Source organism: Pseudomonas sp. (assembly GCF_050739935.1).
GTDB lineage: Bacteria > Pseudomonadota > Gammaproteobacteria > Pseudomonadales > Pseudomonadaceae > Aquipseudomonas.
Genome location: NZ_JBOICF010000066.1, coordinates 1 through 57,671 on the forward strand (window position 1 = coordinate 1; position 57,671 = coordinate 57,671).

The 57,671-nt window shown below is 57.7% G+C and carries 51 protein-coding genes and 3 pseudogenes; 11 read left to right on the forward strand and 43 right to left on the reverse strand.

The annotated features are described in order from the left end of the window. Positions 1-124: 124 nt before the first annotated feature. Together ACRER8_RS12845 and ACRER8_RS12850 are read right to left on the reverse strand one after the other, a co-directional pair. Positions 125-244: pseudogene (locus ACRER8_RS12845) on the reverse strand (hypothetical protein); the annotation flags it as partial. Next, complete coding sequence (locus tag ACRER8_RS12850) at positions 231-662, reverse strand: LexA family protein (RefSeq protein ID WP_062382965.1); 432 nt, start codon at positions 660-662, stop codon at positions 231-233. The pseudogene ACRER8_RS12845 and the gene ACRER8_RS12850, both read right to left, overlap by 14 nt. A 96-nt stretch (positions 663-758) precedes the next feature. Between ACRER8_RS12850 and ACRER8_RS12855 the strand changes: the two genes are divergently transcribed. From ACRER8_RS12855 to ACRER8_RS12865, 3 genes are all read left to right on the forward strand, one after another. After that, positions 759-1,478, forward strand: coding sequence for an SOS response-associated peptidase family protein (locus ACRER8_RS12855; protein ID WP_274523307.1), 720 nt, complete (start codon positions 759-761; stop codon positions 1,476-1,478). Positions 1,479-1,582: 104 nt separating this feature from the next. After that, the gene (locus tag ACRER8_RS12860; protein WP_431746646.1) at positions 1,583-2,404 is read left to right on the forward strand and encodes an HNH endonuclease; all 822 of its coding nucleotides are present in this window, start codon (positions 1,583-1,585) and stop codon (positions 2,402-2,404) included. Continuing rightward, on the forward strand, positions 2,404-3,102 hold the full coding sequence (locus ACRER8_RS12865) for a hypothetical protein (protein ID WP_193752086.1): 699 nt from the start codon (positions 2,404-2,406) through the stop codon (positions 3,100-3,102). Before ACRER8_RS12860 ends, ACRER8_RS12865 begins: the two co-directional genes overlap by 1 nt. 368 nt (positions 3,103-3,470) lie before the next feature. Here ACRER8_RS12865 and ACRER8_RS12870 read toward each other — a convergent pair whose 3' ends face one another. The 6 genes and pseudogenes from ACRER8_RS12870 to ACRER8_RS12895 form a co-directional block, all read right to left on the reverse strand. Further along, a complete protein-coding gene (locus tag ACRER8_RS12870) occupies positions 3,471-4,331 on the reverse strand; it encodes an OST-HTH/LOTUS domain-containing protein (RefSeq protein ID WP_062383228.1) in 861 nt (286 codons plus the stop codon). A 172-nt stretch (positions 4,332-4,503) separates the two neighbouring features. After that, positions 4,504-5,006: pseudogene (locus tag ACRER8_RS12875) on the reverse strand (IS21 family transposase); the annotation flags it as partial. A 326-nt stretch (positions 5,007-5,332) separates the two neighbouring features. Continuing rightward, positions 5,333-5,620, reverse strand: a complete 288-nt coding sequence (locus tag ACRER8_RS12880) for a hypothetical protein (protein ID WP_062382990.1) — start codon at positions 5,618-5,620, stop codon at positions 5,333-5,335. Between the two features lie 57 nt (positions 5,621-5,677). After that, a complete protein-coding gene (locus ACRER8_RS12885; protein ID WP_062382994.1) occupies positions 5,678-6,061 on the reverse strand; it encodes a hypothetical protein in 384 nt (127 codons plus the stop codon). 78 nt (positions 6,062-6,139) lie between these two features. Next, positions 6,140-6,574 (reverse strand): hypothetical protein, encoded by a 435-nt coding sequence (locus ACRER8_RS12890; RefSeq protein ID WP_062382996.1) that lies wholly within the window; start codon positions 6,572-6,574, stop codon positions 6,140-6,142. 44 nt (positions 6,575-6,618) lie between these two features. Next, positions 6,619-7,014, reverse strand: a complete 396-nt coding sequence (locus tag ACRER8_RS12895) for a DUF6957 family protein (RefSeq protein WP_062382999.1) — start codon at positions 7,012-7,014, stop codon at positions 6,619-6,621. A gap of 164 nt (positions 7,015-7,178) precedes the next feature. Between ACRER8_RS12895 and ACRER8_RS12900 the strand changes: the two genes are divergently transcribed. Continuing rightward, the gene (locus ACRER8_RS12900; protein WP_062383002.1) at positions 7,179-7,640 is read left to right on the forward strand and encodes a helix-turn-helix domain-containing protein; all 462 of its coding nucleotides are present in this window, start codon (positions 7,179-7,181) and stop codon (positions 7,638-7,640) included. 121 nt (positions 7,641-7,761) lie between these two features. After that, complete coding sequence (locus tag ACRER8_RS12905) at positions 7,762-8,694, forward strand: zinc-binding dehydrogenase (RefSeq protein ID WP_162770518.1); 933 nt, start codon at positions 7,762-7,764, stop codon at positions 8,692-8,694. A 221-nt stretch (positions 8,695-8,915) separates the two neighbouring features. Here the strand turns inward: ACRER8_RS12905 and recA are convergent, their stop codons facing one another. The 3 genes and pseudogenes from recA to ACRER8_RS12920 all read right to left on the reverse strand — a co-directional run bounded on the left by recA (position 8,916) and on the right by ACRER8_RS12920 (position 11,184). Continuing rightward, a complete protein-coding gene (gene recA / locus ACRER8_RS12910) occupies positions 8,916-9,956 on the reverse strand; it encodes a recombinase RecA (RefSeq protein ID WP_062383007.1) in 1,041 nt (346 codons plus the stop codon). A 105-nt stretch (positions 9,957-10,061) separates the two neighbouring features. After that, positions 10,062-10,580 (reverse strand): annotated as a pseudogene (locus ACRER8_RS12915) (ATPase domain-containing protein); the annotation flags it as partial. Between the two features lie 85 nt (positions 10,581-10,665). Continuing rightward, a complete protein-coding gene (locus ACRER8_RS12920) occupies positions 10,666-11,184 on the reverse strand; it encodes a CinA family protein (protein WP_431746647.1) in 519 nt (172 codons plus the stop codon). A gap of 501 nt (positions 11,185-11,685) precedes the next feature. Here ACRER8_RS12920 and mutS point away from each other — a divergent pair. Then, entirely contained in the window at positions 11,686-14,253 is a 2,568-nt protein-coding gene (gene mutS / locus ACRER8_RS12925; RefSeq protein ID WP_431746685.1) for a DNA mismatch repair protein MutS, read from the forward strand. Between the two features lie 231 nt (positions 14,254-14,484). Further along, entirely contained in the window at positions 14,485-14,808 is a 324-nt protein-coding gene (fdxA, locus tag ACRER8_RS12930; protein ID WP_431746648.1) for a ferredoxin FdxA, read from the forward strand. Positions 14,809-15,384: 576 nt separating this feature from the next. Here the strand turns inward: fdxA and rpoS are convergent. The 8 genes from rpoS to ACRER8_RS12970 form a co-directional block, all read right to left on the reverse strand. Then, the gene (gene rpoS / locus ACRER8_RS12935) at positions 15,385-16,389 is read right to left on the reverse strand and encodes an RNA polymerase sigma factor RpoS (RefSeq protein WP_431746649.1); all 1,005 of its coding nucleotides are present in this window, start codon (positions 16,387-16,389) and stop codon (positions 15,385-15,387) included. Between the two features lie 104 nt (positions 16,390-16,493). Continuing rightward, the gene (locus tag ACRER8_RS12940; protein WP_431746650.1) at positions 16,494-17,387 is read right to left on the reverse strand and encodes a peptidoglycan DD-metalloendopeptidase family protein; all 894 of its coding nucleotides are present in this window, start codon (positions 17,385-17,387) and stop codon (positions 16,494-16,496) included. A 198-nt stretch (positions 17,388-17,585) separates the two neighbouring features. Further along, positions 17,586-18,263, reverse strand: coding sequence for a protein-L-isoaspartate(D-aspartate) O-methyltransferase (locus tag ACRER8_RS12945; protein WP_431746651.1), 678 nt, complete (start codon positions 18,261-18,263; stop codon positions 17,586-17,588). Next, entirely contained in the window at positions 18,263-19,012 is a 750-nt protein-coding gene (gene surE, locus ACRER8_RS12950; RefSeq protein WP_431746652.1) for a 5'/3'-nucleotidase SurE, read from the reverse strand. Before surE ends, ACRER8_RS12945 begins: the two co-directional genes overlap by 1 nt. Then, the gene (gene truD, locus ACRER8_RS12955; protein WP_431746653.1) at positions 19,000-20,058 is read right to left on the reverse strand and encodes a tRNA pseudouridine(13) synthase TruD; all 1,059 of its coding nucleotides are present in this window, start codon (positions 20,056-20,058) and stop codon (positions 19,000-19,002) included. Before truD ends, surE begins: the two co-directional genes overlap by 13 nt. Further along, positions 20,055-20,528: a 2-C-methyl-D-erythritol 2,4-cyclodiphosphate synthase gene (gene ispF / locus ACRER8_RS12960; RefSeq protein WP_431746654.1), complete on the reverse strand. Its 474-nt coding sequence runs from the start codon at positions 20,526-20,528 to the stop codon at positions 20,055-20,057. Before ispF ends, truD begins: the two co-directional genes overlap by 4 nt. Positions 20,529-20,867: 339 nt before the next feature. Then, the gene (gene fghA / locus ACRER8_RS12965) at positions 20,868-21,713 is read right to left on the reverse strand and encodes an S-formylglutathione hydrolase (protein WP_431746655.1); all 846 of its coding nucleotides are present in this window, start codon (positions 21,711-21,713) and stop codon (positions 20,868-20,870) included. A gap of 96 nt (positions 21,714-21,809) precedes the next feature. Beyond that, a complete protein-coding gene (locus tag ACRER8_RS12970) occupies positions 21,810-22,922 on the reverse strand; it encodes an S-(hydroxymethyl)glutathione dehydrogenase/class III alcohol dehydrogenase (RefSeq protein WP_431746656.1) in 1,113 nt (370 codons plus the stop codon). A gap of 103 nt (positions 22,923-23,025) precedes the next feature. Here ACRER8_RS12970 and ACRER8_RS12975 point away from each other — a divergent pair, with 103 nt between their 5' ends. Further along, positions 23,026-23,922, forward strand: a complete 897-nt coding sequence (locus tag ACRER8_RS12975) for a LysR substrate-binding domain-containing protein (RefSeq protein WP_431746657.1) — start codon at positions 23,026-23,028, stop codon at positions 23,920-23,922. 132 nt (positions 23,923-24,054) lie between these two features. Here ACRER8_RS12975 and ispD read toward each other — a convergent pair whose 3' ends face one another. The 23 genes from ispD to rpsB form a co-directional block, all read right to left on the reverse strand. Continuing rightward, on the reverse strand, positions 24,055-24,765 hold the full coding sequence (gene ispD, locus ACRER8_RS12980; RefSeq protein ID WP_431746658.1) for a 2-C-methyl-D-erythritol 4-phosphate cytidylyltransferase: 711 nt from the start codon (positions 24,763-24,765) through the stop codon (positions 24,055-24,057). Positions 24,766-24,776: 11 nt separating this feature from the next. Then, positions 24,777-25,055 carry a cell division protein FtsB gene (gene ftsB, locus ACRER8_RS12985; RefSeq protein WP_431746659.1) on the reverse strand — a complete coding sequence of 93 codons (279 nt, stop codon included), beginning with the start codon at positions 25,053-25,055 and terminating at the stop codon, positions 24,777-24,779. Between the two features lie 157 nt (positions 25,056-25,212). Beyond that, a complete protein-coding gene (gene eno / locus ACRER8_RS12990; RefSeq protein ID WP_431746660.1) occupies positions 25,213-26,499 on the reverse strand; it encodes a phosphopyruvate hydratase in 1,287 nt (428 codons plus the stop codon). A gap of 168 nt (positions 26,500-26,667) precedes the next feature. Continuing rightward, positions 26,668-27,525 (reverse strand): 3-deoxy-8-phosphooctulonate synthase, encoded by an 858-nt coding sequence (kdsA, locus tag ACRER8_RS12995; protein WP_431746661.1) that lies wholly within the window; start codon positions 27,523-27,525, stop codon positions 26,668-26,670. Between the two features lie 15 nt (positions 27,526-27,540). Then, complete coding sequence (locus tag ACRER8_RS13000) at positions 27,541-29,172, reverse strand: CTP synthase (RefSeq protein ID WP_431746662.1); 1,632 nt, start codon at positions 29,170-29,172, stop codon at positions 27,541-27,543. A 270-nt stretch (positions 29,173-29,442) separates the two neighbouring features. Next, positions 29,443-30,780, reverse strand: coding sequence for a tRNA lysidine(34) synthetase TilS (tilS, locus tag ACRER8_RS13005; protein ID WP_431746663.1), 1,338 nt, complete (start codon positions 30,778-30,780; stop codon positions 29,443-29,445). 50 nt (positions 30,781-30,830) lie between these two features. Then, positions 30,831-31,778: an acetyl-CoA carboxylase carboxyltransferase subunit alpha gene (locus tag ACRER8_RS13010; RefSeq protein ID WP_431746664.1), complete on the reverse strand. Its 948-nt coding sequence runs from the start codon at positions 31,776-31,778 to the stop codon at positions 30,831-30,833. 112 nt (positions 31,779-31,890) lie between these two features. After that, a complete protein-coding gene (dnaE, locus tag ACRER8_RS13015; protein WP_431746665.1) occupies positions 31,891-35,412 on the reverse strand; it encodes a DNA polymerase III subunit alpha in 3,522 nt (1,173 codons plus the stop codon). Positions 35,413-35,483: 71 nt separating this feature from the next. Beyond that, entirely contained in the window at positions 35,484-36,128 is a 645-nt protein-coding gene (rnhB, locus tag ACRER8_RS13020) for a ribonuclease HII (RefSeq protein ID WP_431746666.1), read from the reverse strand. An 11-nt stretch (positions 36,129-36,139) separates the two neighbouring features. Then, the gene (lpxB, locus tag ACRER8_RS13025) at positions 36,140-37,276 is read right to left on the reverse strand and encodes a lipid-A-disaccharide synthase (RefSeq protein WP_431746667.1); all 1,137 of its coding nucleotides are present in this window, start codon (positions 37,274-37,276) and stop codon (positions 36,140-36,142) included. 2 nt (positions 37,277-37,278) lie between these two features. Next, the gene (lpxA, locus tag ACRER8_RS13030; protein ID WP_431746668.1) at positions 37,279-38,055 is read right to left on the reverse strand and encodes an acyl-ACP--UDP-N-acetylglucosamine O-acyltransferase; all 777 of its coding nucleotides are present in this window, start codon (positions 38,053-38,055) and stop codon (positions 37,279-37,281) included. After that, positions 38,052-38,492 carry a 3-hydroxyacyl-ACP dehydratase FabZ gene (gene fabZ / locus ACRER8_RS13035; RefSeq protein ID WP_074752726.1) on the reverse strand — a complete coding sequence of 147 codons (441 nt, stop codon included), beginning with the start codon at positions 38,490-38,492 and terminating at the stop codon, positions 38,052-38,054. Before fabZ ends, lpxA begins: the two co-directional genes overlap by 4 nt. A gap of 112 nt (positions 38,493-38,604) precedes the next feature. Further along, a complete protein-coding gene (gene lpxD / locus ACRER8_RS13040; RefSeq protein ID WP_431746669.1) occupies positions 38,605-39,660 on the reverse strand; it encodes a UDP-3-O-(3-hydroxymyristoyl)glucosamine N-acyltransferase in 1,056 nt (351 codons plus the stop codon). A gap of 4 nt (positions 39,661-39,664) precedes the next feature. Further along, a complete protein-coding gene (locus tag ACRER8_RS13045) occupies positions 39,665-40,168 on the reverse strand; it encodes an OmpH family outer membrane protein (protein ID WP_110951336.1) in 504 nt (167 codons plus the stop codon). Between the two features lie 46 nt (positions 40,169-40,214). Next, positions 40,215-42,605, reverse strand: a complete 2,391-nt coding sequence (gene bamA, locus ACRER8_RS13050) for an outer membrane protein assembly factor BamA (protein ID WP_431746670.1) — start codon at positions 42,603-42,605, stop codon at positions 40,215-40,217. A gap of 75 nt (positions 42,606-42,680) precedes the next feature. Next, positions 42,681-44,033 (reverse strand): sigma E protease regulator RseP, encoded by a 1,353-nt coding sequence (rseP, locus tag ACRER8_RS13055; protein WP_431746671.1) that lies wholly within the window; start codon positions 44,031-44,033, stop codon positions 42,681-42,683. Positions 44,034-44,126: 93 nt separating this feature from the next. Beyond that, positions 44,127-45,317 (reverse strand): 1-deoxy-D-xylulose-5-phosphate reductoisomerase, encoded by a 1,191-nt coding sequence (ispC, locus tag ACRER8_RS13060; RefSeq protein WP_431746672.1) that lies wholly within the window; start codon positions 45,315-45,317, stop codon positions 44,127-44,129. Further along, the gene (locus tag ACRER8_RS13065; protein WP_431746673.1) at positions 45,314-46,132 is read right to left on the reverse strand and encodes a phosphatidate cytidylyltransferase; all 819 of its coding nucleotides are present in this window, start codon (positions 46,130-46,132) and stop codon (positions 45,314-45,316) included. Before ACRER8_RS13065 ends, ispC begins: the two co-directional genes overlap by 4 nt. Continuing rightward, positions 46,132-46,887 (reverse strand): polyprenyl diphosphate synthase, encoded by a 756-nt coding sequence (gene uppS, locus ACRER8_RS13070; RefSeq protein ID WP_431746674.1) that lies wholly within the window; start codon positions 46,885-46,887, stop codon positions 46,132-46,134. The genes ACRER8_RS13065 and uppS overlap by 1 nt, the downstream gene beginning before the upstream one ends. 16 nt (positions 46,888-46,903) lie before the next feature. Next, entirely contained in the window at positions 46,904-47,461 is a 558-nt protein-coding gene (frr, locus tag ACRER8_RS13075) for a ribosome recycling factor (RefSeq protein ID WP_431746675.1), read from the reverse strand. Next, entirely contained in the window at positions 47,458-48,201 is a 744-nt protein-coding gene (pyrH, locus tag ACRER8_RS13080; RefSeq protein ID WP_019692086.1) for a UMP kinase, read from the reverse strand. The genes frr and pyrH overlap by 4 nt, the downstream gene beginning before the upstream one ends. A 193-nt stretch (positions 48,202-48,394) precedes the next feature. Then, positions 48,395-49,258 carry a translation elongation factor Ts gene (gene tsf, locus ACRER8_RS13085; RefSeq protein ID WP_431746676.1) on the reverse strand — a complete coding sequence of 288 codons (864 nt, stop codon included), beginning with the start codon at positions 49,256-49,258 and terminating at the stop codon, positions 48,395-48,397. Between the two features lie 187 nt (positions 49,259-49,445). After that, positions 49,446-50,186 (reverse strand): 30S ribosomal protein S2, encoded by a 741-nt coding sequence (rpsB, locus tag ACRER8_RS13090; RefSeq protein ID WP_074752735.1) that lies wholly within the window; start codon positions 50,184-50,186, stop codon positions 49,446-49,448. Positions 50,187-50,525: 339 nt separating this feature from the next. On the opposite strand from rpsB, the gene map reads away from it, so the two are divergent. The 3 genes from map to dapC all read left to right on the forward strand — a co-directional run bounded on the left by map (position 50,526) and on the right by dapC (position 55,338). Further along, entirely contained in the window at positions 50,526-51,308 is a 783-nt protein-coding gene (gene map, locus ACRER8_RS13095) for a type I methionyl aminopeptidase (RefSeq protein ID WP_431746677.1), read from the forward strand. A 53-nt stretch (positions 51,309-51,361) separates the two neighbouring features. After that, positions 51,362-54,061 carry a [protein-PII] uridylyltransferase gene (locus ACRER8_RS13100; protein WP_431746678.1) on the forward strand — a complete coding sequence of 900 codons (2,700 nt, stop codon included), beginning with the start codon at positions 51,362-51,364 and terminating at the stop codon, positions 54,059-54,061. An 80-nt stretch (positions 54,062-54,141) separates the two neighbouring features. Continuing rightward, complete coding sequence (gene dapC / locus ACRER8_RS13105; RefSeq protein ID WP_431746679.1) at positions 54,142-55,338, forward strand: succinyldiaminopimelate transaminase; 1,197 nt, start codon at positions 54,142-54,144, stop codon at positions 55,336-55,338. Positions 55,339-55,847: 509 nt separating this feature from the next. Here the strand turns inward: dapC and ACRER8_RS13110 are convergent. Continuing rightward, positions 55,848-57,494 carry a Na+/H+ antiporter gene (locus ACRER8_RS13110; protein ID WP_431746680.1) on the reverse strand — a complete coding sequence of 549 codons (1,647 nt, stop codon included), beginning with the start codon at positions 57,492-57,494 and terminating at the stop codon, positions 55,848-55,850. Positions 57,495-57,671: the final 177 nt, after the last annotated feature.

Consider the following 57,671-nt stretch of genomic DNA (forward strand, 5'->3'; position numbering starts at 1 on the left):
CCTCATACCGCTGCCTTAAACCACTACGAATGGATTCCTTCTGAAGGCCGGACAGGTCTGTCCCAGAGCGGCTCAGGAGGTGGCGCGGACTCTACAGGATTTACTAACGGTTTCCACCCCTCAGATCGTTGTTGCTCAAAACGACAATCGGTGTCTTCGCAAGATCAGGCCGAAAGACGCGCTCACAGCTTGCGTAGAAGCTGTTGCAGTCGATCAGCGCGAAGACTGGTTCAGGTTTGGTCATGATCGCGAACGCTATACTTGACCACGCCCCAGATGACGAGCTCGTCTCCTTCCATCACGTGACGCGGTGGATATTTGGGATTCTCGGACATGAGGATCACGGAGTTCTCGCGCATATGGAGCCGCTTACACAACGGCTCGGTGTTCAGCGCCGCGATCACAACGTCGCCATGCTCGGCGTAGAGGCTACGATCCACAATCACCAGATCACCGCTGTAAATCCCAGCCCCTTGCATACTGTCCCCATCAATCTTCACGAGGTACACGTGCGGCGCCCGGATGTCGAACAGCTCGTCGAGCGAGATGTGCTTTTCAATGTGATCTGCTGCAGGGGACGGGAAGCCGGCTGGCACGTGGAACGAGTACATCGGCAGCTTTTCGCCGCCAGTGGCTGCCGAGCCTAGAATGGTGATGCTCATGATGCGCGCCTTGCAATATCAAACTGTATGTATATACAGTTAACGATCTGGATCGCCTGCGGTCAATCTCATAACCAGAAAATTACGACGGGTGACATCACGTTCGGACGGTACTCCCTCTACGAATCGATGGATCACTACCTGAAGGAGCTCGCTCCGAAGCAGCTCGTGATCAACGGTTATGACCTTTGGCCAATCGAGCGGTACAACGTGGCACCGTCCACCCGAGTGGAGATCATCCGCCCGGTTGGCGATGCCCTCAGCGTGGACAAGGTGCGGTGGGGCTGGTCTCCGCTTTGGGCAAAAGGCAAACGTCCAGACCCGATCAATGCGCGCGTCGAGACCGTCATGACCGGCAAATTCTTCAAGCAGCTCTGGCCGAATGGGCGCGTTCTGGCACCGGCAAATGGGTGGTATGAGTGGGTCAAAGACCCAATTGATCCCAAAAAGAAACAGCCGTACTTCATCACGTTGAAAGAGCAGATCTCGATGTTCTTCGCTGGGCTGGCAGAGGTACATAAAGGCCTGGAGCCCGATGATCGAGACGGCTTTGTCATCATCACGGCTGACTCTGATCAAGGGATGGTCGACATCCATGATCGCAAGCCATTGGTGCTGAGCCCAGCGCTCGCGCGGGAGTGGATTGCCCCTGAACCCTTACCGGAGCGTGCAGCGGAGATCGCGGTGCAGGGCTGCCGGCCAACGGAGGATTTTCATTGGTATCAGGTTGGCAAGGATGTGGGCAATGTTCGTAACCAGGGGCCGCAATTGATTGAGGCCCTCGGAGTTACGCACGAGGGCCCAGAGAAACAGTAACCTGCGGTGAAAGGAGGTCTCAGGCTGATCACTGAAACTCACTCGCGACTGTTTTTATCCCTCATAAAACTCGGAACCAACGGCTTCGCATCACGGCGGAGCCGGTGAGCGATGGTTTGCCAATCGAAACGGGTATGTTGTCTGGGAACCAAGGCAGACTGAATCGCCGCTGGTGCACTTATTTAGCACGCATACGCTTCGCCATCTCAAATGCGTTTTATGGTTACATTCGTCATCAGGATGAAACGGCACGTCCGATTTTAGGAAGATATATGTTGAAGGACACAGTTGTTGAGCTCTTTGGTCTGGAGTTTGGTGGGCCAACTCGCGAGACGGTCAAGGTCAAGGCTTTCAAGATCAATGAGATTGAGGCGGTTGTACAGGTCGACCAACCCAATAAGCAGGATGCTTGTTTCGTTTGGCTACCATATCCACCGGAAGGCCAGGAAATCCCTGAGATAGCCTTAGAGTATCCAGGCGAATCAGGGCGACACAGTGGCACCTATGCATCAGCGGGTCTCAAGAAAGGAGAGCCAGCACTTAAGGTAGTCCTCAAAAGCGCAACTGAGGCTGATGACCTGGTGGCGTACATCCGAGCCTTGTCACTAAAACTCATCCTTCCACCCGTGAAGGCGACGGCTCAGAGCAACAACCAGCCTAAAAGCTTCGACGGAAAAGCGTTGGTTCGAGTGGATGCCTCCATCATGCCGATACCGAAGCCCCCTGCGCCCAGGCGCGAGGCAATTCCTCGGGCTGTGCAACGTGAGGTTTGGCAGAGGGATACAGGCATGTGCGTTGAATGTGGTACTAGGCAACTGCTGTGTTTCGATCACATCGTGCCGTTCTCATTAGGAGGTAGCAACACGGTGCGTAATCTCCAATTGCTGTGCGAGCCATGTAACCTTTCTAAGGGAAATCGAATCTGATGACAGGGTTGGAGGACGGCTACGACCCTAGCCAACAAGAGGTTCTTGTTGGGCCAGCCTTTGAGCGGGTTCGACAGTGCCACCCTCTGGCGGATAAAAAGATCATCGGCGAAGGCTCATTCAGCGTCCTCTTTGAGGGCGAAACCCCAAGTTCGATTTATCGCCTGTCGCTGGACAACGCTACCCACGACTTTGCGAGGAGAGCCAAGGAAATGGGCCTGACCGGTGTGGTAGGAATGCTGCAAGACTACGGGGCAGTCGCAATTTATCGAGATGACCAATCTGATCCCGACTATCTCTGGCTGGCTCATTTGGAACGGCTAGCGCCGCTTCTACCGGAATCTGACCAATACCTAGCAATATCTGAAATCGTCGAGCACCTCACCGGAGAGGAGCACGGAGCTTTGGTCACGGACATGGACGAACGGTTGGATATCTTGGAGCTGATTGCGACGCTGCGCCCCTCAGACCACACCAAACACGCCCTGGAGGCGATGCTGGCCCTGCTACCGGACTACGTCGCCAAGACGGATTATGACCTTAGCATTTCCAACTTCATGATCCGGCCAGCAACCGGCGACGTAGTGTTGAGCGACCCCGTAAACGGACTATCAGTCGTGACAGCGGAGCACCATACTTACCTTAAAGGTCAAGCATCGAAGGGAGCCCATTTTAATGACAGTGCGGTTATCCCTTAACACTCATCCGACCGACTGTCGTAGAGAAGATCCCTTCGCCCGAGCCTTGAATGCCGACTCACCTCCGATAAAAACTGACCACTCGATCAAATCATTCGGACAGGGAGATCGGGGAATTGAATACGAGGTCAAGGCATCAGTTGGGGAGTTTGAGGCACGCGCGGTACTGGCATCTAAGCATGGCGCTCAGGGCTAGATTGGAAGGTCGAACAGGTGAGGCGGAATTTCACATCCGCTACTACTCACTGCTAGGCCCGGCAGTTACCTCGGAAGAGGCCCAAAAACAAAGCCGATAAATCGGCCCGCCATAGCAATCGCTGCCGCTGCGGCTGCGGCTGCCCTGGCTCAACCTCTACCTGCTGCGCTGATCAGCAAGCCTTACTGCGATACCACACCACGGTGGGCTGATTATGAGCTCGGGCGTTCCGAATCTCGAATTGTCCGGACTCATGCAGGAGCTGTTTCCAGCTTTTAAAACCGTAGCGCTCAGGTTTCTGTTCCGGGTATGAACGAGCTATCCATCGGATGGCTGCTCCCAGATGAGTCCATCCGTCTTCACCAAGCTTGATTTCGGCCTCGTGCAAACTGCGGCATATCTCACTTTCAGGCCGATTGCCTGTAGCATTTGCCCAAGCGCTTTCAAGGCTATCCTCACAGTCTTGGCTATCTAGCCAGGAGGCCATCGCAGTTTGGGCCTCGGACATGGATTTGGCCCAGTCACGTAGGTTCAGGTAGTGCTGATGGATAGTTTTGTAGCTTTCCTCCAGGTACTCATCCGCCGCCGAACAGCCCACGGCTGACCAGAGATCGAATTGATCGATAAAGTGATGAACCATTGTGTTGCGCAGCGCGACCAGTTCCTTGAGAGCTATCTTCGTAGTGTCGTAGCGCTCCGATGAGATTTCCACCCGAAATCGAAAGCTGACCCAGCTTTGATCAGTTGAATCAGTTCCTGCCTGAGACATTGCTTCCTCAACCATTGGCGAGGTCAGATGGCTTTCGGTCAGCATCTTAACCAGAGTGCCCAAAGTCTGCTGCTGGACACTGCCGATCTTCTGCTCGCGGATAGCATGCATCTGACTCGCGGGGCCACTCAGCTCGCTGTGAGAAACCATTGTTTTCAGCAGCTTTTCGTATTGCTGCAAGTGCAGCAAGCAGCGCCCGAGCTTGCGCTGTACTACCCGCTGAAGGTTAGGTACATCATCTGGAGGATTGGTGCTGATTTCCATGAATAGCGACTCAGACATCAAATGGTGATTGGGAACAATTACCGCCAGTCTGAGTCATTCTGGGTCTTTTAGAAATCTTGGTGATAAGAACCCTAGCCATCCACTTTTGAAAGCTCCCCAAACCGCCCTGCATCGTTCGAAAGTGTCGTGAGTTTTGAACATGAAACCTACAACCCCGGATGGGATAGGCCACCAGCCAAAATGCGCGGCTGGCACAGAGCTTCATGTGGGAGACCTGGATCCGCCTGAACAGCCCACCGATTAGCAGACCTTCTTCACTCCAGTCGAACTGGAAAGCCTCGCCCAACGCGAACGTCAACGGCACAAAGGCTCGCAGGATTTTCCTTGCTCGCCGCGCCACGCGCGGATGAATGCGGTCAGTTGGCTGTAGCCGCCGTCGTAGCCCTCGGCTTTGATCTGCTCGAAGAGAGCCTTGGCGGTTCTGCGGTTGTGTTTGGCCCGAAGCGAATCGGCTTTGAGTGCCTGCTCCAGTATTTCGTGGAAAGGACTGAGCTTGTTGAAAGCGGCTTGCCGCTGGTACACCGGCTGTTTGGTTTCGGGGGCTCTGATCCACTTACGGATGGTGTTCCTGGACAGCCCGGTACGCTTGGCTATTTGGTGAAGCGACAGCTTGTCGCGGAAATACATCCGCCGAATTTTTCCCATCATTTCCATGCTGATCACCTGGTGTTCTCCTGCTCGAAAAGTGAGCAGAAGCAGTTGAACACCTGGGTCAGTTTTCAGTCGGCAGAACAGCCTTTAATGGGTCAGTTTTCGGTCAGCGGCAACACCATAGGGACTTCCAGAACTACTTAGCCGCGCTGTTGATTACGTCCTGCCAACGTAGCCACGTCATGCACTTGAGCAAGCAGAGCGCGCCGGCCATGATGGCCATAGGCGTGAAGATGGAAGCCCGTGAGGGCCGAGACCTGTAGGGGCTCGGTTCACGACAGCTGGCCCTGAAAGGGCACGCCCAACACCGATGAAGGGTGCCCGAGTGGTCAGACTTCCCACGCCTCGTCCGCTTCTTCACGGATATCGACATCACTCAATCCGCCGAGGTAAATCCTCCGGCACGAGAGCTTTTCGATAAGTCCCCGCTCGTACAACTGCTTGGGGATTTCCGACAACACACCACGCAACTCCCAAGGCTTTTTAATACGCGCCACGGCATCCGCAACGATGGCATCAACGTCGATATCCTGCGTGGCAACGAAAGGGCCAGCACGGTCATACCCCTCGAATATTCCCGAAGCAATCGTAATGACCTCACCCTTCCTCACGATCATCGCACCACCTCGATCAAAGTCTGAGACGAACGATCACGTCGGTCAAGTAGATGACTGCTACTGAAAACGACGCGGGGTCGGATGATGCTGACCTCCCGACATTCGGAGATATTCGTGCAAGCTCGCGCGACCAATTCCCTTCTGGAACGTTGCAAGCACATATCGGGAGTTGACTGTAGTCAACACCCAAAACCGGCCTTCCTTCTCGGCTTTGACGACATCAGAAGTACGAATCAGATGCCCATCACCCAAGCGCCCATATTTATCCTTCCGGATGTGGCCGAAGACGATTCCCACCGCAGCGAGAGCGCTGATAAATGCGTCAGTCAGGTAAGCGGTCACAGGCTCCGGAAAACCTTCAAACTCGGCTCGCCTAATCCGGTGAAGCTCAAAGTCAGTGTGGCGTTTGCCGTACAGATCAACTTCAACAATTGCTCTCATGGAAACCTCCAAAAGGGTCTGGTTGTCCGGAGTATCCCAGGCAGGATGCTCCAGTAGCGACAAGCGTCTGGAGCCTCGCTACACCAAGGCGCGATACAGATTTCTGACAACTGTCAGAGAACCGGGATCAAAATCTGGGTCATGTGAGTCGTGATAGGTCGCCCCACCTTCAACTTCAAAAACACACTTTGGGACTTCGTTGGTATCGAACCCCATGATCAGGGATTGAAGCCGCTCCATTCGCCAAGAATTCCCACCGTTGACCCAGCCTGGCGTGACGACTTGTACCTCGGTCACTTTGAACGATTCGTCCTGCAGACTGAGGAGCTGATGAAGCCTCACCGCGTCATTCACGAACTCCTGGACGGAAACAAAACGCTCATCTTCCCAACGTTTCACACTCACGTGATACCAATGGGTCTTGAGAGCTCTGGACACGCCATGCCAATGAGCGAGGCCGTCACCGAACATTCCTGGAAATCCAGCCATCTGGTTTTCTTGCGTGCAAAACATTTGAGGCTTCTCTGTAGCTGGCACCGCCTGGCGATGCACCAAATTCAGTAAAGGGAGTAGATCGCTTTGAGCGATCCAGACTTGCGGTGCCCGGCGCCTTTCAAGACGTAGACGGTATTACGCGTCGTGAACAGAAATCCTTCCTTAAAAGAAATCGCAATGGTCGACCTGACCCACGAACCTAGCTCAAACCTTCTGTTGTCGTCATGGATGACGTTGTGCGCGTACAGGATCATCGGGATACAGCCTGCAGCATGAACCCTCGCTAGCTCATCATCAGTGACCGTCACATCGAAGATGATCCAGTCCTCGACCACACAACAAGGCATGTGCCGATACTGCTGCCTTACGGCCTTGAGTAGGTCTTCGAGAGTCAGGTCTGATCCAGCTGTGACGACTCCTGGATCCCCAAGGAGGTCATGCTCAACCGAGCTGTCCATTGCCTACTCCCGCGCTGTCAATATTTAAGAAATCACCATGGCAGCAAAGGCCGCTACCGCAGCAGGAATGAGGATATCGCGCTAATCCGCCAACTGTACAGATATATCTGTTTGTTTGACGGCGAACAAATCCGGCATATCGTTCTTTTTGATGGAATACCGGAATGTCGCTGCGAAATTGCTACGCGGCAGTGCTTCAGTTGCTCCGCACTGAGCGAGGACTTACCCAAGCCGAAATGTCAGGTGCGGTGAGCCAAACCCACGTGAGTCATTTAGAGCTTGCAAGAGGGTCGGTCACGCTCGATGCCGCGAGCGAGATCGCTGCTGCGTTGAGCGTTCAACCTGCCTCGATGCTTATCCTCGCCTTGGCCTCCCATGAGCGGCGAAGTGCTCGAGAGATGCTCCAAAACTGCCTAACTGAACTGGAAGGGCTAGATCTAGCCGACAGGCAGCTACCTGTCGAACCTAAAGCAATGGAGACGACTGCCACGGTTGAAGCGCGCCGTAAGCGTCTGGCTGTGCAAGATCTCAAGACCAAGGGTTTAACCCAGGCACAAGCCGCAAAGGAATTGGGTATGGCCGAAAGCACGCTGAGACGTCTTTGGCACCAAACCGATCAGGGTTAGTACCTAACTGACAAGACAAGATCATGTGGGCGCGAAGCCCGGAATGCCGTAATAAGGAAGGATGCCGACAGTGCGCGCAATCAGAGTATCTAAGTTTGGGGGGCCAGGCGTCCTTGAGTACGTGAATATCGAAGATCCTGTCGCTGGGCCATACCAGGTGGTCGTTGAGCTAGCGGTGAGCGACATTACTTCCCTTGACGATGTCATCCGTTCTGGAAAGGGGCAAGAACCTCAGTCGCTTCCATACATTCCGGGTTGTGGCGGGGCTGGCGTGGTAATTGCCGTCGGAGAAGAAGTTGATCCCCGCCTACTAGGATCACGTGTGGTGGTAAGGACGACGAGCGGATGCTATGCGGAGAAAGTTGCGTGCAGTTTGGCTGATATCACTCAGATTCCGGATGATCTTGACTTTGTTCAAGCAGCCGCACTGATACATGACGGCGTTGACGCAGCACTGCTCATCGAAGAAGTTGGTGTCCTGGAGGATGATTGGGTTTTGGTAGTCGGCGCAGCCTCAGGTGTTGGTTACATGCTGGCGAGAGCAGCGATGCAAGCCGGGGCTAACGTTGTAGGCGTAGACAAAGGTAGGGAAAAGCTTCGTTTTATGCTTGAAGAGCAAATCGAGCATGTCGTTGATTACTCAGACCCAGATTGGTGTGAAAAGGCTTTAGCTATCACCTCAGATATCGGCTTCATGCTCGTCATGGATGGGATAGGCGGTGAGATCGGAGCGGAAACTCTCGATCTGATAAATAGGTCTGGCGCATACCTAAACTTCTCCCATGAAAGAGCTCCAGGCGAGCCGTCACAGTTTATGTGCTACGAATCGTATGTTGTTCATCACTATCGTCCCTACACCAACCTGATAGAGCGCGGCTCCATCAGCATGGCTATGGCAAAACTCGCTCAAGACAAGTGTGTGCAAATGTATTCTTCGGTCACGGCCACTTACGCGCTTGATGAGGTATGGAGCGCTCACAACAACATGGCCGAGCAGAATGTCGTTGGTAAACATTTATTGCTTATCAACCCTCAGTTGCCTGTACCCGTGTAGGTAGACAAAGAATCTAGCCCAAAGTCAACTGCCTTACGAAGAGCTCTAGGCCTTCGCAAGCGGAGGCTAAAAGTGTTCTGCGCGTGAGACGCTTGAGTAAGCCTAAGGGCTCTACCACGTAATAAAAAAGCCTAGCTTAGACAGCTAGGCTCCTTAGTAAGCTCATTTTCAGAGTACTGGAGAAGAAGAGTCAGCGGCCATCCTTGGCCGCACACTTATCATCACATGTCTTCAGCAGGCTCTTCTTCGATGGCCAGCGGAGCTTCAGCCTTACCTTTAGGCATGAGCTTCTCACGAATCAGGCCTTCAATCTTATCCATGGCTGCTTTATTGTCCATCAGCCACTTCATTGTGTTTGCCTTACCCTGGCCGATCTTGCTTCCTTCAAAAGCGTACCAAGCCCCCGACTTCTCAATAAAATTATGTGCAACAGCGAGGTCTACGATCTCACCAGCCTTGCTAATACCGTGACCGTAGATTATCTGGAACTCTGCTTGTCTGAAAGGCGCAGCAACTTTGTTCTTGACGACTTTGACACGAGTTTCACTTCCGACCACTTCGTCGCCCTCCTTGACCGCACCAATACGACGAATATCAAGGCGAACCGAGGCGTAGAATTTCAGCGCGTTACCACCAGTAGTAGTTTCTGGACTACCGAACATTACACCAATCTTCATACGAATCTGGTTAATGAAGATACACATGGTATTGGAGTTCTTTAAGTTACCCGTAATCTTACGCATCGCCTGACTCATCATCCTGGCGGCAAGACCTACGTGAGAATCACCAATTTCACCTTCGATTTCAGCCTTTGGAACTAACGCTGCAACTGAGTCAACAACAATTAGATTGACCGCACCCGAGCGGGTTAGAATATCTACAATCTCAAGAGCCTGTTCGCCAGTATCAGGCTGAGAGCACAAAAGATCATCAATATTAACACCAAGCTTGGCGGCATAGATTGGATCAAGTGCATGTTCTGCGTCGACGAAGGCGCATGTCAAACCTTGGCGTTGAGCCTCGGCAATAACAGATAGAGTGAGAGTGGTTTTACCGGAAGATTCAGGGCCGTAGATTTCAACAATACGACCACGAGGCAGACCGCCCACCCCAAGTGCAATGTCCAACCCCAGCGATCCAGTGGACACAACATCGATGTCCATCGTTCGGTCACTACCAAGACGCATGATAGCGCCCTTACCAAACTGCTTCTCAATCTGGGACAGAGCTGCCTCTAGTGCTTTGCTTTTTGCCTGATCCATTCTCACCGACCACTCGAATTAATTGTCAATCGAAACTTATTGATTAGCTTAGGGCGTACCCCTACAAGAGGGAAGGGAGACCTCCTAAGTGAACCAAACCTACGCCGCAACCCTCAATACTGCATTCTGCAGGCCGACATGCATGTCGCCCATTTCACCTTCGATTTCAGCCTTTGGCACCAGAGCGGCCACGGAGTCGACCACGATCACGTCAATGGCATTGGAACGCACCAGCATGTCGGTGATTTCCAGAGCCTGTTCACCGGTGTCCGGTTGCGATACCAGCAGGTCATCGACGTTGACGCCCAGTTTGCCGGCGTATTCAGGGTCGAGGGCGTGCTCGGCATCGACGAACGCACAGGTGGCGCCCATCTTTTGAGCTTCAGCGATAACCGAAAGGGTCATGGTAGTTTTACCGGAAGACTCAGGACCGTAGATTTCAACGATCCGACCTTTTGGCAGGCCGCCGATACCCAGAGCGATATCGAGACCCAGAGAGCCGGTGGAGATAGCAGGAATAGCCTGGCGGTCATGGTCACCCATGCGCATCACGGCGCCTTTGCCGAACTGACGCTCGATCTGACCCAAGGCCGCAGCCAAGGCTTTCTTCTTGTTGTCGTCCATTGAAGTCCTCTCGTAATCGGTTAGGCCTAATGGCCGATATAACTGTATAAGTAGACAGTATTATTCCACAGGGCTGCGCGCGCGCCTACCCCTGATTTGGTATTTCTCCGCGCGTGAACCGAATCAGTCCCTCTAGCGCGGCTTTCACCGTTTGTCGGCGTACCGCGTCCCGGTCGCCGGCGAACTGGAAACGCTCGGCAATGAGCTGTTCGGCCGCGCCCCAGCAGATCCATACAGTGCCTACCGGTTTCTCCGCAGAGCCGCCGTCAGGACCGGCCACGCCGCTGACCGCAACCGAGAACCGCGCAGTGCTGTTGGCCTGAGCGCCCCGGGCCATGGCTTCGACCACTTCCCGACTGACGGCGCCAACACGACTGAACAATTGTTCCGGAACATCCAGTTGCTGCGTCTTCTGGCGATTGGAATAGGTGACATAACCGGCTTCGAACCAGGTCGAACTACCGGGGATGCGCGTGATGGCTTCAGCAATGCCGCCACCAGTGCAGGATTCGGCGGTGCTGACCTGCGCCTGTGTTTCCAACAGGCGCTGACCCAAAGTGGCGGCCAGTTGAGTAATGTCATCCACAGAAACTCTCCATGACATGCAAGCGATAGATACACGCTACACGAGCGTAGCGAACGCGCAAGGCAGGACGCGGGGGCATCGCGACCGCGCCTGCGGGGTGACCTATGCGGGCTGCGGTAGCTTGCCGGGCTCCGGTTTCTCTTTAGGACACGGTTTCCTGACCGTTTCGACGATGGTTTCCCGGGGCCGTTTTTTGGCCTCGTCAAGTGTGATGAAGCGCCCGTTGGTTGAATCCCTTCCGCGTTTGCGTCGCATAAATAAAGCTCCTTATTCCAGATTGCTGCCCCGAATCAGGCAGTTGCCCGACATCCTAGCCAGCTAAACGGCCTTTTTGTCGATCTGGAAACGAGCAGTGACGAATAAGCCAAACCTGCGGTCAGCGAACGTGCGTGATAACCTTGCGCCCATCGCAAAAGCAATCGGATTTGACGTCGGCCCACGTAGGTGGTGTTCCACGCGGCACTCTCCATTTGCCCAAATCTCCCAACGAATTTGCCTAAATAACTGATGAATAAAGCAATTTCCGATCTCTCTTCGCACACGCCCATGATGCAACAGTACTGGAAGCTAAAAAACCAGCATCCGGACCAGTTGATGTTCTACCGAATGGGCGACTTCTACGAGATTTTCTACGAAGACGCCAAAAAGGCCGCCAAGCTGTTGGACATCACCCTGACCGCACGCGGCCAGTCGGCGGGGCAGAGCATCCCCATGTGCGGCATCCCCTATCATGCCGCCGAGGGCTACCTGGCCAAGTTGGTGAAGCTGGGTGAGTCGGTGGTGATCTGTGAGCAGATCGGCGATCCGGCTACCAGCAAAGGCCCGGTCGAGCGCCAGGTAGTACGCATCATCACGCCGGGGACTGTGAGTGATGAAGCGCTGCTCGACGAGCGTCGCGACAACCTGATCGCCGCTGTGCTGGGTGATGAACGCCTGTTCGGCCTTGCCGTGCTGGACATTACCAGCGGCAACTTCACCGTTCAGGAGATCAAGGGCTGGGAAGATCTGCTGGCCGAACTCGAGCGCATCAACCCGGTTGAATTGCTGATCCCGGATGACTGGCCTCAAGGTCTGCCCGCCGAGAAGCGCCGTGGTTCGCGCCGTCGCGCGCCTTGGGATTTCGAGCGGGACTCAGCGCACAAAAGTCTGTGTCAGCAGTTTTCGACCCAGGATCTCAAGGGCTTCGGCTGTGAAACCCTGACCCTGGCAATCGGCGCAGCCGGCTGCCTACTGGGCTATGCCAAGGAAACTCAGCGCACCGCCCTGCCTCACTTGCGCAGCCTGCGTCATGAGCGCATGGATGACACGGTGATCCTGGACGGTGCCAGCCGCCGCAATCTGGAGCTGGACACCAATCTGGCAGGAGGTCGTGATAACACCCTGCAATCGGTCATGGACCGTTGCCAGACCGCAATGGCAACCCGCCTGCTGACCCGTTGGTTGAACCGGCCGCTGCGCGATTTGAAAATCCTGCAGGCCCGCCAGGAATCGATTGGCTGTTTCCTTGAGCGCTACCGTTTCGAGAACCTGCAGCCACAGCTCAAGGAAATTGGCGACATCGAGCGGATTCTCGCCCGAATCGGCCTGCGCAACGCTCGCCCAAGGGATCTGGCGCGCCTGCGTGACGCCCTTGGCGCGCTGCCGGAGCTACAACTGGCGCTGGCCGAACTCGAGGCTCCGCATATTCAGCAACTGGCGAAAACGGCCGGTACTTATCCGGAACTCGCCGACCTGCTGCAACGGGCGATCATCGACAACCCGCCTGCGGTCATCCGTGACGGCGGTGTACTGAAGACCGGTTATGACGGCGAGCTGGACGAACTGCTGTCGCTGAGCGAGAACGCCGGCCAGTTCCTGATTGATCTGGAAACCCGCGAGAAGGCCCGTACTGGCCTGGCCAATCTCAAGGTCGGTTACAACCGAGTGCACGGCTACTTCATCGAGCTGCCAAGCAAGCAGGCCGAGCAGGCACCTGCCGACTACATTCGCCGCCAGACGCTCAAGGGTGCCGAGCGCTTCATCACGCCGGAGCTCAAGGAGTTCGAAGACAAGGCGCTGTCGGCGAAGAGCCGCGCCCTGGCTCGGGAAAAAATGCTTTACGAGGCGTTGCTGGAAGACCTCATCGGTCATCTCGCGCCGCTGCAGGACACCGTTGCGGCGCTGGCCGAACTGGACGTGCTGAGTAACCTGGCCGAGCGCGCGCTGAATCTGGACCTGAACCGCCCGCGGTTCACCGATGAGCCTTGCATGCGTATCGAGCAAGGCCGTCACCCGGTGGTCGAACAGGTGCTGACATCGCCCTTCGTGGCCAACGATCTGGATCTGAATGACAACACCCGCATGCTGGTCATTACCGGTCCTAACATGGGCGGTAAATCCACCTACATGCGCCAGACCGCCTTGATCGTGCTGCTGGCGCATATCGGCAGTTTCGTTCCGGCTGCCAGTTGCGAGCTTTCACTGGTCGACCGCATCTTCACCCGCATCGGCTCCAGCGATGATCTGGCAGGCGGACGCTCGACGTTCATGGTCGAAATGAGCGAAACAGCGAACATCCTGCATAACGCTACCGACAAAAGTCTGGTGCTGATGGACGAAGTCGGGCGCGGGACCAGCACCTTCGACGGCCTTTCCCTGGCCTGGGCTGCGGCAGAATGTCTCGCCCAGCTACGCGCCTACACCCTGTTCGCCACCCACTATTTCGAGCTGACCGTATTGCCGGAGAGCGAGCCGTTGGTGGCGAACGTGCACCTCAACGCAACGGAACACAACGAACGTATCGTGTTCCTGCATCGCGTGCTGCCGGGGCCTGCCAGCCAGAGCTATGGGCTGGCCGTGGCCCAGTTGGCGGGGGTTCCAGGCCCGGTGATCACTCGCGCCAAGGAGCACTTGCAGCGCCTTGAAACCACCAGCCTGCCCCACGAGCAACCCAAACCCAAGCCCGGCAAGTCGCCAGCACCACAGCAGGCAGACATGTTCGCGACCCTGCCGCACCCTGTGCTGGAAGAATTGTCGAAGCTGAAGATCGACGACATGACGCCGCGTCAGGCGATCGAATTGTTATATGGACTGCAAAAGCGGATCTAACGGTATTTGCAACAAGCTGTTAGAATCCCGCGCGGTTTGGGAACGGTACGGCCTCTAGCCTGGCTGTATGAGATCCGAGCCGCGTTCGAGCATGGCGAACCAAGCCGCGTCCTCGTGCCTTTGTCGGCTGAGGACTGGACTGACTGTGTTCTGAATGGCCCGGGAACGATCCCAACCGAGCAACCCTGACGTGAAGGGCTCTGCTGCCGCCGCCTGAGGAGAAAATTAGAAATGACCTTCGTCGTCACCGACAACTGCATCAAGTGCAAGTACACCGACTGCGTAGAAGTCTGTCCGGTGGACTGCTTCTACGAAGGCCCGAACTTCCTGGTGATTCACCCGGACGAGTGCATCGACTGCGCGCTTTGCGAGCCTGAGTGCCCTGCCACCGCGATTTTCTCGGAAGACGAGATTCCGGCCGGCATGGAGAATTTCATTGCGCTGAACGCTGAGCTGGCAGACATCTGGCCCAACATCACCGAGCGCAAAGACGCACTGCCTGACGCAGAAGAATGGGATGGCAAGCCTGGCAAGATCGCTGATCTGGAGCGTTAAGCTTCGGCGCGATGACCGAAAACAAAAAGGCCCTTCGGGGCCTTTTTGCATTTTGCAAGATGTAGCCGCGGCCGCTTTCTCGCGAGCAAAAAAAAGGGGCGGTTTTACCCGCCCACATTTTTTCCGTAATCCCTTCAATCCTTTTTCATCATCCTGATGAATCGCATCCTGCGATGTCCTTGAGCAGTCTTCCTTGACCGCCTGTACCGATCCGTTGGTACAGTTCTGATCTTAGTGATTTATCGGCGCAGAGCAAGACCCCGGAGTTTGCTAAAAAATACAGAGACTCATAAGTAAGCTAAAATAAAACCTGATAAATCAACCAGATAAATAATATCGCTCACCTGAGCACGCCTCTCACTGTCAGAAAATAGTGTAATCACTGACAGTCTAGGTAAGAAATGTCTTACAACTAAAGTTAGATATCCCCACGATCACCTCACATATTAAAACCAACATATATGTAGGCTGAAATTAATGACTTCCACTTCAAATAGTCGCAACAAAAAACCCCAACTAACTGGGGTCTTTTTATGATGCTATTTCGCTACTAATTTTGGGGATAAAGCAGCTGACTCACTGAAACAGTGACTCGCTGGACAGGCCGTTCTTTTCAAGAATTTCCCGTAGACGCTTCAGTCCTTCTACCTGAATCTGCCGCACGCGCTCACGGGTTAAGCCGATTTCCAGCCCTACGTCCTCAAGCGTGCTGCTCTCATGACCGCGCAAGCCAAAGCGACGTACCACCACCTCACGTTGCTTGTCGGTCAGCTCGGATAGCCACTGATCGATGCTCTGGGATAGATCATCGTCCTGCAACAACTCACAGGGATCGGTAGGACGATCGTCAGTCAGCGTATCGAGCAACGTCTTGTCGGAGTCCGGGCCCAGCGACACGTCCACCGAAGACACTCGTTCATTCAGGCCCAGCATGCGCTTGACCTCACCGACCGGCTTCTCGAGCAGGTTGGCGATTTCTTCAGGGGAAGGTTCGTGATCGAGTTTCTGGGTCAATTCCCGCGCCGCCCGCAGGTAGACATTGAGCTCCTTGACCACATGAATCGGCAAGCGGATGGTCCGCGTCTGATTCATGATCGCGCGCTCGATGGTTTGACGAATCCACCAAGTCGCATACGTGGAGAACCGGAAACCACGCTCCGGATCGAATTTTTCGACCGCTCGAATCAGGCCAAGATTGCCCTCCTCGATCAGGTCCAGCAATGACAGACCACGATTGACGTAGCGTCTGGCGATTTTGACCACCAGGCGCAGATTGCTTTCAATCATGCGCTTGCGTCCGGCCGGATCCCCTTTTTGCGACAGACGCGCAAAGTGGACCTCTTCTTCCGGAGAGAGCAGGGGAGAAAAGCCGATTTCATTGAGATACAACTGCGTGGCATCCAATGCACGCGTGTAGTCGATGTACTTGTGTTGCTTGAGTGCTGTGGAGTTTTTGGTCTTCGCGCGAACAGAAGGTGTAGCTGGCTTCTCATCCGCTGCAGAATCCAGGACGATCCCGTGCTCCATAAGGAGGACCTCATCGTCTATGTCAAACTCCGGCACTTCTTTGTTGAGAGCCATTGTTATAGTCCTTTGGTGAGTTCGACCTCAAGCTCCAGTGGCGCCTTTTTCCTTGGCATCACGTGAGCCTGTCCCCTCTACGGCAGGAACAGGCTGGTAACCGATCAACGACGTGGCAAGAATTCCAGCGGATCTACCGGTTTACCCTGACGGCGAATCTCGAAATGGAGTTTCACCCTGTCAGTCCCCGTGGACCCCATCTCGGCAATTGCCTGCCCTGCCTTGACCTGTTGCCCCTCCCGAACCAAAAGCCTACGGTTGTGACCGTAAGCACTGACGTAGGTATCGCTGTGTTTGATGATTACTAATTCGCCGTAGCCCCGCAACCCACTCCCGGCGTAAACCACTGAACCATCAGACGCGGCCAAAACAGGCTGTCCCAAATCACCGGCGATATCAACGCCTTTATTCAAACTACCGTTTGAAGAAAATTTGCCGATCAAAACCCCGTTAGTTGGCCATGCCCAGCCACTCGCCGAGCGCGCGCCAGCAACCACTGGCGTGTTTACCGGAGTGTTTACAGGGGTAGTTGCGGGCGGGCCGTTACTACCTGAAGTGGAATCAACAGGGCGTGTAATGACGGTGGTCTTGATCGAGCCCGAAGGCGAGCTGGAACTACCAGTCGCGGTCTGGGGAACAACGACAGGCGCAGCCGCTATCGCAGCGGATGTTGAATTCGAACGGCCGTCAAAGCGAATCGTCTGACCGACATGAATGGTATAGGGCTCGGGGACATTGTTGCGGGCAGCCAGCGCTTTCCAGTCCCAGCCGTAACGAAAGGCAATAGAAAACAGCGTGTCGCCACGTTTGACGACGTACTGACCGGTTGTCACAGGCTGGCGGACCGGTGCAGCCGGCTTGCCATTACGATCGACGACACGAACTCCACCCGACGGCGTGCTGGAGCAGCCAACCAGAAGGACACTCAGGGCAATGCCAATCACCAGACGTGGAAAACTTGCTGAAAACGTACGCTGCCGAATGACTGTGAGACTCACCCGCCACTCCCTTTACCGGTGACTGAATTAAAGCTGCCTATTGTGTCTTGATGATGACAGGCAGCCATGGGGAAACTGGTTACGAAAAACTTCATGACAACGTGCGGCGAGCAGCGAGCCGACCAGGGCCCCATCGAAAATCGCCAGCCTGTAGACAGGTGGCGCCTCACAGAATTCATTGCAGCTGCAAAACAGTGCCTACGCCAGCGGGCCGTTGAGCAAGGGCACGAATCTCACCGCTCCCAGGATGTGCCGGGAGAAGCCGTTGTCTTCGCGGATGATCAGCATCAGTTGCTGCACTTCACCTGATCCCACCGGAATCACCAGACGACCGCCCGGTGCCAGTTGGTCCAGAAGCGCCTGAGGCACATCGGTCGCCACGGCGGTGACGATGATGCCGTTGTACGGCGCCAGGGCCGGCCAGCCTTCCCAGCCATCGCCCCAACGAAACACCATGTTGCGCAGGTTGAGTTCGGCCAGACGCTCCTTTGCCCGATCCTGCAACACCTTGATGCGTTCGACGGAAAACACCCGTTCTACCAGTTGCGCCAGCACAGCGGTCTGATAACCCGACCCGGTACCGATCTCCAGCACCTTGTCCAACGGGCCGGCCGCCAGCAGTAGCTCGCTCATGCGCGCGACCATGTAAGGCTGGGAAATGGTCTGGTTGTTGCCGATCGGCAATGCGGTGTCTTCATAAGCGCGATGCGCCAACGCCTCGTCCACGAACAGATGACGAGGTGTCTTGCGAATGACGTCAAGCACTTGGGTGTTGCTGATGCCTTCTTCGTACAGCCGCTGAATCAAACGCTCGCGGGTACGTTGGGAAGTGAAACCCACGCCACGCCGTAACAGATCATCTTGTTCACGCGACATCAGGCCATTCCCTCCAGCCATGCGTTCAGGCTGTTGAAACCGTCCTGATAGGTTCGATCCAACTGCAATGGCGTAATCGACACATACCCTTGCAGCACGGCATGGAAGTCGGTGCCCGCCCCGCCATCCTCGGCGTCGCCGGCAGCGGCAATCCAGTACCCGGCGCGGCCACGCGGATCGACTACGCGAACCGGCGCCGCAGCGCGGGTGCGATGCCCCAGACGAGTCAGTTGAATGCCGCGCACGTGTTCCAGCGGCAAGTTAGGAATATTCACATTCAATACTGTACGCGGTGGAAGATCGAGTTGCTCGTGCGCCTCGACCAGGAGCCGGGCGTAATGCGCGGCAGTTGCCAGGTTATCGGCCTGACGCGACAAAAATGAAAAGGCAAATGACGGGCGTTGCAGGAATCGTCCTTCCAGTGCAGCTGCCACGGTGCCGGAATACAGCACGTCGTCGCCCAGATTGGCGCCCATATTGATGCCTGAGACCACCATTTCCGGCTCTTGCTCGAGCAGCCCGTGGATGCCTAGATGCACGCAATCGGTGGGTGTGCCGTTGAGACTGATGAACCCGTTATCCAGCTGAAGAGGATGCAGCGGGCGATCAAGGGTCAGCGAGCTGCTGGCGCCGCTTCTGTCTTGATCGGGAGCGATGATCGCGCACTCGGCATAGTCCGCAAGCGCCGCGTGAAGCGCAGCGAGTCCGGGTGCCGAGACCCCATCATCATTTGAAATCAGAATACGCATGAGCTGTCCGTCTGTCCTGCGGGCGCCAGATCGACGAGTTCACGCACCAATGCGGTGGCGAAGCATCCGGCTGGCAGGACGAATTCCAGTTGCAGAATGTCAGGCTCGGGATAATGCCACGTCAACCGCCCGATGGGCAGTCGCAGGATACGCCGTTCGTGTTCCATTCCTGCTTTTATCAACCAGTTACAGAGCGCTGACTCACGCCGGGCGATGCTGTTTTCAAGCTCGGCAGTAGCACCGGCGGCCGGAGAATCGCCCTCACCCCACTGAGGACCGGTGGGATGCAGATCGAGAATCGCCAGACGCGGGTCACTGCACTCGGCCTCACCGGCCGGGAAGAAGCTGCGGCTGTCGGTGAACGCCAACAGATCGCCCACCTGAGCCTGCTGCCAACTGCCATCGGCGACCCGCGCGGCCAGCACCTGATTGAACAGGTAGCTGCGCGCCGTGGACAGCAATCGGGAGCGCACATTGCGCTGCTCAGGCAAAGCCTCACGTTCGGCATAGTGACGGGCTTCGCCAACGTTACCGCCCTGGTAGCCAAAACGCTGGGCGCCGAAATAATTGGGGATGCCCCGCAGCCTGATGGTTTCCAGGCGCTCGTCGAGTTCTGTCCGATCAGCCTTCAGTTGGGTAAGGCGTAGGGTAAAGCCGTTGGCAGCATGGGCACCGCGTTGCAATTTGCGCTTGTGACGCTTGCTGTCGAGAATCTTCAGCGTGTCATTCTCGGCCGCCGACATGTCCGGGTCAGCCTTGCCCGGCAACTGGATGCTGAACCACTGCCGCGTCAGCGCCTGACGATCTTTCAAGCCTGCGTAAGCCACGGTGCGCAGCGGCACGCCGGCAGCCTTGGCCAAACGCCGCGCGGCTTCTTCGGTGTTCAGCCCGCGCTTCTCGACCCATAACCACAGGTGCTCGCCATCGCCGGAAAGCGGAATATCCAGTACTTCGTCTACCTGGAAATCTTCGGCAATGGCTTTGAGCACGGCCGTACCCAGTGCATCGCCATAGGCCCGCGGGCCCAAGAGTTCGAATTCGGTCATGCGGCAATCAACAACGCGACGGCGTGCACCGCGATACCTTCCTCACGGCCGGTGAAACCCAGCTTTTCGGTGGTGGTGGCCTTGACGTTGACTTGATCGAGCCCGACCTGCAGGTCTTCAGCGATCAACGCACGCATGGCGTCGATGTGCGGCGCCATTTTTGGGGCCTGAGCGACGATGGTGGCGTCGACATTGCCGACCTTCCAGCCCTTGGCCTGGACCTGTTTGAGCACGTGACGCAGCAACACGCGGCTGTCGGCGCCCTTGAATTGCGGGTCGGTATCGGGAAAATGTTTGCCGATGTCGCCCAGCGCAGCGGCGCCCAGCAGGGCATCGCTCAACGCATGCAGCAGGACGTCGCCGTCGGAGTGCGCAAGCAAACCGGACTTGTGCGCGATCCGCACCCCACCCAAGGTAATGAAATCGCCTTCAGCGAAACGGTGCACATCATAGCCGTGGCCAATACGCATAAAAAAACGCCCTGAAAAAGTCAGGGCGTGATTCTACCTACTTTGTCGGACATTAGGGCGTCCGGCTGCCTGACACACTACTTGTCAGGTAACGACTCACGCACCGTGGGAATGAGCGGGTTCACGACGGCTGGGTTTTATCCGCTGCAGAGGTTGCGGATGTACGCGAAACCCGTGGGAGCGAATTTATTCCGGGCGGCATTCCAATGAGAGGCTCGTCCATTCGATGCATCTCTATCGCCTGACCTATTTTTTGCGAATGAATTCGCTCCCACAGAGGACCGTGTTTGCCCAGCGACAGCGTGGCGCGTGAACGGCAGGACAGTTCTTGCGCCGTTGTCAGCCTGCCAATGCCAGAGCGTGGTAGCGCAGGTGGTCTTCGATGAAGCTGGCGATGAAGTAATAGCTGTGGTCATAACCCGGCTGCAGACGCAGCTCCAGCGGATGAGCGACCGCCTTGGCCGCCTGCACCAACGCTTCGGGCTTGAGCTGATTGGCCAGGAAGTCGTCGCGGTCACCCTGATCCACCAGCAGTGGCAGACGCTCGACTGCGTCGGTAATCAAGACGCTGGCGTCCCATTCGCGCCAGCGCGAGCGGTCTTCGCCCAGATAGCGGGAGAAGGCTTTCTGCCCCCAGGGGCAGTCCATCGGATTAGTGATCGGCGAGAAAGCCGACACCGATCGATAACGCCCCGGATTGCGCAACGCGCAGACCAACGCGCCATGACCCCCCATCGAATGGCCGCTGATGCTGCGTTTCTCCGAGGCCGGGAAATGCGCTTCGATCAACGCGGGCAGTTCGCTGACCACGTAGTCATACATGCGGTAATGCCGGGCCCAGGGTTGCTGGGTCGCATTCAGATAGAAGCCCGCGCCGAGACCGAAGTCATAGGCGTTGTCCGGATCGCCCGGTACATCGGCGCCACGGGGGCTGGTGTCCGGCGCCACGATGATCAGTCCCAGCTCTGCGGCGATGCGCTGAGCGCCGGCCTTCTGCATGAAGTTTTCATCGGTGCAAGTCAGGCCCGACAGCCAATACACCACCGGCAACTTGCCGCCCTGCTCGGCCTGAGGCGGCAGATAGACTGCGAACACCATGTCGCAACCGAGCACATCGGAGTGATGTTTGTAACGTTTATGCCAGCCACCGAAGCTTTTCTGACACGAAATATTTTCCAGACTCATCGTCGTACCTCCCAGCAACGGGCTTCAACCAAAAGCTGCAAAAGGAGAGTGGCGCGCCTTCTTGCAGCTTTGAAGCTTGTAGCTCGTCGCTGCTTCTTAGAAATGGATGACCGAACGGATGCTCTTGCCTTCGTGCATCAGATCGAACGCTTCGTTGATCCTGTCCAGACCCATGGTGTGAGTGACGAAGGTGTCCAGCGGGATTTCGCCCTTTTGGGATTTTTCGACATAGCTTGGCAGCTCGGTACGACCCTTCACGCCGCCGAACGCCGAACCGCGCCAGACGCGACCGGTCACCAGTTGGAATGGACGGGTCGCGATTTCCTGACCTGAAGGCGCGACGCCGATGATGACCGACTCGCCCCAGCCTTTGTGGCAGCACTCCAGTGCCGCGCGCATCAGGTTCACATTACCAATGCATTCAAAGCTGTAATCGACGCCGCCATCGGTCAGTTCGACGATCACGTCCTGGATAGGCTTGGTGTGCTCTTTCGGGTTGACGAAATCGGTGGCGCCCAGTTCACGTGCCACATCGAATTTCGCCGGGTTGATGTCGATGGCGATGATGCGCGAAGCCTTGGCCATTTTCGCGCCGATGATTGCCGCCAACCCAATGCCGCCCAGCCCGAAGATCGCAACGGTTGCGCCTTCTTCAACCTTGGCAGTGTTCAGCACGGCGCCGATACCGGTAGTCACGCCGCAGCCGAGCAGGCAGACCTTCTCCAGCGGCGCTTCTTTGGGAATTTTCGCCAGGGAAATTTCCGGGACCACGGTGTACTCGGAAAAGGTCGAGCAACCCATGTAGTGGTAAACAGGCTCGCCGTTGTAGCTGAAACGGGTAGTACCGTCGGGCATCAGGCCCTTGCCCTGGGTGGCGCGTACCTTCTGGCAGAGGTTGGTCTTGCCGGACTTGCAGAATTTGCACTCGCGACATTCGGCGGTATACAGCGGAATCACGTGATCGCCCACGGCCAGCGACGTCACGCCCTCACCCACCGCTTCAACGATACCGCCACCCTCGTGGCCGAGAATGCAAGGAAATACGCCTTCGGAGTCGGCACCAGAAAGGGTATACGCATCGGTATGGCAGACGCCGGAGGCGACGGTACGGATCAACACCTCGCCGGCCTTCGGAGCTTCAACGTCCACTTCGACGATCTGCAGCGGTTGGTTGGGCGCGAAAGCAACGGCAGCACGTGACTTGATCATCATCATCTCCAGCGAAGTAAAAACGAGCCCAGAGTGTAAAGCAGTGCCGTTTGATTAATAATCCGCTCAAAAGCAAAACATTAATGCTGTACAGGGATAATCGATGTACACCAATCGGTGGGATGGGCTGGATGAATTCGTGGCGGTGGCTGAGAGCGGGCAGTTCACGGCAGCTGCGGAGCGGATGGGGGTTTCCTCCTCACACATCAGTCGGCAGATAGCGCGGCTGGAAGAGCGGCTGCAAACCCGCCTGCTCTACCGCAGCACGCGCAAGGTGGCGCTGACCGAAGCGGGTCAGACGTTTCTGCATCATTGCCAGCGCTTGCAGGATGGTCGCGAAGAGGCACTGCGTGCGGTGGGTGACCTGACCAGCGAACCGAAAGGCCTGTTGCGCATGACCTGTGCGGTGGCGTATGGCGAGCGTTTCATCGCGCCTCTGGTCACCCGGTTCATGGACGACTACCCGCAACTGCGTGTCGACATCGAACTGACCAACAACACGCTGGATCTGGTGCACGAAGGCATGGATCTGGCAATCCGCCTGGGTCGTCTGCAGGAGTCACGGCTGGTAGCCACCCGCCTGGCGCCCCGACGCATGTACCTTTGCGCCTCGCCCTCTTATCTGGAACGCTATGGCAGACCCCATAGTTTGTCGGAGCTGAGCCGGCATAACTGCCTGATCGGTAGTTCCGACACTTGGCTGCTACAACAGAACGGGCGGGAGATTTCTCAACGTGTACAGGGAAACTGGCGCTGTAACAGCGGGCAAGCGGTGCTGGACGCCGCGCTGCAGGGAGTGGGGATGTGTCAGTTGCCCGATTATTACGTGCTTGAACATTTGAACAGCGGCGCGCTGATCTCTCTGCTCGAGACTCATCAGCCGCCTGGCACAGCGGTGTGGGCGTTGTACCCACAGCAGCGGCATTTATCGCCGAAGGTCAGAAAGCTGGTGGACTATTTGAAGACGGGGTTGGCGTTGCGGGACGAATACAGCCAGTGAAGCCTAATACTGGACTTACCGTGGGAGCGAATTCATTCGCGAAAAATATTCCAGAGGACGTAGATGGGGGGTGGCAGGCCCGCCTTCTCGCGAATGAATTCGCTCCCACATTGAAATTTATCGGTATGCAAATCAGCGGTTGAACTCACCCCGACGCTGCCGAAGCCATTCCAGATCTTCCGGGCGGGTCACTTTGATATTGTCGGCCCGGCCTTCAATCAGACGTGGCGACTGCCCTGCCCATTCGATCGCCGAAGCTTCATCGGTAATCGGAACATTCGACACCAGGCTGTCCGCCAGCGCCCGATGCAACGCGCCCAGTCGAAACATCTGAGGCGTGTACGCTTGCCAGATCAGGCTGCGATCAACGGTTTCGGTCACGCGGCCATTGCTATCGGCGCGTTTCAACGTGTCTCTGGCCGGAACCGCGAGCAGTCCACCGACCGGATCGTCAGCCAGTTCACTGAGCAGGTTGTCCAGGTCCGAGCGAGCCAGGTTCGGTCGCGCGGCATCGTGTACCAGTACCCAGTCGTCGTCATCGGCTCCACTGGCGTGCAAGTGCAGTAATGCATTGAGGACCGAGTTCGCCCGTTCCTTGCCACCCGCGACCCGCTGAATTCGCGAATCCAGCGCGCAGGGCAACATAGGCCAGTAAGGGTCGTCCGCGGCCAGACTGATCACCAGCCCCTTGAGCCGGGGATGATCGAGAAAGCAAAGCAGGCTGTGTTCAAGAATCGTGAGGCCGCCCAGTTGCAGGTACTGCTTGGGACGGTCTGCCGCCATGCGAGCTCCAACGCCCGCCGCGGGAATCACTGCCCAGAAGGCAGGAAGGGATTGTGTCATTTACGCCAACGTCACTGTGCCAACTGATAAAGGGTCTCGCCGTCCTTGACCATGCCCAATTCGTGGCGGGCACGCTCTTCAACGGTCTCCAGGCCTTTCTTCAGCTCCAGCACTTCCGCATCGAGGACACGGTTGCGTTCAAGCAAAGTATCGTTTTCGGCATGTTGATCGGCGATTTGCTGGGTCAGACTGGCAACCTGCGCAAGACTGCCATTACCCACCCATAGGCGGTATTGCAAGCCAGCGAGCAGCAAGAGCAGAACGAGGAACAACCAGTTAGGACTGCGCATTGTGAATATCTGTTACCCGGTGGAGAAAGACAGCAAAACCAACCATTTCAAATGCCCAAGAGCCCGGCAGTCACCGGGCTCATGGATCAGGACGTCAGGATAAAACGCTTTCAGCGAATTCCCCTACAGCGCCTGCTGCCTTTTTACCATCTTGCAATCAGCCGCGAAACTCGCCGCGACCACGGTATACAGCTTTGGCGCCCAGTTGCTCTTCGATACGCAGCAGCTGGTTGTACTTGGCGATACGATCGGAGCGGCTCAGAGAACCGGTCTTGATCTGACCAGCGGACGTGCCCACGGCCAGGTCGGCAATGGTCGAGTCCTCGGTTTCACCGGAACGGTGCGAGATCACCGCGGTATAACCGGCAGCCTTAGCCATTTGAATGGCTTCCAGGGTTTCGGTCAGAGTTCCGATCTGGTTGAACTTGATCAGAATCGAGTTGGCGATGTTCTTCTCGATGCCTTCCTTCAGGATCTTGGTGTTGGTCACGAACAGGTCGTCGCCCACTAACTGGATCTTTTCGCCGATCTTGTCGGTGAGGACTTTCCAGCCGTCCCAATCGGATTCGTCCAGGCCGTCTTCGATGGAGATGATCGGGTGCTTGCTGACCAGGTCTGCCAGGTAGTCGGCGAAACCGGCGGAGTCATACTCGCCTTCTTCGCTGAGGGTGTACTTGCCGTTCTTGTAGAACTCGCTCGCTGCACAGTCCAGCGCCAGGGTCACGTCGGTGCCCAGCTTGTAACCTGCTTTTGCAACGGCTTCGGCGATTGCGTCGAGGGCGTCGGCGTTGGAGTTCAGGTTCGGTGCGAAACCACCTTCGTCACCCACTGCGGTGTTCAGGCCACGGGCCTTCAGAACAGCCTTCAGGTGGTGGAAAATCTCGGTGCCCCAGCGCAGGCCTTCGGAGAAGGTCTTGGCACCAACCGGCTGAATCATGAATTCCTGGATATCGATGTTGTTATCAGCGTGCTCGCCACCGTTGATGATGTTCATCATCGGAACCGGCATCGAGTAGACGCCCGGTGTGCCGTTCAGATTGGCGATATGCGCGTACAGCGGCAGATCCTGATCCTGTGCAGCGGCCTTGGCAGCGGCCAGGGACACAGCGAGGATCGCGTTGGCGCCCAGGCTGGCTTTGTTTTCGGTGCCGTCTAGCTGAATCATTGCCTGATCCAGCGCCTTTTGGTCAACCGGATCCTTACCCAGCAGCAGGTCGCGGATCGGGCCATTGATGTTGGCCACGGCCTTCAGAACGCCCTTGCCCAGGTAACGGCTCTTGTCGCCATCGCGCAGCTCAAGTGCTTCACGCGAGCCGGTGGAAGCACCGGACGGCGCACAGGCACTGCCGATGATGCCGTTGTCGAGGAGCACATCTGCTTCCACGGTGGGATTGCCACGGGAGTCGAGAACTTCACGACCTTTGATGTCGACGATTTTTGCCATTGTTGTTAACACTCCAAGATTGACGAAAACGACGCAGCTGGGAAAAACGACTGGCATCACGGGCACTAGACAGCGGGCAGGCCCGGGATGACAAAATTTCCCGACCCATTGGTCGGGAAACAAACGAGCGGCACTGTACCGGAGGCCATCGCGCCGGAGAAGCGGGTTTTACGCCGTTTCTATCGTCGGGAAAGCCTTGACCAGATCATCGAGCGCCTTGAGTTGGGTCAGGAACGGCTCCAGCTTGTTCAGACGCAGCGCACACGGGCCGTCGCATTTGGCATTATCCGGATCCGGATGTGCCTCCAGGAACAGACCTGCCAGACCCTGGCTGATACCGGCCTTGGCCAGATCCGTCACCTGCGCACGACGACCGCCAGCGGAATCGGAACGACCGCCAGGCATCTGCAGCGCATGGGTGACGTCGAAGAACACAGGGTACTCGAAGGCTTTCATGATGCCGAAGCCGAGCATGTCCACGACCAGGTTGTTATAGCCGAAACTCGAACCGCGCTCGCACAGGATCAACTGGTCGTTTCCAGCCTCTTCGCACTTGCTCAAGATATGTTTCATTTCCTGAGGCGCGAGGAACTGGGCTTTCTTGATATTGATCACGGCACCGGTTTTCGCCATCGCCACCACTAGATCGGTCTGACGGGACAGGAAAGCCGGCAACTGGATGATGTCGCAGACTTCGGCCACGGTGGCGGCCTGATGCGGCTCATGCACATCGGTGATCACGGGCACGCCAAAGGTGCTCTTGATCTCCTCGAAAATGCGCATGCCCGCTTCCAGGCCCGGACCACGATACGAGGTCACGGAAGAACGATTGGCTTTGTCGAAGCTGGCCTTGAACACGTACGGGATGCCCAGTTTCTGGGTGACCCGAACGTACTCTTCACAGACCTGCATGGCCATGTCCCGCGATTCCAGGACGTTCATGCCGCCGAACAAGACCATTGGCTTGTCGTTGGCAATGTCTATGCCCTTGTCGGGCGAACCGACGCGGATGATTTTCTGTGCCATGTAATGAATTCCCTGTCAGCCGTTCTTCTGATGTTGAGCAAGCGCTGCCTTGACGAAGCCACTAAACAGCGGATGGCCATCGCGAGGCGTGGAGGTGAACTCAGGGTGGAACTGGCAAGCCACGAACCATGGGTGATCCAGCGACTCGACCACTTCGACCAGCGCGCCGTCACCGGAACGACCAGAGACTTTCAGGCCGGCTTCGATCAGTTGCGGCAGCAGCTTGTTGTTCACTTCATAACGATGACGATGACGCTCGACGATCACATCGTTGGCATAGCAGTCGTGTACCAGGGAGCCTGGCTCCAGTTGGCATTCCTGCGCGCCCAGGCGCATGGTGCCGCCCAGATCGGAGGTTTCGGTACGGGTTTCGACAGCACCGGTGGCATCTTCCCACTCGGTGATCAGACCGACCACAGGATGCGGGCTGCTGCGATCGAACTCGGTGGAGTTGGCATCTTTCCAGCCCAGCACGTTACGTGCGAACTCGATGACCGCCACTTGCATGCCCAGGCAGATACCCAGGTACGGCACCTTGTTTTCGCGAGCGAACTGAACCGCAGTGATCTTGCCTTCGACGCCGCGCAGACCGAAGCCGCCCGGAACCAGAATCGCGTCCACGCCTTCCAGCAGGCCAGTGCCCTGGTTCTCGATGTCTTCGGAATCGATATATCGCAGATTGACCTTGGTGCGGTTGCTGATGCCAGCATGACTCATCGCTTCGATGAGCGACTTGTAGGCGTCCAGCAGTTCCATGTACTTGCCGACCATGGCAATGGTGACTTCGTGTTCGGGGTTGAGCTTGGCATCGACGACCTTTTCCCATTCGGACAGGTCGGCGCTGCCGCATTGCAGACCAAAACGCTCGACTACGAAATCATCCAGGCCCTGGGAATGCAGGATGCCCGGAATCTTGTAGATGGTATCGGCGTCTTCCAGCGCGATCACCGCACGTTCTTCAACGTTGGTGAATTGAGCGATCTTGCGACGCGACGAAACGTCGATCGGGTGATCGGAGCGGCAAACCAGCACGTCCGGCTGCAGGCCGATTGAGCGCAGCTCTTTGACGGAATGCTGGGTCGGCTTGGTCTTGGTCTCGCCGGCAGTGGCGATGTACGGAACCAGCGTCAGGTGCATCAGCATCGCGCGCTTGGCGCCCACTTCGAAACGCAGTTGGCGGATGGCCTCAAGGAACGGTTGCGACTCGATGTCACCCACGGTGCCACCGATTTCGACCATCGCAACGTCGGCATCGCCGGCGCCCTTGATGATGCGACGCTTGATTTCGTCGGTGATATGCGGGATCACCTGAATGGTCGCGCCCAGATAATCACCACGGCGCTCTTTGCGCAGGACGTGTTCGTACACACGGCCAGTGGTGAAGTTGTTGTTCTGGGTCATGGTGGTGCGAATGAAACGCTCGTAGTGACCCAGGTCCAGGTCGGTCTCGGCGCCGTCGTGGGTGACGAACACTTCACCGTGCTGGAACGGGCTCATGGTGCCCGGGTCGACGTTGATGTAGGGGTCCAGCTTGAGCATGGTGACCTTAAGTCCCCTCGCCTCCAGGATGGCCGCCAATGAAGCCGAGGCAATGCCTTTCCCCAATGAAGAAACAACACCGCCCGTGACGAAGATGTAGCGCGTCATGAAAAACCCTAGAAGTCTGCGTTAAAGCGGTCAGAGCCGCCGGGGAAAGCGAAGGAAGGCCGAAGCCCCCGATGACCTGCGTGTCTCACAGTGCATTTCCGAATATGCCGCGCCAGAAAAGGCGACCGACCGAAAGAAGGTCTGTCCATTGCTCGCCACATTTGAGAATCGCCCAGTAAAGACTGGCTGGTAATCGGCAACTTGCATCGTTCCGAAAGGATCGACAGAAGCTGTATCAAGAAGGGAGCGTAGTCTACCGGAAACGGGCTCTCATCTCAAACTGTGGTCATTCGTCGGTGGCTGCCAGTGCAATCGCCAGTCGCCACGGGGGTCGGCGTCGAGGCCGGGCAGATTGGCGACCGCCAGCAGTTGCTCGCCGCGATACAACAGCGGCAATCGGCCGCGCAGAAACACCGGTACGCCCTTTTCGTTAAGCAAGCGCTTGAGATCCCGGCGCCCGCGATCAGGCACATCCAGCACCTCCCCGCCTTTTCGGTAATGCACATGCAGTCCGCCGCGAGGAATATCCCCGAGAATCTGCAACATGCCATTGCCCGGCAAATGCAGCGGCTGCGAGGCCGTGGACCAATGCTGCGAGCCGGCGACATTCTGGAGCCAGATGCCTGACAGCCACCAGATCCGCCCTTCGGCGCGATGCAGTTGCCCATCCGCGAGCCGCCATATCGGACGACCGTCAGGCCCGGCATCACGCAGCGTATCCCAACCGGCCCAATGGTCACTGTCCGGCAAACGCGTCAGCGGTCCCAGCCAATGACGTAAGGCATTTCGTTGACGGGCGGCAGACAACGCCTCAAGCGGTGCCAGCTCCAGTGACGGCAAATCCAGCCAAGGCCAAGGGCAAGGTGTGTCGGCCAGCGACAGATCCTGCGCCGCCAGCTCGTCCAGCAAGCCTTGCGCCTCAGCCAGATGCGCGGCGCTGCGAGTCATGCTGGCGACTGCCTGCGGCCAACGGGTGGCCAGCATCGGTAGTACATGGTTGCGCAGATAGTTGCGCGAGAAGCGGCTGTCCTTATTGCTGGGGTCTTCGATCCAGCTCAGCCCTTCTTCCTGTGCATAACGTTCAAGCAACGCACGCGGCTCCTCCAGCAACGGCCTGAACAGGCGACCCTTGCCCAGCTCCCGCTGCGACGGCATCGCCGCAAGTCCTCGTACACCGGCACCGCGCAACAGACGAAACATCAGGGTTTCGGCCTGATCGTCACGATGCTGGGCAGTCAGCAACACTTCGCCCGTCTGCAGAACCTGATTGAACGCCGCATATCGCGCATCCCTCGCCGCCTGTTCAAGACTCGCACCAGGACGTACCTGAACGTCAATGACCTGCAACGGCACGCCTAGAATCTGACAGACCTGGCGGCAATGTCCCGGCCATGATGCAGCAACAGCCTGCAAGCCGTGATGGATGTGGATAGCGGTCAGAGGGGGAAGACGCTGGTGCCTGGATAGCTCGGCCAGCAGATGCAGCAGGACGGTGGAATCGAGCCCACCCGAGAAGGCAATGCGCCAACCGGCTGCGTCGCGCCATGGACCAAGGCGCGACAGCAGTCGACTGGATAACGCGTTCTTGCAACTGTCCGGCTTGCTCATGCTGGGTGACCCTGGGCGTTAAGCTGGCCGGACCTCACGAAACACTGCGGTCAGACGCCGTAGCTCATCAAGCGATCATAACGACGAGCCAGCAGTTCGTCGTGGTTGAACTGCTTGAGCATACCCAACTGGCTGCTCAGTGCTTCACGAATGGAGGCCGAGGCAGCGGCCGGATCACGGTGCGCGCCACCCAGTGGCTCATCGATGACCTTGTCGACGATGCCCAGACCCTTGAGTCGTTCGGCCGTGATGCCCATCGCCTCGGCTGCGTCCGGCGCCTTTTCGGCGGTTTTCCACAGAATGGATGCGCAGCCTTCCGGCGAAATCACCGCGTATGTGGAATATTGCAGCATGTTGAGCTGATCGCAGACGCCGATAGCCAGCGCGCCACCCGAACCGCCTTCACCGATCACGGTGGCGATGATGGGTGTCTTCAGACGTGCCATCACTCGCAGGTTCCAGGCAATCGCCTCACTCTGGTTGCGCTCTTCAGCGTCGATGCCAGGGTAAGCACCCGGCGTATCGATGAAGGTCAGGATCGGCATCTTGAAACGCTCGGCCATCTCCATCAGACGGCACGCCTTGCGGTAGCCTTCGGGACGCGGCATGCCGAAATTGCGACGCACCTTTTCGCGCACTTCACGCCCTTTCTGATGACCGATCACCATCACGGGCTGGTCATCCAGACGCGCGATGCCGCCGACGATGGCAGCATCATCCGAGAAATGGCGGTCGCCATGCAGCTCGTCGAACTCGGTGAAGATGTGTTCGATGTAATCCAGCGTGTACGGACGACGCGGATGACGCGCCATGCGCGCGATCTGCCAACTGGTCAGGTTGCCGAAAATGCTTTCGGTGAGCGTATTGCTCTTCTCTTGCAGTCGAGAGATTTCATCGCCGATGTTCAGCGAGTTGTCATTGCCAACCAGACGCAGCTCTTCAATTTTGGCTTGCAGGTCAGCAATCGGCTGTTCGAAATCCAGAAAATTCGGGTTCATAGGCATCCGTCTTGGGTCGACGGCCAAGAGGCCGGCCGGTTGATCCGTAAGCGCCTTACCTTAATGGAGCGGGCGCCTTCCGGTCGAGTTTAAATAATTCGTAAGATCAGCTTCAGCGATACTGCAGAAAGACGTTCTCTCGTCCGAACTGGTCACGCAACGCCTGAATCAGGCTGTCCGCGGGATCGATCCGCCACGCTTCGCCAAACTGCAACAGCGCGCGGGCTTCCTGCCCGGTGTAATCGAGCGTTATCGGGCACGCTCCCCGGTGCTTCCTGCACAGGTCCCCCAGCCAGCGTAGACGATCGCCCTTGAGCGCCTCGCTACGCACAGTCAGGCGCAGACTTTCGGCCAGCCCCGTGCGCGCCTCCTCCAGACTCATGACCCGCTTGGCCCGCAAACGCAGGCCACCGGAAAAGTCATCGGAGCTGACCTCGCCTTCCACGACCACCATCGCGTCCGTCTGCAACAGCGACTGAGCGGCCTGGAACGAGTCGGCGAACAACGACGCCTCGATGCGGCCAGAGCGGTCATCGAGGGTGATGAAACCCATCTTGTCGCCCTTTTTGTTCTTCATGACCCGCAGCGCGATGATCAAACCGGCAACGGTCTGGGTGTCGCGGGCCGGCTTCAGATCGACGATGCGCTGCCGGGCGAATCGACGAATCTCGCCTTCGTATTCATCGATCGGGTGACCAGTCAGGTACAGACCCAGGGTCTCCTTCTCGCCACGCAGACGTTCCTTGAGAGTGACCTCCTTGGCACCGCGTTGGTTCGCATAAACATCCGCATCGGCTTCGACGAACAGGCCGCCAAACAGGTCGGCGTGACCACTGTCATGGCTGCGAGCCGTCTGCTCGGCGGCCTGAATCGCCCCTTCCAGAGCGGCCAGCAACACCCCGCGATTACGGTCGATGTTGGCCTGATACTGTTTGGGCTCATCGAAGAAAAACGGACCGAGACGATCCAGTGCGCCGCTGCGAATCAGGCCATCGAGGGTCCGTTTGTTGACCCGCTTGAGGTCGACTCGCGCGCAGAAGTCGAACAGATCCTTGAACGGACCAGCCTGACGCGCCTCGGTAATCGCCTCGACCGGGCCTTCACCTACGCCCTTGATCGCACCAAGGCCATACACAATTCGGCCGTCGTCGTTCACGGTGAACTTGAATTCGGAGTTGTTCACGTCCGGCGCATCGAGGCGCAGCTTCATGGTCCGCACTTCCTCGATCAAGGTCACGACCTTGTCGGTGTTGTGCATGTCCGCCGACAGAACCGCGGCCATGAACGGCGCCGGGTAATGTTTCTTCAGCCAGGCGGTCTGGTACGACACCAGCCCGTAGGCCGCCGAGTGGGATTTGTTGAAGCCGTAACCGGCGAATTTCTCTACCAGATCGAAAATGTTACCGGCCAGGTCCGGGTCGATGTTGTTGGTCTTGCAGCCTTCGATGAAACCACCGCGCTGCTTGGCCATCTCCTCGGGCTTTTTCTTACCCATGGCGCGACGCAGCATGTCCGCGCCGCCCAGGGTGTAACCGGCCATAACCTGGGCAATCTGCATCACCTGTTCCTGATACAGAATGATGCCGTAGGTCGGCGCCAGGACCGGCTTGAGGCCCTCGTACTGATAATCGACGTGGGGATACGACAGCTCGGCGCGACCGTGCTTGCGGTTGATGAAGTCGTCCACCATGCCCGATTGCAGCGGACCGGGACGGAACAGCGCTACCAGTGCGATCAAGTCTTCCAGGCAGTCGGGCTTGAGCTTCTTGATCAGCTCCTTCATGCCTCGCGATTCAAGCTGGAACACCGCCGTGGTTTCAGCCTTCTGCAACAGGTCGTAGGTCGGGGCGTCATCCAGCGGAATGAACGCGATATCCAACGGTTCCTCGCCCACCTTGGCGCGGTCGCGGTTGATGGTTTTCATCGCCCAGTCGATGATGGTCAACGTGCGCAGACCCAGGAAGTCGAACTTCACCAGGCCCGCCGCCTCAACATCATCTTTGTCGAACTGAGTGACCAGACCGCTGCCTTCCTCATCGCAATAAATAGCCGCGAAGTCGGTGAGCTTGGTTGGCGCGATAACCACACCACCGGCGTGTTTGCCGACGTTACGCACGACGCCTTCAAGCTTGCGGGCCATCTCCCAGATCTCAGCGCCTTCCTCGTCGGTCTTGAGGAAGTCACGCAGGATCTCTTCCTGCTCATAAGCTTTTTCCAAGGTCATGCCGACCTCGAACGGAATCATCTTCGACAGACGATCGGCCAGGCCGTAGGACTTGCCCTGCACCCGCGCCACGTCGCGCACCACCGCCTTGGCCGCCATCGAGCCGAAGGTGATGATCTGGCTCACCGCGTTGCGGCCGTATTTCTCGGCCACGTAATCGATCACGCGATCGCGGCCGTCCATGCAGAAGTCGACGTCGAAGTCGGGCATGGAAACCCGCTCGGGGTTTAGGAAACGTTCGAACAGCAGGTCATATTGCAGCGGATCGAGGTCAGTGATTTTCTGCACATAGGCCACGAGCGAACCGGCACCCGACCCACGGCCCGGGCCAACGGGTACGCCGTTGTTCTTGGCCCACTGGATGAAGTCCATCACGATCAGGAAGTAACCGGGGAACCCCATCTGGATGATGATATCCAGCTCGAAATTCAGGCGGTCGACATAGACCTGGCGCTTGGCCTCATAGTCGGGGGTGGTTTCTTTCGGCCACAGTACTGCCAGCCGCTCTTCCAACCCTTCGAAAGAAACCTTGCGGAAATACTCGTCGATGGTCAGGCCATCGGGAATCGGGAAGTTGGGCAAGAAGTGCGTGCCCAGTTTGACTTCGATGTTGCAGCGTTTGGCGATCTCGACGGTATTGGCCAACGCATCGGGCAGATCACTGAACAGCTCGGCCATTTCTTCGGCGCTTTTCAGGTACTGCTGATCGCTATAGTTGTGCGAGCGGCGTGGGTCGTCCAGCGCCCGGCCTTCGCCAATGCAGACGCGGGTTTCGTGGGCTTCGAAGTCTTCCTGCTTGATGAAGCGCACATCGTTGGTCGCCACCAGGGGTGCGCCATGACGCTCGGCCAAGGCGACGGCGGCGTGCAGATGCTCTTCATCATTGATGCGATTGGTCCGCTGGACCTCGACGTAGAAACGGTCGGGGAACACCGACATCCATTCCTTGAGCAGCTCATCGGCCTCGGACGGATTGCCGCCCAGCAGGGCCATGCCGATTTCGCCTTCCTTGGCCGCCGAAAGGGCAATCAACCCTTCACTGGCCTCGGCCAGCCATTCGCGCTCGATGATCACCAGGCCGTTGCGCTGACCGTCCATGAAACCACGGGAGATCAGCTCGGTGAGGTTCAGATAGCCTTTGGCATTCATCACCAGCAAGCTCATGCGGCTCAGCGGCGCGTCACGGTCGCGGCCTGCCAGCCAGATGTCGGCGCCGCAAATAGGTTTGATCCCCGCGCCCATGGCGGCTTTATAGAATTTGACCAGCGAACACAGGTTGTTCTGATCGGTCACCGCTACTGCAGGCATGCTCATGGCGGTCAGCGCCTTGACCAACGGCTTGACCCGGACCAGACCGTCAACCAGAGAGTATTCGGTGTGCAGGCGTAGGTGAACAAAAGAAGCCGGCATGGTTGATCCTATAGCGCACAGAAAACGAAGGCCGGATTGTACCGGCCTATCATGAAAACATCAGCCCGCGTTCAGTTGAGCGGCAGCGACGACATAAACCCGGTAGAAATCAGCATGTCTCGAGCTTCATGGGCCGCGCGCACCGGTGCGAAGGAACGTCGGTGGATAGGCGTTGGACCCAATCGCGCCAGCGCTTCCAGATGGACCGGAGTCGCGTAACCCTTATGACCGCCGATGCCGTACCCCGGATAGACCAGATCCAGGTCGTTCATTTCCCGATCACGGGCGACCTTGGCAAGAATCGACGCCGCAGCAATGGCCGGCACGTGGGCATCGCCCTGAATGACCGGGGCGCTGGGAACCGACAGTTGCGGGCAGCGATTGCCGTCGATTAACGCCAGCTTCGGCGTGATCAGCAAGCCTTCGACCGCGCGCTTCATCGCCAGCATCGTGGCATGCAGGATGTTCAGTTCGTCGATTTCTTCGACTTCAGCTCTCGCGATGTGCCAGCACAGGGCTTTTTCGCAGATCTCGTCGAATAGCTTTTCGCGCTTGGCTTCGGTGAGCTTTTTCGAGTCGTTCAGACCCAGAATGGGGCGCTTGGGGTCGAGGATCACCGCAGCGGTCACCACCGCGCCGCACAGTGGGCCACGGCCCACCTCGTCGACGCCGGCGACCAGATCCTCGACCAGATTGAAATCCAGACCCATTTGCATTGATTACGTGCTCATCGTGAAGGCGACGGTCCAATCAGACTCAATACCGCATCGGCAGCCTGATTGGACGCATCGCGACGCAAGGTCCGGTGAATTTCGTCGAACCCGACGGTCTGCTCCGAGCCGTTATCGAGCAACGGCAGCAGGGTTTGCGCCAGGGCGTCGGCGGTCGCCGCGTCCTGCAGAAGCTCTGGAACCAGCAAACGCTGGGCCAACAGATTCGGCAACGACACGTACGGACTTTTCACCATCCGCTTGAGTATCCAGTAAGTCAGTGGCGCCAGACGATAGGCAACCACCATCGGTCGTTTGTACAGCAATGCTTCCAGGGTAGCCGTGCCCGATGCAATCAGGACGGCATCGCAAGCCGCCAGCGCGACATGAGAGCGGCCGTCGAGCAAGGTCAACGGCAGATTTCGGCCCTGCAGCAGTTGTTCGATCTGCGCACGGCGCTGAGGGCTGGCGCACGGCAAGACGAAACGCAGGTTCGGACGCTGCGCCAGCAGTCGGTCTGCGGTATCGAAGAACAGCGCCCCAAGGCGTCCGACTTCACCGCCGCGGCTGCCGGGCATCAATGCCACGACGGGGCCGTCGCCCAAACCCAGCTCAGCGCGGGCAGCGTAACGATCGGCTTCAAGGGGAACGGTGTCAGCCAGCGGATGCCCGACGAACCGCACCGGCACACCCTTCTCTTCGTAGAATCGCGCTTCAAAGGGCAACAGCGTCAGCATCAGATCGCAGCCCTCACGAATCTTCAGCACCCGCTTCTGCCGCCACGCCCACACGGACGGGCTGACGTAATGCACGGTCTTGATGCCAGCCTGACGCAGCTTGAGTTCGATATTGAGGGTGAAGTCCGGGGCATCGATGCCAATGAAGACATCCGGCCTTTCATCGATCAGGGTCTGGATCAGCAGCTTGCGCCGCGCCAGCAACTCCTTGAGGCGGCCCAACACTTCGACCAGCCCCATGACCGACAGGCGCTCCATGGGAAAATAGGAGACCATGCCTTCGGCTTCCATGAGCGGGCCACCGATACCAATGAATTGTGCGTCAGGATGTCGAGCCTTGATGGCGTGCATCAGACCCGATCCGAGGATGTCGCCAGAGGCTTCCCCGGCGACCAGCGCGATACGCAGAGCCCCCATGATTAACGAGTGATGCCGCGTGTCGAGTTCTGAATGGACTCAAGAAACAACGCGACTTCCGGAAATTGCGCAGCGGGCTCGGCGAGCTCGACGACTGCCCGCTCGACGGTCAGGCCTTGACGATAAACCGTCTTGTAGGCGCGACGCAGGGCGTGAATCGCATCATCGGAGAAGCCCCGACGACGCATGCCTTCGAAATTCATGCTGCGCGCTTCCGCCGGGTTACCGAACACGGTGACGAACGCCGGGACATCCTTGCCGATCGCAGTGCCCATGCCGGAGAAACTGTGCGCGCCGATATGGCAATACTGGTGAACCAGCGTGAAGCCCGAAAGGATCGCCCAATCCGCCACATGGACATGGCCTGCCAACGCTGTGTTGTTGACCAGGATGCAGTGATTGCCAATGACGCTGTCGTGCCCGATGTGCGCATAGGCCATGATCAGGTTGTGATCACCGATCGTGGTTTCGGCGCGGTCCTGAATGGTGCCACGGTGAATCGTGACGCCTTCGCGGATCACGTTGTGGTCACCGATGACCAGACGTGTCGCCTCACCCTTGTACTTGAGATCAGGGGTGTCCTCACCTACCGAGGAAAACTGGTAGATATGGTTGTTTTTGCCGATTCTGGTCGGGCCACGCAGGATCACATGGGGACCAATCACCGTACCCTCGCCAATTTCCACACCAGGTCCGACGATCGACCACGGGCCGACCTCTACATCGTCGGCCAGAACGGCCGTCGGATCGATGATTGCGCGAGGGTCAATCAAACTCATAGTTTACGTTCCGCACAGATGATTTCTGCGGAGCATACCGGCTTGCCGTCTACCGATGCCTGGCATTCAAACTTCCAGATCTGACGCTTGCAGCTGAGAAACTTCGCTTCAAGAATCAGTTGGTCGCCCGGCAGCACCGGCTGGCGAAAACGCAGCTTGTCGGAGCCCACGAAGTAATACAGGGTGCCGTCAGCAGGCTTCACGTCAAGCATTTTGAAACCGAGGATGCCCGCAGCCTGAGCCATCGCTTCGATGATCAGCACGCCCGGCATGATTGGATGCTGGGGGAAGTGCCCATTGAAGAAGGGTTCATTGATGCTGACATTCTTATAGGCACGAATGCTTTTATTCTCAACATCCAGCTCCACCACACGATCCACCAGAAGGAACGGGTAGCGGTGGGGCAGATATTCGCGAATTTCGTTGATGTCCATCATTTCGAGAGGAAGCCTGTAGTAAAGATTGGGAGTGCGCGACGAATGCGCAGCACTCCTCTAGCAAATCAAGGAGGCAGTTTATCGGCTGTGCACGCTTGATAAGAAAAAAGTATCAGCCATCAGATGACGCTTTACCGCCTGAGGTCACTGCCTCGACAATCTTTTCTAGCTGCTGCAGTCGCCGCGCCATATCGTCGAGCTGGCGAATACGGGCCGCGCTCTTGCGCCATTCCGCAGCCGGCTGCATAGCTGTCCCGGAAGAATAAGAACCAGGCTCGGTAATCGAACGAGTCACCATGGTCATGCCGGTGATGAAGACGCCGTCGCAAATATCGATATGCCCGACCAGTCCGACACCGCCGGCGAGCATACAGTGTTTGCCGATCTTCGCGCTGCCGGAAATGCCAACACACGCCGCCATCGCCGTGTGATCGCCAACTTGAACGTTGTGGGCGATCTGAATCTGGTTATCGAGCTTCACCCCGTTGCCGATGCGGGTATCGTCCATGGCGCCGCGGTCGATGGCAGTATTCACGCCGATCTCGACGTCGTCGCCGATGGTGACGCCACCGATCTGCGCGATCTTCTGCCAGACACCTTTCTCGTTGGCGAAACCGAAGCCTTCACCACCGAGAACCGCGCCGGACTGAATCACTACGCGCTGGCCGATGCGCACATCGTGATACAGCGTCACGCGAGGCGCGAGCCAACTGCCTTCGCCAATGACACTGCGGGCACCGATGTAACAGTGAGCACCGAGGGTAACCCCCGCAGCGATCCGCGCACCGCTTTCGATGATCACATAAGGCCCGACGCTGGCATTTGGATCGACCACCGCGTCGTCAGCGATGATTGCGGTCGGATGAATACCGGCAGCAGCCTTGGGCTTGGGATCGAACAGATGGGAAATACGCGCATATGCCAGATAAGGATCGGCGATCAGCAGTGCATCCCCCGCATAGCCTTCGGCATCTGCCGGCTTGAGAAGCACCGCAGCGGCCTGGGTCGTCGCGAGGAATTTTCGGTATTGGGGATTGGCCAAAAAGCTGACCTGACCAGGACCCGCCTCCTGCAAGGTGGCCAGTCCGGTTATTTCCTTGTCCGTCGGGCCACGTAACGTGGCACCGAGGAACTCGGCCAGATGGCCGAGTGTTATGGGTGCGCTCATGAAGTTACTTCAGTTGGTTCATGCGCTCGATGACCTGGCGAGTGACGTCGTACTGTGGCTTGACGTCAATCACGGCACCGCGCTCGAACACCAGGTCGAAACCGCCTTTCTTGATCACTTCTTCAACGGCCTGGTCCAGTTTCGGCTTCAGCTGCTTGAGCATGTCGCGGTCGGCAACAGCCTTGGCTTCATTCAGTTCCTTGGACTGGAACTGGAAGTCACGAGCCTTCTGTTTGAAGTCCAGCTCCAGTTTCTCGCGCTCAGGCTGAGCCATCTTGTCGCCACCGGCGACCAGACGATCCTGAATGCCTTTGGCGCTGCTTTCCAAAGCCTTGAGCTTGGTCAGCTGAGGGCCGAATTTCTTTTCAGCGTCGACTGCATACTTCTTGGCAGCATCCGACTCGAGCAGCGCCATCTGATAATTCAGTACGGCGATCTTCATATCGGCGAATGCGGGGCCCGCGACCAGAACGGTTGCCAGCAGTGCCAATTGGGTCAACTTACGCACGTTGTAACTCCTACAGAATTCGTTGTCGTGATCAGGGATCAGACCCTTAGAAGGTCTGACCGAGAGAGAATTGGAAGACCTGGGTTTCGGTGTCGTTGTCCGGTTTCTTGACCGGCATGGCCAGCGCGAAACTCAACGGTCCCAGTGCAGTGATCCAGGTGACACCTACGCCGACAGAGCTTGCCAGCCCAGACAGCTCAGGCCCATTGCACTGGATCTTCTCACCGCTGAGGGAGGTCTTGGCGTTGTCACAGTTGGTGTTGAATACGTTACCCACGTCCCAGAACAAAGAGGTGCGCAGCGAGCGCTGGTCCTTGATGAATGGCAGCGGGAACAGAATCTCGGCACCACCGGTGATCAAGACGTTACCACCGAACGGCAGCGGATCCTGATCCGGGTCGGCGATGGTGCCTGGCTTACCGCCAGGATTGCCTGCACCGCGGCTCGGCGTACTGCGCGGGCCCAGGGTGCTGTCCTTGAAGCCACGAACCGAGTTGAAACCACCGGCATAGTAATTCTCGTAGAACGGCAGACCGGAGGTCGAACCGTAACCGTCGCCGTAACCCAACTCGGAGTGCAGACGCAGGGTGGTGTTGGTGGTGATCGGGTGGAACAACTGGCCACGGTAATCAAGTTTGTAGAACGACAGGTCGCTGCCCGGGATGGTGGTTTCCAGGGTCAGACTCTGGGAAGAACCACGGGTCGGCAGTGTGCCTTTGTTAAGAGTCGATTCGGACCAGCCGACGGACGCCTTGAAGTTGGTGAAGCTGTCGCCTTCCTTGTCGATGAAGTCGAAAATCTCGTCAACTGTATAACGACCGGTGCTCAATTCGTCCTTCTGTACTGACAAGCCGAAGTTCAGACGCGAAGTCTCACTGATCGGGTAGCCCATGTTGATACCGGCACCCAGGCTATCCACCGAGTAGCTTGCCACGTCGACATCGAGATCATCGTAGTCGGTCTTGCGGTAGAAGGCGCTGTAGCCGAGGCTGACGCCGTCCGGCGTGAAATACGGATCGACATAGCTGAAGTTGTAGCGGGTCTGGTATTCACTTTTGGTCAAGCCGATGCTGACCTTGTTACCCGTCCCCAGGAAGTTGTTCTGGCTGATCGAACCACCGAGGATCAGACCTGCGCTTTGCGCGAAACCAACGCTGGCGGTGATCGAACCGGAAGCTTGTTCTTCCACGGCGTAGTTCACGTCAACTTGATCGTCGGTACCCGGCACGGCAGGCGTCTCGACGTTCACCTCCTTGAAGAAGCCCAGGCGGTCCAGACGGGTCTTGGACTGGTCGATCAGGTAAGTAGATGCCCAACCGCCTTCCATCTGACGCATCTCACGACGAAGCACTTCATCCGCGGTCTTGGTGTTGCCGCGGAAATTGATGCGGTTCACGTAAGCACGCTTGCCAGGATCGACAGCAAAAGTGATGTCCACGGTGTGGTCTTCATCGTTCGCGGTCGGCACGCCGTTGACGTTGGCGAAGGTATAGCCCTCGTTACCGAGACGACGGGTGATCAGTTCGGAGGTGGTGGTCATGACCTTGCGCGAGAATACCTGGCCCGGCTTGACCAGCAGCAGCGATTTGACCTGGTCTTCAGGCACTTTGAGATCACCGCTCAGCTTGACCGACTTGACGCTGTACTTGTCGCCTTCATGGATGTTGACGGTGATGTACACGCTTTTCTTGTCAGGCGTGATCGAAACCTGGGTCGAGGCGATATCCATGTTGATATAGCCGCGATCAAGATAGTAAGAACGCAGACGTTCCAGGTCGCCGGAGAGTTTTTCCCGGGCGTACTTGTCGTCGTTCTTGAAGAAGGAAAGCCAGTTGGTGGTTTTCAGCTCGAACAGGTCGACCAGATCCTGTTCCGGGAACACCGAATTGCCCACCACGTTGATGTGCTGGATCGCGGCGACTGCGCCTTCGTTGATGTTGATCTTCAGACCGACACGGTTACGTGGCTGTGGAACGACTTCGGTAGCGACTTCTGCCGAGTAGCGGCCTTGAGCGACGTACTGACGCTGCAGTTCGTTACGAACGCCTTCGAGGGTCGCACGCTGGAAGATCTCGCCTTCGGCCAGACCCGATTGCTTCAGGCCCTTCATCAGGTCTTCTGTGGTGATCGCCTTGTTGCCCTCGATCTCGATGCTCGACACCGATGGGCGCTCGACCACGGTAATCACCAGGACATTGCCCTCACGGCCCAGCTGGATGTCCTGGAAGAATCCGGTTTTGAACAGCGCGCGCGTTGCATCGACAAGACGCGCGTCATCGGCCTGTTCACCCACGTTCAACGGCAACGCGCCAAAGACACTCCCAGCGGACACCCGCTGCAAGCCGTTGACACGGATATCGGAGATAGTGAAGGACTCGGCGTGAACTTCGGCGATCATCAGTACGGCAAGAACCGCAGTTAGCAGCAGACGTTTCATGAAGTCCTTTCTTATTCCAACTGGCAATAAACAAACTGCCGCAAAATGCGGCAGATTCACAATTCGGCGTAGCTTTTACAGTCGTCCCAGATCGTTGACCAGTGCGAGCAACATGACTCCAACCACTAGACTGATCCCGATCTGAACCCCCCAGCCCTGCACCTTTTCCGACAGTGGACGACCACGCGCCCACTCGATCAGATAAAACAGCAAGTGCCCCCCGTCCAACACTGGAATGGGCAGCAAATTGAGAACCCCCAGGCTTATGCTCAGATAAGCAAGGAAATTCAAGAAGTCACCTACACCTGACTGGGCCGAAGCGCCCGCCACTTTAGCAATGGTTATCGGTCCGCTCAAGTTTTTTACCGAGAGCTCGCCGAACAACATTTTCTTCAGTGAATCGAGCGTCAACACGCTCATGGTCCATGTACGTCGCGCGCCCTCTGCCACGGCGGCCACAGGACCATAGCTGACCTCGCGGAGCATTTCAGGTGGCCAGTCGATACCTTTTACCCCGGCACCGAGATACCCGGTTGCCGCCTTGCCTTCACCGTGAGCGACCAGCGTTACCGGCACATCGATTTTCGTACCATCGCGCTCGATATTCAGAGAAATGCGGGTATCAGGACGGATACGAACCCAATCCACAACTTGCTGCCAGTCATTGAGAGGCTGGCCGTCCAGCGCCAACAGTCGATCACCGGTTTTCAGACCAGCGGCCTGAGCAGGACCCGCCGGATCGAGTTCAGCCAGCACCGGCGGCAGGGCCGGACGCCATGGGCGAATACCCAACGAGCGGATCGGGTCCGGCTCAGAGGCGCCCTTGAGCCAGTTATCGAGAACCAGGGAGCGTGGGGTTTCCACATCGGAGCCCTGCTCGCGGACCTTCAGCGCAATGCTGCCGGTCTCGCCAAGGCGCCGTACCAATTGAAGATTGACCGCCGACCAGCCGGTGGTGGGCTCGCCATCGACCGAGACGATTTCCTGACCGGAAATCAGTCCGGCCTTCTGCGCGATGCTGCCTTCTTCGACGCCACCGATGACCGGCCGCACTTGCTGGCTGCCCAACATCGCCAGTACCCAGAAAAATACAATTGCCAGCAGAAAGTTGGCGACGGGGCCCGCGATGACGATAGCGATGCGTTGATACACGGACTTGCGATTGAAGGATTGATCGGCCAACTCGGCAGGCACTTCACCTTCACGCTCGTCGAGCATCTTCACGTAGCCGCCCAAAGGAATGGCGGCTACGACATATTCGGTGCCTTTACGATCTTGCCAGCGCAGCAGCGGCATGCCGAAGCCCACCGAGAAACGCAACACTTTGACGCCACACCGCCGGGCTACCCAGAAATGGCCGAATTCGTGAAAGGTCACCAGCACACCCAGGGCAACCAGGGTGCCGACAATCATATATAGCGCACTCATCGCTGTTCTCCGGGTACCTGTTTGGCGTTGCGGGTTGACACCCATTGGCTGTCAGCCCGCTTCGATGGACCTGTGCCGAGTGGCATTTGCGGGTTATCGGCCATTACGTCCAAGCCACTGCTCAGCCAGCGCTCGCGCTCTGGCGTCGACTTCGAACACCGTTTCCAACTCGCTCACTGCCACGACAGGTTCAAGGTTCAGAACTTCGTCGATCATACTCGCGATTTCCGGAAAGCGAATGCGCCGATCCAGAAACGCCGCGACCGCGACCTCGTTGACGGCGTTCAAGACCGCAGGGGCACTGTCACCGACCTCGGCAGCTTGCCGCGCCAGACGCAGGCAAGGGAAGCGCAATTCGTCCGGTGCCTGAAAGTCCAGGCGCGCAATACTGAAAAGGTCCAGCGGCGGGACACCTGAGTCAATCCGTTCAGGCCAGGCCAATGCATGGGCGATCGGGGTGCGCATGTCCGGATTACCCAGTTGGGCCAACACCGAACCGTCCACATAATCCACCATGGAATGGATGACGCTCTGAGGATGAATCACCACTTCGATGCGCGTCGGAGTGGTATCGAACAACCAGCAGGCCTCGATCAGCTCGAGCCCCTTGTTCATCATGCTGGCGGAGTCGACGGAAATCTTGCGTCCCATGGACCAGTTCGGATGTGCGCATGCCTGCTCGGGTGAAACATGTTCCAGCTCCGGCAGCGGCGTCTCACGAAACGGCCCTCCGGATGCGGTGAGCAGGATCCGACGCACACCGACTGCGCCAAGACCACTGGCGTAGTTGCCGGGCAGACATTGAAAGATCGCGTTGTGTTCACTGTCGAGCGGCAACAGCACCGTGCCACTGCGCCGCACGGCTTGCATGAACAAGGCACCCGACATGACCAAGGCTTCCTTGTTGGCCAGCAGCACTTTCTTGCCCGCTTCTACGGCCGCCAGCGTCGGGCGCAACCCGGCCGCGCCCACGATGGCCGCGAGCACGGTATCCACCTGCGGATGTGCGCTGACTTCGCACAGACCGCCCTCCCCCACCAGCACATTGGTGTCGAGGCCGGCAGCGCGCAGGTCATCCTGCAATTGGCGTGCAGCACCTGTTGTCGGCACCACCGCGAACTGCGGTGTATGACGCACGCACAGCGCCAGCAACTCAGCCAGACGTGTGAAACCGGTCAGCGCGAATACTTTGTAACGCGCGGGATGACGACCAATGACGTCAAGGGTACTCAGGCCGACCGAGCCGGTAGCGCCCAGAACGGTAATCTGTTGAGGCTGACTCACATCACGCCCCAGTCTTTGGCTGCCCACAGCAGCAGGGCGAAAACCGGAATCGCAGCCGTGAGGCTGTCGATACGATCAAGTACGCCGCCATGTCCAGGCAACAGGTTGCTGCTGTCCTTCACGCCGGATTTACGCTTGAACATGCTCTCGGTGAGGTCGCCAACGACGGAAACCAGCACCACGATCGCCGCCCCCACCAGCGCAAACAGGATTTCAGAAACCGCCCAACCACGGTAAATGCCGACCACCAGGGTGATCAGCAGACATGCGACCAGCCCGCCATACAGGCCTTCCCAGCTTTTCCCCGGACTGACTTTCGGCGCCAACTTGCGCTTGCCGAACGCCTTGCCGGAAAAGTAAGCGCCGATATCTGCGCCCCACACCAGCACCATGACCGAAAGAATCAGCCAGTTACCCATCGGTGCGAGCTTGATGAGAATCAGGCCCTGCCAGGCGGGCAGCAGGATCAACAGTCCGATGACCAATTTGTAAAGCGCGCTGGACCAGTGCTCACTGGATTCAGGATAGGTCAGCACCAGCCATGTGGCCGCCAGCCACCAGATCAGGGCTGCCACCAGAATCCATGGCGCCAGGCCCGGCAGCAGGTACAGCAAAAACAGCAGGACAGCCACCACCACCGCATACGCCACGCGAATCGGCTGACTTTCGAAACCGGCCAGCCGCGCCCATTCCCAGGCACCCAACGCAACCACTGCGCCGATGAACAGCGCAAAGCTGCCCCCTTCGAGCAGGAAGAAGCCGCACAGCGCCAGCGGCGCGAGAATCAACGCTGTAATGATTCGTTGTTTAAGCATTAAGCACGGGCTCCAGCTTCTACCTGCTCGCTGGTTTTCCCGAAGCGGCGTTGGCGCGAAGCATAATCGGCCAGCGCGTGGCGCATGGCATCGTGTTTGAAGTCCGGCCAGAACAGGTCGGAGAAGTACAGCTCGGCGTAAGCCAGCTGCCATAGCAGGAAATTGCTGATGCGGTGCTCGCCACCGGTGCGTATGCACAGGTCAGGCAACGGCAGATCGCCTGTTGCCAGGCAGGTCTGCAGTAGCTCGGGCGTGATCTCCTCCGGGCGCAGATGCCCGGCCTGAACCTCGCGCGCGAGGCGCTGCGCCGCCTGGGCGATATCCCATTGACCACCATAGTTGGCAGCAATTTGCAGTACAAAGCGGTTATTGCCGGCGGTCCGTGCCTCCGCCTCGCGAATGGCAGTCTGAAGCTCGGGATGGAAACGTGAACGGTCGCCGATGATGCGCAGGCTGATACCGTTTTCGTTCAACCGCTTGGTCTCGCGACGCAGCGCCGTGAAGAACAGCTCCATGAGCGCCCCGACCTCTTCGGCCGGGCGCTGCCAGTTCTCGCTGGAGAAGGCGAACAGCGTCAGTACCTCGACCTTGGCCTCGGCACACACTTCGATAACCGCTCGCACAGCATCCACACCAGCCTTGTGACCCGCCACACCCGGCAACAGACGCTTTTTAGCCCAGCGATTGTTCCCATCCATGATGATCGCGACATGACGCGGCACCGACGACGGCACTGCCAGCTTTGTCTTTTCCATGAAAGCTTCCTGACTCTTATACGGCCATCAGGTCTTTTTCTTTCTCTTCCGTGGCCTTGGTGATCTGAGCCTCGAAGTCTTTGATCAGCTTGTCGATTTCAGCCGTTCCGCGACGCTCTTCGTCTTCGCTGATTTCCTTGTCCTTGACCAGCTTCTTCAGATCACCCAATGCATCGCGGCGGATGTTGCGCACGGCCACACGAGCATCTTCGGCTGCGCTTCGCGCCTGCTTGGTGAAGCCCTTGCGGGTTTCTTCAGTCAGGGCCGGCATGGAGATCAACAGCAACTCGCCGAGGTTGGTCGGGTTGAGATTCAAACCAGCGCTCTGAATCGCCTTGTCGACCGCCGCGAGCATATTGCGCTCAAACGCCACGACCTGCAGGGTCCGAGAATCTTTCACCGTGACGTTGGCAACATTGCTCAAAGGGGTATCAGCACCGTAGTACGGAACCATCACGCTACCCAGGATGCTTGGGTGCGCCTTGCCAGTACGAATCTGACCAAAAGCATGGTTCAGCGATTCGATGGATTTGCGCATGCGCTCTTGAGCGTCTTTTTTGATTTCGTTGATCATTGTTCGCCTTCCTCGATCAAGGTTCCTTCCGCGCCGCCATGCACGATGTTCAGCAGGGCACCGGGTTTATTCATGTTAAAGACACGCAGCGGCATCTTGTGGTCACGGCACAGGCAGATGGCCGTCAGATCCATTACGCCCAGCTTGCGATCCAGCACTTCATCGTAAGTCAGATGATCGAACTTCTCAGCATGCGGGTCCTTGAATGGATCGGCAGTGTACACACCATCGACCTTGGTTGCCTTCAACACGACGTCCGCGTCGATTTCGATCGCACGCAGGCAGGCGGCCGAATCGGTGGTGAAGAACGGGTTGCCGGTGCCAGCCGCGAAAATCACGACCTCCTTGGCGTTCAGGTGGCGCATGGCCTTGCGACGATCATAGTGATCGGTGACACCCACCATGGAAATGGCCGACATCACGATGGCGGAAATATTGGCACGCTCCAGCGCGTCACGCATTGCCAATGCATTCATCACAGTGGCCAGCATGCCCATGTGATCGCCTGTCACCCGATCCATCCCGGCAGCACTGAGTGCCGCGCCGCGGAACAGGTTGCCACCGCCGATGACCAGCCCGACCTGGACACCGATGCCTACCAACTGACCCACTTCCAGCGCCATGCGATCCAGCACTTTCGGGTCGATACCGAACTCTTCGGACCCCATCAGGGCCTCGCCGCTAAGCTTGAGTAGAATGCGTTTATAGCGAGCTTGATAACCACTGCCCTGCTGAGCCATTGCGAATCTCTCCTGCGGCGTTTAAAAAAAATCTGCGGCCGTTTCCAGCCTGCGCTAACTCTAGGCTACTTCATCAGGATTTCGCAGCCTCGTGAGCCACGCACCCTGGAAAAATAAATTCCTCCTGCCGTTTTGACAAAGAGGCTGCGCGCGTGAGCGGGCAGCCTCTTTGGTCGACAGTTGGAGAACCGTCTTATTGCTTGCTGGCAGCTACTTGAGCAGCGACTTCTTCAGCGAAGTTGTCGACTGGCTTCTCGATGCCTTCGCCTACTTTGAAGTAGGTGAACGAAACGATTTCAGCGCCGGCTTTCTTGGCCAGATCACCGACCTTGATTTCCGGGTTCTTGACGAACGCTTGCTCAACCAGGCTGGCTTCAGCCAGGAACTTGGTGATGCGACCCTGAACCATCTTCTCGGCGATCTCGGCAGGCTTGCCCTTGATCTTGTCTTCGTTCAATTGCAGGAAGACGTTCTTCTCGCGCTCGATCGCTTCAGGGGAAACGTCCGAAGGCAGCAGGAACTCAGGGTTGCTGGCTGCAACGTGCATGGCGATATCTTTGGCCAGTTCAGCGTCGCCACCTTTCAGAGCCACAACAACGCCGATCTTGTTGCCGTGCAGGTACGAACCCAGCACGTCGCCTTCAACGCGCGCCAGGCGACGGATGTTGACGTTTTCGCCTACTTTGGCAACCAGAGCGGTACGCTCGGCTTCCTGAGCTTCGATCAATTGTTCAACGGTAAGGTCCTGTTGATCGAATGCTTTTGCGACGCTGGCAGCGACGAAGTTCTTGAAGTCGTCCTGCAGAGCCAGGAAGTCGGTCTGCGAGTTGACTTCGATCAGGACAGCGCGCTTGCCGTTGTCCTTGATTGCGATAGCGCCTTCAGCAGCAACGTTGCCTGCTTTCTTGGCTGCCTTGATTGCGCCGGATGCACGCATATCGTCGATGGCTTTTTCGATGTCGCCGCCAGCCTTGGTCAGGGCCTTTTTGCAGTCCATCATGCCTTCGCCAGTACGCTCGCGCAGTTCTTTGACCAACGCTGCAGTAATCTCTGCCATTTCAAAATCCTCTTGGATAGGTCTTCAACCATTCCACCCGCCGGGCGGGCGTTCAAATTCTTGAAAATCCATGGTGACAGCCGCGCATGACATTAAGATCGATGGCAACGTCAGATGGTTTTCGAGGTGGCAAAAAGGGGGCCAAGCCCCCTTTTTGCGTACTGAGTAAACGCTAGGCGTTTGCTACTCAGCCTTCAACAGTTGCCGCTGGAGCTTCTTCAACGTAAACGTCGGTGCCGCCAGCAACGTTGTTGCGACCACGGATAACAGCGTCAGCCATCGAACCCATGTACAGCTGGATGGCGCGGATGGCGTCATCGTTACCTGGGATGATGTAGTCAACGCCTTCCGGGCTGCTGTTGGTATCGACTACGCCGATGACCGGGATACCCAGTTTGTTGGCTTCGGTGATCGCGATGCGCTCGTGATCGACGTCGATAACGAACAATGCGTCTGGCAGACCGCCCATGTCCTTGATACCACCCAGGCTACGATCCAGCTTTTCCAGATCGCGAGTGCGCATCAGCGCCTCTTTCTTGGTCAGCTTGGCGAAAGTACCGTCTTCGGCCTGAACTTCAAGCTCGCGCAGACGCTTGATGGAGGCACGGATGGTTTTGAAGTTGGTCAGCATGCCACCCAACCAGCGGTGATCGACGTACGGCGAACCGCAACGTGCTGCTTCTTCAGCAACGATCTTGCCAGCGGAACGCTTGGTGCCGACGAACAGAATCTTGTTTTTGCCCTGAGCCAGGCGCTCAACGAAAGTCAGAGCTTCGTTGAACATAGGCAGGGTTTTTTCAAGGTTGATGATGTGAATCTTGTTACGTGCGCCGAAAATGTACTTACCCATTTTCGGATTCCAGTAACGGGTTTGGTGACCGAAGTGCACACCGGCCTTCAGCATATCGCGCATGTTGACTTGGGACATGATAGTTCCTTGATAAGTCGGGTTAGGCCTCCACGTATCCCAATGACCAACCAGCGGCATGAGCCGAGGGCACCCAGGTCATCGTGTCGACACGTGTGTGGGTTTGAGCTTTCGGGGCGTACCCCGTAAAGCGGCGCATTTTATATCACAAAAGTCTGGATAACGGAACTGGAATCAAGATCCTGTTTTCTCGATGCTTTTGCCCCGCCCGGGACGCCGTACTACGCGTCCGGTCGGCTTCTATATAAGGAAGCGATGATAACCCGCCCGGCGGCGGTCTGGTAGAATCGCGTTTTTCCGTGTTTTAGCTGCGGCCCTGCCGCGCCGAGAGAGCCTTGTATGACTGTTACCATCAAAACCCCTGAAGACATCGAAAAGATGCGTATCGCCGGTCGTCTGGCCGCGGACGTCCTGGAAATGATCGGGCCGTACGTCAAGCCTGGCGTCACCACCGACGAGCTGGACCGCATCTGCCACGACTACATCGTCAATGAGCAAAAGGCGATCCCCGCCCCACTGAACTACAAGGGCTTCCCCAAATCCATCTGCACCTCCATCAATCACGTTGTCTGCCACGGCATCCCGAACGAGAAGCCGCTCAAGGAAGGCGACGTGTTGAACATCGACATCACCGTGATCAAAGACGGTTACCACGGCGATACCAGCAGGATGTTCCACGTGGGCAAGGTGCCAGAATGGGCCGAACGTCTGTCGAAGATCACCCAGGAATGCATGTATAAAGGCATCGAACTGGTCAAGCCGGGCGCGCATCTGGGCGATATCGGCGAGGTGATCCAGAAGCACGCCGAGAAAAACGGGTTTTCGGTGGTCAAGGAATACTGTGGTCACGGCATCGGTAAGGTGTTCCACGAAGAGCCGCAAGTACTGCACTACGGCAAGGCGGGCACCGGCATGGAGCTCAAGGAAGGAATGACCTTCACCATCGAGCCGATGATCAACCAGGGCAAGGCCGACACGCGCCTGCTGGGCGACGGCTGGACGGCCATCACCAAGGACCGCAAACTCTCGGCGCAATGGGAGCACACCATTCTGGTCACCGCCACCGGCTACGAGATCTTCACCCTGCGCAGCGACGACACCATCGCCCGCACATCGGCGTGATTATCCAGCCTTGATGCCTAGCTGGCCGATATAAATAGAAGGAAAGCAGTTCCATGCCGCAGGTGGACCCAGATTTGTTCGATCGTGGCCAGTTTCAGGCCGAGCTGGCATTGAAGGCGAGCCCCATCGCCGCCTTCAAGAAGGCTATCCGTCATGCCCGTGAGGTGCTGGATGAGCGCTTCAAGTCGGGCCGGGAGATTCGTCGGCTGATCGAGGACCGTGCCTGGTTCGTCGACAATATCCTGCAGCAGGCCTGGGAGCAGTTCGACTGGAGCGAGGACGCCGATATCGCCCTGCTCGCCGTTGGCGGCTATGGTCGCGGCGAATTGCACCCCTATTCCGACATCGACCTGCTGATTCTGCTGGACAGCGCCGATCACGAAGTTTTCCGTGATTCCATCGAGCGCTTTCTGACCCTTCTGTGGGACATCGGCCTTGAGGTAGGCCAGAGCGTGCGCTCCGTCGAAGAATGCGCGACGGAAGCACGGGCCGACCTGACGGTGATCACCAACCTCATGGAAAGCCGCACCATCGCCGGTCCCGAGCATCTGCGCCAGCGCATGCTGGAAGTCACCAGCCCCAATGAAATGTGGCCGAGCAAGGACTTCTTCCTGGCCAAACGCGCCGAGCAAAAGGCCCGTCATCACAAGTATTTCGACACCGAATACAATCTGGAGCCGAACGTCAAAGGTTCCCCCGGTGGCTTGCGCGACATTCAGACCATCCTCTGGGTCGCCCGTCGTCAATACGGCACGTTGAACCTGCATGCGCTGGCCGATCAGGGTTTCCTGCTGGAAAGCGAAAACGCGTTGCTTGCCTCGTCCCAGGAATTTCTGTGGAAGGTACGCTATGCCCTGCACATGCTCGCCGGTCGTTCCGAAGACCGCTTGCTGTTCGACTACCAGACCAGCATCGCCCGGCTTCTGGGGTATCAGGACAGCGATGCGAAACTGGCCATCGAGCGCTTCATGCAGGACTACTACCGCGTGGTCATGAGCATTGCTCAGTTGAGCGATCTGATCATCCAGCACTTCGAGGAAGTGATTCTTTCAGACGACGAGCACACCGTCACCGAATCGATCAATTCGCGCTTCCAGCTGCATGATGGTTATATCGAGGCGACCAATCCGAATGTCTTCAAGCGCACGCCGTTCGCGATGCTGGAGATCTTCGTGCTGATGGCCCAACACCCGGAAATCAAGGGTGTGCGTGCCGACACCATTCGTTTGTTGCGCGAGCACCGGCATCTGATCAACGACGATTTCCGCAACGACATCCGCAACACCAGCCTATTCATCGAGCTGTTCAAGTGTGAGATCGGCATTCACCGCAACCTGAGGCGGATGAACCGGTATGGCATTCTCGGCCTTTACCTGCCTGAATTCGGACATATCGTCGGGCAGATGCAGCATGACCTGTTCCACATCTATACCGTCGACGCCCACACCCTGAACCTGATCAAGCACCTGCGTAAGCTTCAGTACACTCAGGTGTCAGAGAAATTCCCGCTGGCCAGCAAGCTCATGGGCAAACTGCCCAAACCCGAGCTGATCTATCTGGCCGGCCTGTACCACGACATTGGCAAAGGACGCGGTGGCGACCACTCCGAGCTTGGCGCGGCAGACGCCGAAGCGTTCGGCATTCGCCATCACCTGCCCCACTGGGACATCCAGCTGATCGTCTGGCTGGTGCAAAACCATCTGGTGATGTCCACCACGGCTCAGCGCAAGGACCTGTCCGATCCGCAGGTGATCCACGATTTTGCTCATTTCGTCGGCGATGAAGTGCATCTGGATTATCTCTATGTGCTGACCATAGCGGACATTAACGCCACCAACCCGACCCTCTGGAACTCCTGGCGCGCCAGCCTGCTGCGCCAGCTCTACACGGAAACCAAGCGCGCGCTCAAACGCGGCCTGGAAAACCCGGTGGATCGCGAAGAACAGATCCGCCGCACCCAGAGCGCCGCGCTGGATATTCTGGTGCGCAACGGCACCGACCCGGACGATGTAGAGCAGCTCTGGTCACAACTGGGCGATGACTACTTCCTGCGTCACACCGCGGGCGACGTGGCCTGGCACAGCGATGCCATCCTGCAGCAACCGGTCAATGGCGGGCCGCTGGTGCTGATCAAGGAAACCACGCAGCGGGAGTTCGAAGGAGGCACGCAGATATTCATCTACGCGCCGGATCAGCATGACTTCTTCGCCGTGACCGTTGCGGCGATGGATCAGCTGAACCTGAACATTCACGACGCGCGGGTCATCACCTCGACCAGTCAGTTCACCCTCGATACCTATATCGTGCTCGACAGCGATGGTGGCTCGATTGGCGAAAACCCGGAACGCATCAAGGCCATTCGTGACGGCCTGACCGAAGCCTTGCGCAACCCGGACGACTACCCGACGATCATCAAGCGCCGGGTACCACGTCAGCTCAAGCACTTTGCCTTCGCGCCAGTGGTGACCATCTCCAACGACGCCCAACGCCCGGTGACCGTACTGGAACTCAGCGCGCCGGACCGTCCCGGGCTGCTGGCACGCATCGGCAAGATCTTCCTGGAGTTCGACTTGTCGCTGCAGAACGCCAAGATCGCCACTCTTGGCGAGCGTGTGGAAGACGTGTTCTTCCTCACTGACGAGAACAATCAACCGCTATCCGATCCGCAACTGTGCAGCCGTCTGCAGGATGCAATCGTTCAGCAGCTCAGCGTGAACGCAGAGCCCACGAGCGAACTGCGCATCAGCATTTGAAACGACACCTTTGCAAGATATTCAACGGCGCCTGAACTCCGCGCAGGGGCAGGCGCCCCGCTCCTTGAGACCGATCGCCCATGAATGACGCTCTGCAACAGCTTCAGCCTTACCCGTTCGAAAAGCTTCGCGCCCTGCTCGGCAGCGTTACACCCAACCCGGCCAAACGCCCAATCGCCTTGTCCATCGGCGAACCCAAGCATAAATCGCCGCAGTTCGTGGCCAAGGCGCTGGCCGATAACCTGGACCAGATGGCCGTATACCCGACGACCGCAGGCATTCCTGCGCTACGTGAAGCTATCGCCAAATGGTGCGAGCGTCGGTTCAATGTTCCGCAAGGCTGGCTGGATGCAAGCAAACATGTGCTGCCCGTCAACGGCACCCGTGAAGCGCTGTTCGCGTTCACCCAGACTGTGGTCAATCGCAGCGATGACGGCCTGGTGATCAGCCCGAACCCGTTCTACCAGATCTACGAAGGCGCGGCGTTCCTGGCCGGTGCCAAGCCACACTATCTGCCATGTCTGGCCGAACACGGCTTCAACCCGGATTTCGACGCAGTGCCGGCGGACATCTGGAAGCGCTGCCAGATCCTGTTTTTATGCTCGCCCGGCAACCCGACCGGTGCGCTGATCCCGATGGAAACCCTGAAGAAACTCATCGCTCTGGCGGACGAATTCGATTTCGTGATCGCTGCAGATGAATGCTACAGCGAGCTATATTTCGACGAAGACACACCGCCGCCGGGCTTGCTGACTGCCTGCGCGGAGCTGGGCCGCAACGACTTCAAACGTTGCGTGGTTTTCCACAGCCTGTCCAAACGCTCCAACCTGCCTGGCCTGCGCTCGGGCTTCGTCGCCGGTGACGCTGACATCCTCAAGGGTTTCCTGCTCTATCGCACCTACCACGGCTGTGCCATGCCGGTTCAGACCCAACTGGCCAGCATCGCGGCATGGAATGACGAAGAGCATGTGCGCGCCAATCGTGACTTGTACCGGGAGAAATATGACGCGGTATTGAGCATCCTCTCCCCGGTGATGGACGTGCAGCGGCCAGACGGCAGTTTTTACCTGTGGCCGAATGTTGGGGGGGATGATGCGCAGTTCTGTCGTGACTTGTTTGAAGCCGAGCATGTGACGGTGGTGCCGGGCTCCTATCTGTCGCGGGATGTCGATGGCTTCAATCCGGGCGCCGGCCGCGTGCGTATGGCGCTGGTTGCACCGCTGGCGGAATGTGTCGAGGCGGCGGAACGGATTCGTGAGTTCGTCAAGAGTCGGTGATTTACGACTGGGTATGGCGGATTGGACCCTTTCATCCGGGGCCGTCATTCTTTACCCGCACTTCGAAAGAACGACATGCTCCCTGTGGCATAGCAAAATCGTGCACATACGCCACTCCTGTAGCAGTCCGCCTTGCCGGCGACAGATATTTCAAGGACGTCACCACCCAGCAAGCCGTGCTGCTACAGGCCCGGCGCGTACGCAAACTCCCGGCGCGCCGCAAAACCTGTAGGAGCCGGCCTGCTGGCGAATGCTGAGTGTCAGGCAACTCATCTGTAACTGACCCATCGAATTCGCCAGCAAGCCGGCTCCTGCAGTGGATTGGGTGCTGCGAAGAATGGTGTATGCCATCAGCCCGCGCTACTTTTCACACGCGATAGTTCAGTCGAAAAAACCGCAGCCTGGGTGCCGGCCGAACGCAGGCATAGCGGAGTGGGCCGAGCGGCACGGGCCCGATAACGGATATACACAAAAGCCAGTGCCCTTAAAAAAACAACACACCTTTCGACTTACCTGACAACCCCAAGATTGGCCTCACTCAAATCCAGCTCCGCCAAAATCAACCGCAACACATCATCACCAATCTTGCGGTGACGGTGCAGGCTATACAGCTCCAGTCGCTGGGCCCGCAGGGCATTGATGCGCATGCGTTTCTCCAGCTGGTCCATCTGGAACGCCAGCGCCTGCGCCTCCGCGGTGTCGTTGAAGATCTCAAGCCGCTGGCGATACTCGGACATGATCCGCGATTTCACTTCGGTGGCCAGGACTGCCTGGGCTGCGTCCGGAGAACTGGTGGCGCTGGGGATTTCCTGGTTTTCCAGGGTTTGAATCGCAGCCTGGGCCGTGAGCTTCCAGGCATCGCGCACCTCACGCTTGAAGCGCAGGTCCGGCTCACTGACCAATCCGCGCAGCAACAACGGCAGGCAGATGCTCGCAACCACCAGTGACAGCAGGATGACTCCTGCTGCAATGAAGATCAGCAGGTCACGCTCGGGAAACGCCACGTCCGCGGCAATCAGCATAGGCACCGACAACGTACCCGCAAGTGTCACCGCTCCACGCACGCCACCGACCGTCAATAGCAACGAGGAGCGCGTCGACAGTTCCAGCGAGCCGTCGCCATGCCCGCGCCAGCGTCGCAGTTGAATCATCAGACGCCAGACGCTTTGCACCCAAACGTAACGCAACACCGCCAGTACGACAAAAATCGCCAGCACATCCAGGCAACGCCAGAGCAGGGTCGGCCAAAGCGCGACTTCATGGTGGGTAACCGCGCTGATGATGTCCGGCAACTGCAAGCCCAGCAGCAAGAAGATCAGACCATTAAAGGCAAATTCCAACAGGGTCCAGACACTGCGATTAAGCAAGCGGGTGGTGGTTTGACGCGGCAATAGATCGACCCAGCTCTGCATCATCCCCGCCGCCACTGCCGAGAGGATGCCCGACATCTCGAGTCTTTCCGCCAGTACATAGGCGGCAAATGGCAGCAACAACATGAACACTACGTGGGTTGCCGGGTCGTCCCAGCCGTGGGTGATCATCCAACTGCGAAGACGCCCCACCAGCCAGCTCAGTGCAACGCCAACCGCCAGGCCACCGCAAGCGACCAGGAGGAAGGTCAGACTGGCGTCGGTCAGCGAAAACAGGCCGGTGATGGCAGCCGCCAAGGCAAATTTGAATGTCACCAGACCCGTGGCATCGTTCATCAAGGCTTCGCCCTGCAGCATGCGCATGATCGGCACGGGCAGGCGATCCTGGGCAATCGCCGACACGGCTACCGCGTCTGTCGGAGATAGAACAGCCGCGAGGGCGAACGCCACCGGCAGCGGAATACTGGGCAAGATCCAGTGAATGAAATAGCCAGCACCAACCACGGTAAAAACGACCAAGCCGACCGCAAGCGTCAGAATAGCCCCGCGATAGCGCCAGAAATCACGCTTGGGCATGCGCCAGCCGTCCGAGAACAACAGCGGGGGCAAGAAGAGAAAGAGGAATAATTCGGGGTCCAGCGCGACATGCAGTCCCAGCGTCGGCCAGGCCAGTAACGCACCCGCGGCGATCTGCACCAGCGGCAAAGGCAACGGGATTACCCGCGCCAGCAATCGTGAGACACCTACCAGCGTCAACAGGATAAGGACGGTATAGGCTGTCTGCATTGTGTATTTCTCCAAACGAGCGACTTTGAACTGACACCCGTAACGGACCCGGGCGCAGCGTCGAAGTGCCATATTAACGGCTTAAGCCGTGGCGCCGCGCCGATACATAGGTCTAGATCCAAGCAAAAGTCGCAGCAAACTGACACAAAGCATCGGCAGGCTGCGCCCAAGCGGCTT

Bases quoted from the DNA above. Each gene is read 5' to 3' on its own strand.
- ACRER8_RS13065 (WP_431746673.1), bottom strand. From the start codon at position 46,132: ATGCTTAAACAACGAATCATTACAGCGTTGATTCTCGCGCCGCTGGCG.
- ACRER8_RS13010 (WP_431746664.1), bottom strand. From the start codon at position 31,778: ATGAACCCGAATTTTCTGGATTTCGAACAGCCGATTGCTGACCTGCAA.
- ACRER8_RS12920 (WP_431746647.1), bottom strand. From the start codon at position 11,184: ATGTCATGGAGAGTTTCTGTGGATGACATTACTCAACTGGCCGCCACT.
- ACRER8_RS12970 (WP_431746656.1), bottom strand. From the start codon at position 22,922: ATGATCAAGTCACGTGCTGCCGTTGCTTTCGCGCCCAACCAACCGCTG.
- ACRER8_RS12975 (WP_431746657.1), top strand. From the start codon at position 23,026: ATGTACACCAATCGGTGGGATGGGCTGGATGAATTCGTGGCGGTGGCT.
- bamA (WP_431746670.1), bottom strand. From the start codon at position 42,605: ATGAAACGTCTGCTGCTAACTGCGGTTCTTGCCGTACTGATGATCGCC.
- fabZ (WP_074752726.1), bottom strand. From the start codon at position 38,492: ATGATGGACATCAACGAAATTCGCGAATATCTGCCCCACCGCTACCCG.
- truD (WP_431746653.1), bottom strand. From the start codon at position 20,058: ATGACCGAATTCGAACTCTTGGGCCCGCGGGCCTATGGCGATGCACTG.
- lpxA (WP_431746668.1), bottom strand. From the start codon at position 38,055: ATGAGTTTGATTGACCCTCGCGCAATCATCGATCCGACGGCCGTTCTG.
- ACRER8_RS13000 (WP_431746662.1), bottom strand. From the start codon at position 29,172: ATGACGCGCTACATCTTCGTCACGGGCGGTGTTGTTTCTTCATTGGGG.
- ACRER8_RS13110 (WP_431746680.1), bottom strand. From the start codon at position 57,494: ATGCAGACAGCCTATACCGTCCTTATCCTGTTGACGCTGGTAGGTGTC.
- eno (WP_431746660.1), bottom strand. From the start codon at position 26,499: ATGGCAAAAATCGTCGACATCAAAGGTCGTGAAGTTCTCGACTCCCGT.
- tilS (WP_431746663.1), bottom strand. From the start codon at position 30,780: ATGAGCAAGCCGGACAGTTGCAAGAACGCGTTATCCAGTCGACTGCTG.
- ACRER8_RS12880 (WP_062382990.1), bottom strand. From the start codon at position 5,620: ATGATCGTGAGGAAGGGTGAGGTCATTACGATTGCTTCGGGAATATTC.
- ACRER8_RS12890 (WP_062382996.1), bottom strand. From the start codon at position 6,574: ATGTTTTGCACGCAAGAAAACCAGATGGCTGGATTTCCAGGAATGTTC.
- ftsB (WP_431746659.1), bottom strand. From the start codon at position 25,055: ATGCGCAGTCCTAACTGGTTGTTCCTCGTTCTGCTCTTGCTGCTCGCT.
- rseP (WP_431746671.1), bottom strand. From the start codon at position 44,033: ATGAGTGCGCTATATATGATTGTCGGCACCCTGGTTGCCCTGGGTGTG.
- fdxA (WP_431746648.1), top strand. From the start codon at position 14,485: ATGACCTTCGTCGTCACCGACAACTGCATCAAGTGCAAGTACACCGAC.
- dnaE (WP_431746665.1), bottom strand. From the start codon at position 35,412: ATGCCGGCTTCTTTTGTTCACCTACGCCTGCACACCGAATACTCTCTG.
- recA (WP_062383007.1), bottom strand. From the start codon at position 9,956: ATGGATCAGGCAAAAAGCAAAGCACTAGAGGCAGCTCTGTCCCAGATT.
- ispF (WP_431746654.1), bottom strand. From the start codon at position 20,528: ATGCGTATTGGCCACGGCTATGATGTGCACCGTTTCGCTGAAGGCGAT.
- ACRER8_RS12900 (WP_062383002.1), top strand. From the start codon at position 7,179: ATGTCGCTGCGAAATTGCTACGCGGCAGTGCTTCAGTTGCTCCGCACT.
- fghA (WP_431746655.1), bottom strand. From the start codon at position 21,713: ATGAGTCTGGAAAATATTTCGTGTCAGAAAAGCTTCGGTGGCTGGCAT.
- ACRER8_RS12870 (WP_062383228.1), bottom strand. From the start codon at position 4,331: ATGGAAATCAGCACCAATCCTCCAGATGATGTACCTAACCTTCAGCGG.
- rpsB (WP_074752735.1), bottom strand. From the start codon at position 50,186: ATGTCCCAAGTCAACATGCGCGATATGCTGAAGGCCGGTGTGCACTTC.
- ACRER8_RS12895 (WP_062382999.1), bottom strand. From the start codon at position 7,014: ATGGACAGCTCGGTTGAGCATGACCTCCTTGGGGATCCAGGAGTCGTC.
- frr (WP_431746675.1), bottom strand. From the start codon at position 47,461: ATGATCAACGAAATCAAAAAAGACGCTCAAGAGCGCATGCGCAAATCC.
- dapC (WP_431746679.1), top strand. From the start codon at position 54,142: ATGAATGACGCTCTGCAACAGCTTCAGCCTTACCCGTTCGAAAAGCTT.
- lpxB (WP_431746667.1), bottom strand. From the start codon at position 37,276: ATGGGGGCTCTGCGTATCGCGCTGGTCGCCGGGGAAGCCTCTGGCGAC.
- map (WP_431746677.1), top strand. From the start codon at position 50,526: ATGACTGTTACCATCAAAACCCCTGAAGACATCGAAAAGATGCGTATC.
- pyrH (WP_019692086.1), bottom strand. From the start codon at position 48,201: ATGGCTCAGCAGGGCAGTGGTTATCAAGCTCGCTATAAACGCATTCTA.
- ACRER8_RS12865 (WP_193752086.1), top strand. From the start codon at position 2,404: ATGACAGGGTTGGAGGACGGCTACGACCCTAGCCAACAAGAGGTTCTT.
- ispD (WP_431746658.1), bottom strand. From the start codon at position 24,765: ATGACACAATCCCTTCCTGCCTTCTGGGCAGTGATTCCCGCGGCGGGC.
- uppS (WP_431746674.1), bottom strand. From the start codon at position 46,887: ATGGAAAAGACAAAGCTGGCAGTGCCGTCGTCGGTGCCGCGTCATGTC.
- ACRER8_RS13100 (WP_431746678.1), top strand. From the start codon at position 51,362: ATGCCGCAGGTGGACCCAGATTTGTTCGATCGTGGCCAGTTTCAGGCC.
- lpxD (WP_431746669.1), bottom strand. From the start codon at position 39,660: ATGAGCGCACCCATAACACTCGGCCATCTGGCCGAGTTCCTCGGTGCC.
- kdsA (WP_431746661.1), bottom strand. From the start codon at position 27,525: ATGGCACAGAAAATCATCCGCGTCGGTTCGCCCGACAAGGGCATAGAC.
- rnhB (WP_431746666.1), bottom strand. From the start codon at position 36,128: ATGCAAATGGGTCTGGATTTCAATCTGGTCGAGGATCTGGTCGCCGGC.
- ACRER8_RS12945 (WP_431746651.1), bottom strand. From the start codon at position 18,263: ATGTCGCGTGAACAAGATGATCTGTTACGGCGTGGCGTGGGTTTCACT.
- rpoS (WP_431746649.1), bottom strand. From the start codon at position 16,389: ATGGCTCTCAACAAAGAAGTGCCGGAGTTTGACATAGACGATGAGGTC.
- ACRER8_RS12850 (WP_062382965.1), bottom strand. From the start codon at position 662: ATGAGCATCACCATTCTAGGCTCGGCAGCCACTGGCGGCGAAAAGCTG.
- tsf (WP_431746676.1), bottom strand. From the start codon at position 49,258: ATGGCAGAGATTACTGCAGCGTTGGTCAAAGAACTGCGCGAGCGTACT.
- ACRER8_RS12885 (WP_062382994.1), bottom strand. From the start codon at position 6,061: ATGAGAGCAATTGTTGAAGTTGATCTGTACGGCAAACGCCACACTGAC.
- surE (WP_431746652.1), bottom strand. From the start codon at position 19,012: ATGCGTATTCTGATTTCAAATGATGATGGGGTCTCGGCACCCGGACTC.